This window comes from Pseudomonas pseudonitroreducens (assembly GCF_021603645.1).
GTDB classification, from domain to species: domain Bacteria; phylum Pseudomonadota; class Gammaproteobacteria; order Pseudomonadales; family Pseudomonadaceae; genus Pseudomonas; species Pseudomonas pseudonitroreducens.
The window spans coordinates 336309-389754 of record NZ_BQHJ01000006.1 but is presented as its reverse complement, the minus strand read 5'-3'; the positions used below and the strand labels follow the sequence as shown (position 1 = coordinate 389754).

Below are 53446 nucleotides of genomic sequence, written 5' to 3'. Positions count from 1 at the left end.
GCCTGGGCCGGCACCGAGGCTGACAGGCTGGTCATCAGCTTGAGCCGCTCGATCTGCTCGGCGTAGCGCCCGCCGGCGACCCAGCCGACCCGATAGCCCGGCGCCAGGCTCTTGGAGAAGGAGCTGCAGTGCATCACCAGCCCTTCACTGTCGAAGGCCTTCACCGGCTTGGGCGCCTGGGCGGCGAAGTACAGTTCGGCGTAGACGTCGTCCTCGATCAGTGGCACCTGGTGCTGGGCCAGCAACGCGGCGAGGGCGCGCTTCTTGTCCTCGGCCATGCTCGCGCCCAGCGGGTTCTGGAAGTTGCTCATGAACCAGCAGGCCTTGATCGGCAGGCGCGCCAGGCTGTCGGCGAGCACATCCAGGTCGATGCCTTCGCGCGGGTGCACGGGGATTTCCACCGCCTTCAGTTTCAGGCGTTCCAGCACCTGCAGGCTGGCGTAGAAGGCCGGTGCTTCTATGGCCACGAGGTCGCCGGGTTGGGTCACCACCTGCAGGCACAGGTTGAGCGCTTCCAGCGCGCCATTGGTGACCACCAGTTCCTCCACCGGCAGGGGCATGCCGCCGACCATGTAGCGCAGGGCGATCTGTCGGCGCAGCGCATGGCTGCCGGGGGCGAGGTCGGCGACCACCGAACGCGGGTCCATGTCGCGCACGGCATGGGCCATGGAGCGCGCCAGGCGCGGCAGGGGGAACAGCTCCGGTGCCGGGAAGGCCGAGCCGAAGGGCACGGTGTCCGGGTCCTTGATCGAGCTGAGCACCGAGAACACCAGTTCGCTGACGTCCACCTCGGTGGTCTGCGCGTCGTGGCGGGCGATCTCCGGCTCGGCCAGGGCGCGCTGCACGTGCTCGCGGACGAAGTAACCCGAGCGCGCGCGGGCGACGATCAGGCCGCGGTCTTCCAAGAGGTAATAGGCCTGGAACACCGTCGAAGCGCTGACCCCATAGGTGCGGCTGGCGTGTCGCACCGAGGGGACTTTCTGGCCGGGGGCGAGTACGCCGCTGCGGATCAGGCCGGCGATCTCGTCGGCGAATTTCTCGTAGCGCTTCATCTTGTCCTGCGGGGCGGCCTGGGGGGCGGAAGAGTCCGCCCACTCTAGGCGCTGCGCCGAGGTCACGCCAAGCTCCCGTGCCATGTTCAGCGCCTCGGCGAGACGAAGGTGCTGGCAGCGTCGATGGCCTCGTTGCCGTCGCTGACCCTGAAGTGCAGCGGCAGCGAACCACCGGCACTGCGCTGCGCTTCGCTGGCCACCGATACCGCGAAATCGCGGATCTCGCCCGGCTGCAGCATCAGCTCCGGCACGCCCTGCAGGCGGTAGCCGGCGCCGTCGGCGAGGCTCAGCTGGTAATGCTGCGGCTGCTGGGTCTTGTTGATCAGCTTGAGGTTGTAGATGTTCTCGATCTCGCCGGCAGCGTTCTCGCGGAACAGGCCACGGTCGCGGGCGACATCGAGGTTGATCAGCGGCCGCGCCTCCAGTGCCCAGACAAAGGCGCCGATCATCACCAGCAGCACGGCCGCATAGCCGATCAGGCGCGGGCGCAGCAGGTGGGTCTTGCCGCCCTCCAGCGCGCTTTCGGAGGTGTAGCGCACCAGGCCGCGGTCGTAGCCCATCTTGTCCATCACCGAGTCGCAGGCGTCGATGCACGCGGCGCAGCCGATGCAGGCTATCTGCAGGCCGTCGCGGATGTCGATGCCGGTGGGGCAGACCTGCACGCACTGGAAACAGTCGATGCAGTCGCCCAGCCCCTGGGCCTTGGGATCGGCGTCCTTCTTGCGCGCGCCACGGGATTCACCGCGCGCCGCGTCGTAGGAAATGATCAGGGTGTCCTTGTCGAACATCACGCTCTGGAAGCGCGAGTACGGGCACATGTGGATGCACACCTGCTCGCGCAGCCAGCCGGCGTTGGCGTAGGTGGCAGCGGCGAAGAAGGCGACCCAGAAGGTGCTTTCCAGGTCGAGCCTGAAGGTCAGCAGGTCCATCACCAGCGGGCGTACCGGGGTGAAGTAGCCGATGAAGGTGACCGCCGTGGCCAGGCTGATCAGCAGCCAGAGGCCGTGCTTGGCACTCTTGCGCAGGACTTTCTCGGCGCTGGCGGGGCCCTTGTCCAGTTTCATGCGCTGGTTGCGGTCGCCCTCGGTGACCTGCTCGGCCCACATGAAGATCCAGGTCCACACGCTCTGCGGGCAGGTGTAGCCGCACCACACGCGGCCGGCGAACACCGTGATGAAGAACAGGCCGAAGGCGGCGATGATCAGGATCGCCGAGAGCAGGATGAAGTCCTGCGGCCAGAAGGTCGCGCCGAAGATGTAGAACTTGCGCTCGGGCAGGTCCCAGAGCACCGCCTGGCGGCCGTTCCACTGCAGCCACAGGGTGCCGAAGAACAGCAGGAAGAGCAGCGCACCGCCAAGCCGGCGGAGGTCGCGGAAACGCCCCGCGAAACGTTTGGTGTAAACGGTCGGAGTGACCGCCGACAGCGGTTTCGGCGGCGGGGTGAAGCGTTGCGGTGCGTCGATCTGGATGACCTTCGCGGGGATTCTTTCGCTCATTATCGTGGCCCATCAGGCAGAAGAGGCGCCGCGACTGTACGAATCGTCTTGCACTCGAAACAGATTCAGGTTCGCTGGAAAAAACCATATCAGATGCCGAAAAACGCTCCGTGCCGCGGCGCCACAGGCCTGGCGCGCTGCGCGATGGGCCGGCTGATCGGGCCTCTTGCGGCAACCGGTCGCAGGCCCGCAGGAGCAGGGGGTTGGCTGATCTGATCCGGTTTTTCCCGTGTTATCTGCCGCTGTTTTGCACAACAGGCCCCGGCCATAGTTCGGTCAACCGCAACGTGGCGCGCCCGACGACAGAAGCAGGCTGCCACGCAATGATCCGAAGGTGGCCTGGCGATGTACCGATACGATGATTACGACCGCGCCCTGGTGCGCGAACGGGTGGCGCAGTTCCGCGATCAGGTGCAGCGGCGCCTGGGCGATGAGCTGAGCGAAGAGGAATTTCTCCCGCTGCGCCTGCAGAACGGTCTGTACCTGCAGAAGCACGCCTACATGCTGCGGGTGGCGATTCCCTACGGCACCTTGTCCAGCGAGCAGATGCGCACCCTGGCGTGGATCGCCCGTGAGCACGACCGTGGCTACGGCCACTTCACCACGCGGCAGAACATCCAGTTCAACTGGGTGGAGCTTGCGCGTGTGCCGGACATTCTCGAACGTCTCGCCGATGTGGAAATGCACGCCATCCAGACTTCCGGCAACTGCGTGCGCAATATCACCACCGAGGCCTTCGCCGGGGTTGCCGCCGACGAGTTCCTCGACCCGCGCCCGCTGGCGGAAATTCTTCGCCAGTGGTCGACGGTGAACCCCGAATTCCTGTTCCTGCCGCGCAAGTTCAAGATCGCCCTCTGTGCCGCCGAGGAAGACCGCGCGGCGGTGATGATGCACGACATCGGCCTCTACCTGCGCCGCGCCGAGGACGGCGAACTGCGCCTGAAGGTGCTGGTGGGCGGCGGGCTGGGGCGCACGCCGATGCTCGGCCAGGTGATCCGCGACGACCTGCCCTGGTGGCACCTGCTGTCCTATCTCGAGGCCATCCTGCGGGTGTACAACCGCTACGGCCGGCGCGACAACAAGTACAAGGCGCGGATCAAGATCCTGGTGAAGGCGCTGGGCATCGAGGCGTTCTCCCGCGAGGTGGAAGAGGAGTGGCAACACCTGCGCGATGGCGAGGCGCAACTGACGCTCGACGAGTACCAGCGAGTGGCTGCCGCCTTCGAACCGCCGGTCTACGCTGCCGCCGATGATCTTGCCTACGGCAGTGCGCTGGCTGCCGATGCAGCGTTCGCCCGCTGGGTCTCGCGCAACGTGCGCCCGCACCGCGTGCCGGGGTATGCCAGCGTGGTGCTGTCCACCAAGCCGGGCGCCGAGGCACCGCCGGGGGATGCGACGGCCGAGCAGATGGAGCGAGTGGCCGACTGGGCCGAGCGCTTCGGCTTTGGCGAAATCCGCGTCGCCCATGAGCAGAACCTGGTGCTGCCGGACGTGCGCAAGGCCGATCTCCATGTGCTCTGGCAGGAAGCCTGTAGCGCAGGACTGGGCACGCCGAACCAGGGCCTGCTCACCGACATCATCGCCTGCCCGGGCGGTGACTTCTGTGCGCTGGCCAATGCCAAGTCGATCCCCATTGCCCAGGGCATCCAGCAGCGCTTCGAGGACCTCGACTACCTGCACGACCTGGGCGATCTGAGCCTGAACATCTCCGGCTGCATGAACGCCTGCGGCCACCACCACATCGGCAACATCGGCATTCTTGGCGTCGACAAGAACGGTAGCGAGTGGTACCAGATCACCCTGGGCGGCGCCCAGGGCGTGAAGAGCGCGCTGGGCAAGGTGATCGGCCCGTCATTCAGCGCGGCGGAGGTGCCCGGTGTGATCGAGGCGCTGGTGCAGACCTATGTCGAGCAGCGCGGCGCCGGTGAGCGCTTCGTCGAAACGGTCGAACGTATCGGCCTGGAGCCGTTCAAGGCACGGGTCTACCGCCAGGCGGAGGTGCCGGCATGAAGAACCTGATTCGCCTGCGTGATGGTGTCGCCGAGCTGGCGCCGGATGATTCCTGGACCTTGCTGCGCGAAGTGCCGGAGGAATTGCCCGACGGCAACCTGATCCTGCCGCTCAAGGCCTGGCTGGACCGGGGCACCTGTAGGAGCGAGCTTGCTCGCGAACAGGATTGGCCGGTGGGGTCTGAGCTGGGAGGTTCGCGAGCAAGCTCGCTCCTACAATGGCATGGCGTATTGCTCGGGCCGGATGACGATCCGCAACAGCTTGCCCAATGGCTGGATGAGATCCCACTGATCGCCATCGACTTCCCCAGCTTCCGCGATGGTCGCGGCTACAGCCTGGCCTATCTGCTGCGCAGCCGCCTGGGCTGGCGCGGGGAGCTGCGTGCGGTGGGTGACGTGCTGCGTGACCAACTGGCGCATCTGCGCCAGTGCGGTTTCGACGCCTTCGCCGTGCGCGAGGACAAGTCCGTGGAGGACGCCCTGAAGGGCCTGGCGGGGCTGAGTGTGCTCTACGGCCGCTCGGTGATTGAGCCGCGCCCGCTGTTCCGGCGTCGCTCCTAGGACTCGACAATCGCGCGCGGCCAAGGCTGCAGCGGGTCGGCCAAGCTTGACGGTGTGCCGGGGGGCAGGAAAAATGCGGGCATCATCCACGGAGCCGCTGTGCGCCGCTGGTAACCCACGTATTCGAGTGACCCCCAGAATATGCGCATGCGCCTGATGCTGTTGGGTGGCGGTAATGCCCTTGGACAGGCGCTGATCCGCCTGGGCGCCGAGGAAGATATCGGCTTCCTCGCACCCCGACCGCCCGACCAGGGCTGGGACGCCGCCAGTCTTACCGTCCTGCTGGACGAGACCCGTCCCGACGCGGTGATCAACCTCGCCTATTACTTCGACTGGTTCCAGGCCGAGGCCGTCGATGCCGCCAGGCTGGCCAGCCAGGAGCGCGCGGTGGAGCGTCTGTCCGAACTCTGCCAGCACCACGAGATCCTGCTGATCCAGCCGTCGAGCTATCGCGTGTTCGACGGTGCCCGTGCCACTGCCTACAGCGAGAAGGACGAGCCGCTGCCGCTGGGCCCGCGTGGCCAGGCGCTATGGCGCATGGAGCAGTGGGTGCGGGCGACCTGCCCGCGCCATGTGCTGCTGCGCTTTGGCTGGCTGCTCGACGACAGCGCCGATGGTGTGCTCGGGCGCTTCCTCGAGCGCGCCGAGAAGGAGCAGGTGCTGTTCCTCGCCGACGACCGGCGTGGCAATCCGACCCCGGTCGATGATGCCGCACGGGTGATCCTCTCCGTGCTCAAGCAGCTCGACTGCCAGGCGCCGCTGTGGGGCACCTATCACTACGGTGGCCTGGAGGCCACCACGACTCTGTCCCTGGGCCAGGTGGTGCTCGGCGAGGCTCGCGCCTTCCATACCCTGGCCGTCCAGGAACCGAGCCCGCAGGCCCATGCCGCGCGCCCGGACGCCGGCGATGAACCGCAGCATGCGGTGCTTGCCTGCAAGAAAATCCTCCATACCTTCGGTATCAAGCCGCGCGCCTGGCGCGCCGGCCTGCCCGCCCTGCTGGATCGCTATTACCGCCATGTCTGATCGCCTATCTCCCTCTGCGCAGCCCATCCTGATCACCGGCGGCGCGGGGTTCATCGGTTCCCATCTGGCGGACGCGCTGCTGGCACTGGGTTTCTCCGTGCGCGTGCTGGACGACCTGTCCACTGGCAAGCGCGAGAATCTCGACAGCCGCGTCGAGCTGATCGTCGGCAACGTCGCCGATGAGGCGGCGCTGCGTGGCGCAGTGAGCGGTTGCCAGGGCGTCGTGCACCTGGCGGCCATTGCCTCGGTGCAGGCCTCGGTGGAAGACCCGGTGGGCACCCACCGGGCGAACTTCATCGGTACCCTGAATCTCTGCGAGGCCATGCGCCAGGAAGGTATCCACCGCGTACTGTTCGCCTCCAGCGCAGCGGTCTACGGGCAGAATGGCGAAGGCACTGCCATCGACGAAGACGTGGTCAAGGCTCCGCTGACGCCCTACGCCTCGGATAAGTTGGCCAGCGAGTACTACCTGGACTTCTACCGCCGCGAGCATGGGCTGGAACCGGCGATCTTCCGCTTCTTCAACGTCTATGGCCCGCGCCAGGACCCGTCCTCGCCGTATTCCGGGGTGATCAGCATCTTCGCCCGGCGTGCCGAGCAGGGCCTGCCGATCAGCGTATTCGGCGACGGCGAGCAGACCCGTGATTTCATCTATGTCGGCGACCTGGTGAAGCTGCTGGTGAAGGCACTGCTGGCGGAGGAAGTGGCCGAGTCGGCGATCAACGTCGGCCTCGACCAGTCGACCAGCCTGAACCAGTTGCTGGCCGAGATTGGCAAGCTCACCGGCGGGCTGCCGCAGATCACCTACCAGCCGGCGCGCCATGGCGATATTCGCCATTCCCGCGCCGACAACCGCCGCCTGCTGCAGCGCTACCACCTCGACGCGCCAACGCCGCTGGCCGAGGGTCTGGCCCAGTTGATCACCACCAGGGTTTGTTGATCGCCAGCACGAAGATGCTGGCCAGCGAGGACAGCGCCAGCACGCTGAGTACGGCCTTGCTCGGCTTCGAGACGGAGCGCAGGGCAAAGGCCGCCAGCACGATGTAGAGCACCAGCAGGCCGAGCTTCACCTGCAGCCACACAGGCAGCGGCCAGGGCATCGCCAGGTGCACCAGGCCCAGGGCGCTCAGCAACAGCAGTGTATCGATCAGATGAGGCAGCCCGCGCTGCCAGCCAGCGGGACGCTTGCCCCACCAGCTCAGGCCCAGGCGCAGGAGGAAGAGCAGGGTGCTGATGATCGCCAGGCTGACGTGCAGTGCTTTGAGTTCGAGGTACATAGCGGTTCCCAGAAAGTGAAAAAGGCGCCCTTGGGCGCCTTTTTCATGTTTGCTCCGTTAGAAACGGTAGCCGAAACCAACCATGTAAACCCAGGGGTCGACATCAACATCGACCTTGGTTTTCTGGATGCCCAGTGCGGACGGACCGTCGACGCTGGCTTTGGTATCGATATCCATGTACCAGACCGCGGCGTTGACGAAGGCGTGCTCGTTGAGCATGTAGTCCATGCCCAGTTCGGCGGCGAGGCCCCAGGAGTCCTGCAGCTTCAGGTTGCTGAAGCCCTGGTCCTTGCGGGCACCGGTGAGGTCTTCGTCGAAGAAGGTGGTGTAGTTCACGCCCAGGCCGCCGTACGGCTGGAAGGCGGAGTTGGTACCCCCCATTGGGTAGTACTGCAGCAGCACGGTCGGCGGCAGCTGCTTGATATCGGCCAGCTTGCCATCGAGACCGCCGCCCAGGCCCTTCACGTCGACCTGGTGCTTGAACGGAGTGGCCGCGACCAGTTCGATACCGATCTTGTCGGTGAGCAGGTAGGCGAAAGTCAGGCCCAGCTGGGTGTCGCTGTCGACGGTGGCCTTGGTGCCACGGGCTTTCGCGCCGTCGAACTTGAGATCGCTGCTGCTATCGTCCGGCGCAACGGTGGCGATACCGCCGCGGACGAGGAAGTCGCCAGCCTGGTGGCCGCGGATGTCGGCGGCCTGGGCTGCGATCGGCGTTGCGACGGCGAGGGAGAGAAGCGAGGCGGTGAGCCAGGACTTACGCATGATGAGCTCCAATATCTCTTTGGTATAAGTGTTGGTGCCCAGAATAGTAGACAGCGCTAAAAGCGCACTTTTGACCTGGCTCAATAAAGCCCACAAGCTTTGTAGGAATGAGGGGTGCGGCAAAGTGCCGCGTCCGCTTACTGCCCGGTGTACTCGTAGGGTTCGATACTGCTGGCCTGCATCTGGTAGCCGGCCTCGGCAAGGTCGCTTTCCGCCGCCTTCACGCTCAGTTTGCCGATGATCCAGAAGGGTTGGTAAAGCTCATCGACTTTTACGCCCTTGCCGCCTCGAACATAGACGATCTGGTTGGACGGTGGCGCTGGTACGTGGATGCAGGCGCCGTAATAGGGCACCAGCAGGAAGTCGCGGACGGTCTGGCCGTCTTCCTCGACTTCCAGCGGCACGATGTAGCCCGGCATCTTCACTTCCTGGCCGTCCAGCTGCTGCACCACCGGGGCGTTGGATATCTGCTGCTTCACCGCCGGGCCACTCTCCGAATTGAGTACATCGGAGAGCTTGGACATATCGTGCAGCGGCACCGGCGGCGGGGGCGGCGGTGCGCCCTCGGGGATCAGCTCGGGCCAGGTCAGCTCGCGCGGCGCCGCCCAGACGGTAGCGCTGGTGGCGAGCAGCAGAAGGAACAACAGGCGGCGCATGGGACTTCTTTGTACGGTGTTGGCTTGCACGGGGATGGCTCGCATGGGGCTGGCTCAGAGGCGGATCGACAGCCCATCGGCCAGCGATTGCCGATAGGCACGCCACGCCGGCACGCAGCCGATCAGCAGCGCGGCCAGGAGTATGCCGCCGAGCAAGGACCATTCATAGGCGCTGGGCAGCGCCAATGGCAGGAAGATGCCGTAGTTCGCCTGCACGTAGGCCTGGCTGCCGGCGATGCCGGCGTAGAGCAAGCCGACACCCAGCGCCACGCCCGCCAGCGCCAGGGCGAAGGCTTCGGCCACCAGCAGGCTGAAGATGTGCCAGGGCCGCGCACCCACCGAGCGCAGGATGGCCATTTCACGGCGGCGCTCGTTGAGGCTGGTGAGGATCGCCGTGAGCATGCCGATCAGGCCGGTCAGCACCACGAACAGCGAGACCACGAACAGCGCCTTCTCCGCCGTGCCCATCAGGCCCCAGAGCTCCTGCAGCGCGACACCGGGGAGGATCGCCATCAGTGGCTCGCCGTCGTACTCGTTGATCTGCCGCTGCAGGGTGAAGGTCGCCACCTTGCTCTTGAGCCCCAGCAGGAAGGCGGTGATGGCCTTGGGCTGCAGGTCCATGCTGCGCGCCTGGTCTTCGCTGATGCGTGCAGCGCCGCGAGCCGGGACGCCGTTCTGCCAGTCCACATGCAGCGCTTCCATGCCCTGCAGCGAAATGTGCAGGGTACGGTCCACCGGCGTGCCGGTGCGCTTGAGGATACCGACCACGGTGAACGGCTTGTCGTCGTGCTGCACCAGGCTGATGGTGCTGACGCCGTGGGCCAGGACGATCTTGTCACCGAGCTTGTAATGCAGGGCTTCGGCCACTTCCGCGCCGAGTACCACGTCGAACAGGTCCTGGCCGAACGGCCGGCCCTCGGACATTTCCAGCAACTGCCCGCGGCCGAAGCGGTAGTGCTCGAAATAGCCGGTGTCGGTGCCCATGACGCGGTAGCCGCGGTGCGAGTCGCCCAGGGAAATCGGGATCGCCCACTTCACCAGCGGGCTGTGGGTGACAGTCTCGTAGCTTTCCCAGCGAATGTTGTTGGTGGCATTGCCGATGCGGAATACCGAGTAGAGCAGCAGGTTCACCGAGCCCGAACGCGCGCCGACGATCAGGTCGGTGCCGGAAATGGTGCTGGCGAAGCTGGCCTTGGCCTCGGTGCGCACGCGCTCCACTGCCAGCAGCAGGCAGGCGGAGAGGGCGATGGCGAAGATCGTCAGCAGCGCGGTGAAGCGGCGGTTGGACAGGCTGGCGAGTGCCAGGCGCAACAGGTACATGCTCAGATTCCCGGAGCGCGGGCAGCGCGGTTGAGGTCGGCGAGGGACAGGCTGCGGTCGAACAGCGGCGCCAGGCTCTGGTCATGGCTGACGAACAGCAGGCTGGCGCCGGCCTCGCGGCACTCGGCGAACAAGAGTTGGAGGAAGGCCTCGCGGGTATCGGCGTCCAGCGCCGAGGTCGGCTCGTCGGCGATCACCAGTTCCGGCTGGCCGATCAGTGCGCGAGCGGCGGCGACGCGTTGTTGCTGGCCGATGGACAGGCTGTCGGCGCGGCGCTCGATCAGTGCGGCGTCGCCCAGCCCCAGGTGCTTGAGCAGCGCCTCGGCAGCCCTGGCCACGCTGCCATGGCGCAGGGTCGCCCGTTCGGCGCGGCTGTGGGAGAAATGACAGGGCAGCTCGACGTTCTCGCGCACCGAGAGGAACGGCAGCAGGTTGAACTGCTGGAAGATGTAGCCGGTGTGGTCGACGCGAAAATGATCGCGGCGTGCCGACTTCATCTGTGCGATGTCCTCGCCGAGCAGCTTGACGCTGCCGCGCTGCGGGCGCTGCACACCGCCGAGCAGGCCGAGCAGGGTGGTCTTGCCGCTGCCGGACGGGCCCTTGAGGAACAGGGTCTCGCCATGGGCCAGGGCGAAGGCGGGGATGTCCAGCAGCTCCGCCTGGCCGGGCCAGGCGAAACCGAGGTTGTCGAGTTCGAGCAGTGCGGTCATTTCAGCGCGTCGTGATCAGAAGTTCAGGGTCGGGTTGGCGGCGGTCAATTCTGCACCTTGCTGGCCGCTCGGGCCGATCAGTTGTACCTGAATCTTCTGGGTCGCCGGGAAACGCTTGAACAGCGGTGCGAAGTCGAGAGTGGCGAGGTCCTGCGGTTGGGCGCAGGTCAGCTGGTAGTGGGCGTCGATGTCGGCGTGGTGATGGCCTTCGTGTTCGTCATGGTCGCCGTCGTCATGGTCGTGCTCTTCTGCCTTGGGCGCATCGCCGAACAGCGGGCTGGAAAGCTCCACCGACTGCACGCTGCACTTGGCCGAAGCGGGCAGGCTGAGCAGTTGCAGCGGCTGCTTGAGCTGGGCCTGCACAGTGGCGACGGTGGCCTTGTCGGCAGCGCTGGTGGCAGCATGCTCGAAGCCGACGAGGTTCATTGCCGGGCTGTCCATCTGCAGTTCCAGGGTCTTGCCGTCGAGGGCGACGTTGAGCTGGGCGACGCCATGCTCGTGCTTGCCGAGGCTGCCGTGTTCATGTTCGTCGTGGGCTTGGGCGGCGAGGGGCAGCAGGGCGACAGCGAGGAGCAAGGGGCGCATGGGGAACTCCGGTCCGTTGAATGATTTTGTTACGTTATAACAGATGAAAAATTAAGGCTAGCTTAGCGTGTGTTTGGCGTGGCGCCGATGCCGTGGGAGCATGCGCGAAACGGCGCGAGGAGAAGGGCGATGCTGAGAATCAAGGGCACCATCGGCGACTGGCCGGTGGACCTGACTGTGGAAATGGACGCCGCCGACTGGGCTCGGCTGGCGCAGAACCTGCCGGTGGCGGCCGTGCTGCCGTCCACTCCGGCCGCCGCTCCTGCGGCAGCCGGCAGCGGCCCGGCGGACAAGCTGTGGCTGGCCGCGCAGGACCTGCTGCGCCGCAGCGGCAGCACGGAAGGGCCGGAGCTGATGGATGAACTGGAAGCGCTGGCGGGCAGCACGGGAGCGGCGAAGGGTTTGCTGGTGCGCCTGCGCCATAGCCCGAAGGTGAGGATCGAGGTGCGCGAAGGTGTGCAGGTCTTCACTTGGGCAGATGAGTAGCCCGGAGACTTGTAGGAGCGAGCTTGCTCGCGAATCGAACCCCGCTGCGGGGCTGTTCGCGAGCAAGCTCGCTCCTACAAAAAGCTCGCTCCTACAGAAAGAAAAAGGCGCCTCGCGGCGCCCTTTTCGTCAGTACAGCAGGTTCGCCAGCTTGCGGCGGTAGGCGATCACCAGCGGGTGGTCGTTGCCCAGCAGGTCGAACACTTGGACCAGCGTCTTGCGCGGCAGGTCCTCGCCGTAGCTGCGATTGCGCACGAACAGCTTGAGCAGGGCGTCCAGCGCCGCCTCGTACTGCTGGCGCGCCAGTTGCTGCACGGCCAACTGGTAAGTGGCTTCGTCGTCGTTGGCGTCGGCGGCCAGGCGGGTCTTCAACGTGGCGGCGTCGGGCAGGTCGGCCGCCTGGCGCAGGAAGGTCAGCTGGGCCTTGGCGGCGGCCAGTGCCTGCTTGTGCTCGTCGCTCTTCACTGCGTCGAGCACGGTTTCGGCCTCACCCAGCTCGCCACGCTCGGCGAGGCAGCGGGCGTAGAGGATCAGCGCAGCGGCGTTGCTGTTGTCTTCGCCCAGCAAGACCTTGAGCTGCGCTTCGGCTTCGGCGAAGCGGTCTTCGTTGAAGGCGGTCTGCGCCAGTTCCAGCGGATTGCCGGCAGCCGGTGCGGGCGGCTGGACGTGTTGCTCGAGCATCTGGCGGATCGCCGATTCGGGCTGCGCGCCGGCGAAGCCGTCCACCGGCTGGCCGTCCTTGAACAGCACCACGGTGGGCAGGCTGCGGATGCCGAAGCGCATCACGATGTCCTGCTCGACGTCGCAGTTGACCTTGGCCAGCAGCAGCTCGCCCTGGTAGGACTCGGTGATCTGCGCCAGCAACGGCATCAGCGCCTTGCACGGGGCGCACCAGTCGGCCCAGAAGTCCACCAGGACCGGCTTGTGGAAGGAGTTCTCGATGACGACCTGATCGAAGTTGGCGATGCTGGCGTCGAAGATGTAGGGCGTATCGCTCATGGGGAATCTCGGGCGAGTGGGGCGATGAAGGTGGTTGCCACTATAAGTGGGGGCGCTGCCTGACGGAAACAACCCGGGCTGGTCGGGCAGCGTAATTCCCTTCAGGAGCAATATGGGCCGATGATGCGGCCGGGGTGCGATCGCGGACGAAGTCCGCTCCTACGCGCGCGCTTGCGCCGTGCCAACCGGTTAGGTAGGAGCGGACTTCGTCCGCGATCGTCTCACCCAACGCGCCGATGTCACCCGCGACGCGCGTGATACAGGCTCACATGGCGGAATTCGGCTGGCTCGGCCAGGTCGGGCCAGGTACAGCCATCGAGGATACCCAGGCGCTCATAGAGCGGATGGCTGAAGTCGCGGACTCGCGAGTCGGCCACCAGGGCCTCGCGGCCACGGCTGAGGAATTCGTCCAGCAGTGGCAGGTTGGCGCGGTCGTAGAGCACGTCGGCGACGATGATCAGGTCGTAGCGATCGTCTTCCTGGAAGAAATCCGCCGAATAGAGCAGCTCTACACCGTTCAGCTCGGCGTTGGCACGGCAGGCGTCCAGCGCCAGCGGGTCGAGGTCGCAGGCCACCACTTCGGCGGCACCGGCCTTGGCCGCGGCAATGGCGGCGATGCCCGAGCCCGCGCCGAAATCCAGCACGCGCTTGCCGCGCACCCATTCGGGCTTTTCCGCCAGCCAGTGGGCGAGCACCAGGCCGCTGGCCCAGCAGAAGCACCAGTAGGGCGGCTCGTCGAGGATGCGACGGGTTTCGTCGGGGCTGAATTCGCGGTCCATGTTCTGCGCATCGATCAGCCAGAGTCGGATGTCGGTGCCAGGCAGCATTTCCGCGGACAGGCGCGCGTCGCCCAGCAACTCAGCGAGCGCTGTCTGCAGGGAAAGCGGCGGCGTCACGGCGCGCTTACCAGGCGCAGTTCGCCCAGGGCGCGGGTTTCCGCCTGGGTGATGCGCACCGGCGGCAGGCGCCAGGCCAATTGCCCGGATTGCGAGACACGGCCGTGCAGTTCGACGCGGGCGCCGGCCGGGAACGACTGCGGGTTGAACACCACACGGAACGGCAGGGCCTGGCCGGTGGCGATGATCTTTTCGCTGGAGAGCAATTGTTGCGGGCGGTCGCGCTGGTCGATCACCAGCAGCGCCAGCTCCACTTCGCTACCCGCCGGCAGGAAGCCCTGGGAGCTGCTGAGCTGGCCGGTGAGGGCGCGCAGGTTGGCTGGCAAGGGCTCGTCCAGCGGGGACGTGGTTTTTTTCGATACGGCGACTGGCTGGGCAGTCGACGCAGGTTTCTCGCTGGCACAGGCAGCCAGCAGGACGGTAAGGGACAGACACAGCAGGCGGGCGAACATGGCGGGCTCCATCGCGGCAGATTCCAGGCGGGCGCCTATATAGCCTAATGCCTGCGGCTTGTCTGCGGGGAGCGGGGTTTATTCGGCCAGTCGATGCGCTACCATGAGCCTCTTACCTTTTCCTCCGACAAGACTGCCCAAGACTCGCCATGCACTGTCCTTTCTGCGGCGCCCACGACACCAAAGTCATCGATTCGCGCCTGGTCGCCGAGGGCGACCAGGTCCGCCGGCGCCGCGAGTGCCTGGCCTGCGGCGAGCGATTCACCACCTTCGAGACCGCCGAACTGGTCATGCCGCGCCTGATCAAGCAGGACGGCAGCCGCCAGCCCTTCGACGAGGACAAGCTGCGCGCCGGCATGCAGCGCGCGCTGGAGAAGCGCCCGGTGAGCATCGAGCGGCTGGAGGAGGCGATGGCGCACATCAAGCACAAGCTGCGCGCCACTGGCGAGCGCGAGATCAAGTCGCGGGTGCTCGGCGAACTGGTGATGGCCGAGCTGCAGAAGCTCGATGAAGTCGCCTACATTCGCTTCGCCTCGGTGTACCGGCGCTTCCAGGACCTCAACGAATTTCGCGAGGAAATCGAGCGCCTGGCCCGCGAGCCCTCGAAGGAATGAGTGCCATGGATGAGGTGTGGATGGCCCGCGCCATCGAACTGGCCCGCAAGGGCTGGTACACGACGCACCCCAACCCCCGTGTTGGCTGCGTCATCGTCCGTGATGGCGAGGTGGTTGGCGAGGGCTGGCATGTGCGTGCCGGCGAGCCCCACGCGGAGGTCCATGCCCTGCGCCAGGCCGGCGACAAGGCCCGTGGCGCCACCGCCTATGTCACCCTGGAGCCCTGCAGTCACTTCGGCCGCACCCCGCCGTGCGCCGATGCGCTGATCGGCGCCGGCCTCGCCCGCGTCGTCGCGGCCATGCAGGACCCTAATCCGCAAGTCGCCGGCAGCGGCATGCGGCGCATTGCCGAAGCCGGTATCGAGGTGCGCTCCGGTGTGTTGGAAAACGAGGCCCGCGCGCTGAATCAGGGTTTCCTCAAACGCATGGAAACCGGCCTGCCCTTCGTTCGTGTGAAGCTGGCGATGAGCCTGGATGGCCGCACCGCGATGGCCAGTGGCGAAAGCCAGTGGATCACCGGCCCGGCCGCGCGCCGTGCCGTGCAGCGCCTGCGTGCGCAATCGAGCGTGGTGCTTTCCGGCGCGGATACCGTGCTGACCGACGACGCCCGGCTTACAGTCCGTCCGGACGAACTGGGCTTGGATGCCGAACAGACCGAGCTGGCCTCGCAGCGCCAGCCGTTGCGCGTGCTGATCGACGGGCGCCTGCGGGTGCCGCTGACCGCTACTTTCTTCCAGGCCGGCCCGGCGCTGGTGGTGAGTACCCAGGACGACCCGAACTACGCCGTGGTCGGCCACGAATTGCTCAACCTCGCCGGCCTCGACGGCCAGGTCGATTTGCTGGCGCTGCTGAGCGAACTCGGTCGTCGTGGTGTCAACGACGTGCTGGTGGAGGCCGGCCCGCGCCTGGCCGGCGCCTTTGCCCGTCTCGGCCTGGTGGACGAGTACAACATCTTCATGGCGCCCAAGCTGCTCGGCTCCTCCGCGAGACCGCTGCTGGAGCTGCCGCTGGAGCGCATGAGCGAATCCCGCGAGCTGAAGATCGTCGATATTCGCGCCGTGGGTGACGACTGGCTGGTCACTGCCAGACCACTGTGATGGCGCGCCGGCGCCACCCTCGTTGGCTCGCCGGCGGGTGCGCGGCAATCAATAGGAAGCTTCCGACTTGCGCCGGCCTGTGGTAAAACGCCACACGCGGTCGACGCTGTAACGACCGCGATTGACGTTCTCAGGGCGGGGTGAAAGTCCCCACCGGCGGTAATGACGCGCAATGCGTCTAGCCCGCGAGCGCCTGTCCAGACCGGTTCGCCGGATGGCCAGGGTCAGCAGACCCGGTGTGATTCCGGGGCCGACGGTCATAGTCCGGATGAAGAGAGAACGGGATGAGCCATCGGGGCGTGCCTGCGCGCGCCCGAGAAGTCCCTTCGATCGAGACGCCCTGTTTTTTAATCAAAACAGGAGTTCGCCACATGCATCATCTTTCCCAGTTGGCTACGCGGCCTGGCCGGCCAGCGGCCTTTGCCGTTCGGGAGGCCTCATGTTCACCGGCATAATCGAATCCATCGGCACCATTGCATCCATCACCCCGAAGGGCGGTGACGTGCGCCTGTACGTGAAGACCGGCAAGCTCGACCTTGCCGACGTCAAGCTCGGTGACAGCATCGCGGTCAACGGCATCTGCCTGACTGCGGTCGAGTTGCCCGGCGACGGCTTCTGGGCCGACGTCAGCCGCGAGACCCTCGCGCGCACCGCCTTCGCGCAACTCAAGATCGGCAGCCGGGTGAACCTGGAGAAAGCCCTGACCCCGACCACCCGCCTGGGCGGTCACCTGGTCAGCGGCCACGTCGACGGCGTCGGCGAGATCGTCAAGCGCGAGGAAAACGCCCGCGCCATCCAGTTCACCGTGCGCGCACCGCGCGAGCTGGCCAAGTACATCGCGCTCAAGGGCTCGATCACCGTGGACGGCACCAGCCTGACGGTGAACGCGGTCAACGGCGCCGAGTTCGAGCTGACCATCGTCCCGCACACCGTGCAGGAGACGATCATGGCCGACTACCGTGGCGGCCGCCTGGTCAACCTCGAAGTCGACCTGCTGGCGCGCTACCTGGAGCGTCTGCTGCTCGGCGACAAGGCGGCTGAACCCAGCGCTGGCGCCGGCGGTATCACCGAAGCATTCCTGGCCGACAACGGCTTCCTGAAACACTGAAAAGGCTCGTCCCCGTATGGCACTCAACAGCATTGAAGAACTGCTCGACGACATGCGTCAGGGCAAGATGGTCATCCTCATGGATGACGAGGACCGCGAGAACGAAGGCGACCTGATCATCGCCTCCGAGTGTGTCCGCACCGAAGACATCAACTTCATGGCGCGCTTTGCCCGCGGCCTGATCTGCATGCCGATGACCCGCGAGCGCTGCGAGCGTCTGGGCATCCCGCTGATGGTGCAGCGCAACGGCTCCGGCTTCGGCACCAAGTTCACCGTCTCCATCGAGGCTGCCGAAGGCGTCACCACCGGTATCTCCGCCGCTGACCGCGCGCGCACCGTGCAGGCCGCCGCGGCGAAGAACGCCGTCGCTGCCGACATCGTCAGCCCCGGCCACATCTTCCCGCTGATGTCCCAGCCCGGCGGCGTGCTGGCTCGCGCCGGCCACACCGAGGCTGCCTGCGACCTGGCGCGCATGGCCGGCTTCGAACCGTCCGGGGTGATCTGCGAGATCATGAACGACGACGGCACCATGGCCCGTCGCCCGGAACTGGAAGAGTTCGCCAAGCAGCACGACATCAAGATCGGCACCATCGCCGACCTGATCCACTACCGCCTGATCCACGAACGCACCGTCGAGCGCCTCGCCGAGCAGCCGCTGGATACCGAGCTGGGCCAGTTCAAGCTGATCACCTACCGCGACTCCGTGGAAGGCGACGTACACCTGGCGCTGACCCTGGGCAACATCTGCGCCGAAGAGCCGACCCTGGTGCGTGTGCACAATCCCGACCCGCTGCGCGACCTGCTGATGGTCAACCAGGCGGGCCGCTGGAGCCTGCGCGCGGCCATGGCCAAGGTGGCCGAGGCGGGCACCGGCGTGGTCCTGCTGCTGGGCCACCAGGTCGGCGGCGATGACCTGCTGGCGCACGTCCGCGAGATCACCAATACCCCGGCGCCGGCGCAAAAACCGACCACCACCTACAGCACCGTGGGTGCCGGTTCGCAGATCCTGCGCGACCTGGGTGTACGCAAGATGCGCCTGATGTCGGCACCGATGCGCTTCAACGCGATATCCGGTTTCGACCTGGAAGTTGTAGAATACCTGCCCGCTGAATGAACCTCGCCGCCGTGCCCTGGCACGGCGGTGCCGTTCTTCTACCCTATTTGCGGAGCGTCACGCTGACGCTCCGGCTCTTTAACAGTGAGACTTGCCCATGACCCTGAAGACCATCGAAGGTACCTTCATCGCCCCCAAAGGCCGCTTCGCCCTGGTGGTTGGCCGCTTCAACAGCTTCGTGGTGGAAAGCCTGGTGGAAGGCGCCATCGACGCGCTGGTGCGCCACGGCATCGCCCAGAGCGACATCACCGTGATCCGTGCCCCGGGCGCCTTCGAAATCCCGCTGGTGGCGCAGAAAGTCGCCCAGCGCGGCGAGTTCGACGCCATTATCGCCCTCGGTGCGGTGATCCGCGGCGGCACCCCGCACTTCGAATACGTGGCGGGTGAGTGCACCAAGGGCCTGGCGCAGGTTTCCCTGCAGTTCGGCGTACCGGTTGCCTTCGGCGTGCTGACCGTCGACTCCATCGAACAAGCCATCGAGCGCTCCGGCACCAAGGCCGGCAACAAAGGCGCCGAGGCTGCCCTGTCCGCCCTGGAAATGGTGAGCCTGCTGTCGCAGCTGGAGGCCAAGTGAGCACCCAGGACGGCAACACCCCGGCCAAGCCCGCCAAGCCGAACAAGATCGCCATGCGTCGCAAGGCCCGCAGCCTTGCGGTGCAGGCCCTGTATTCGTGGCAGATGGCTGGCCAGCCGCTCAACGAGATCGAGGCGACCTTCCGTACCGACAACGACTTCAGCGATGTCGACGGCGCCTACTTCCACGAGATTCTGCACGGCGTACCGCGCCTGAAGACCGATCTGGACCAGGAATTCATTCCCTGCCTGGATCGCGCCCTGGAAGAGGTCGACCCGGTGGAGCTGGCCATCCTGCGCCTGGCCACCTACGAGCTGCGCAACCGCCTGGACGTGCCGTACAAGGTCGTCATCAACGAAGGCATCGAGCTGGCCAAGACCTTCGGCGCCACCGACGGACACAAGTTCGTCAACGGCGTGCTGGACAAGCTCGCTTCGCGCCTGCGCGCCGCCGAACTGCGTGGCGCCAAGCGCTGAGGCATGGGTGAGTTCGAGCTGATCCGTCGCTACTTCGCCTCGGCCGCCTGTGCGGCCGGCGGCGAGGCAGTGGCATTGGGGATCGGCGACGACTGCGCGCTCCTCGCCCCCAAAGCCGGCGAACAGCTGGCGATCTCCACCGATACCCTGGTTGTCGGCGTGCATTTCCCCGCCGTCTGCGATCCCTTCCTGCTCGGCCAACGAGCCCTGGCGGTGTCCGCCAGCGATCTGGCGGCCATGGGCGCAGCGCCCATCGGCTTCACCCTTGCCCTGACCCTGCCCGAGGCCGACCCGGCCTGGCTGGAAGGTTTTGCCCGTGGGCTGAACCAGAAAGCGCAGGAGTGTGGTTTGGCGCTGATCGGCGGCGATACCACCCGCGGCCCGCTGGCGATGACCGTCACCGTGTTCGGCGGCGTGCCCGCCGGACAGGCGCTGACTCGCGCCGGAGCGCGGCCGGGCGACCTGCTCTGTGTCGGTGGTCCGTTGGGCGAGGCGGGCGGCGCATTGCCGCTGGTGCTGGGCGAGATGACCGCCGAGCCGTCGATTGCCGAGCCACTGCTGGCGCGCTACTGGTCACCGCAACCGCAACTGGACTTCGGCCAGGCGCTGCGCGGCAAGGCCAGCGCCGCACTGGATATTTCCGACGGGCTGCTCGCCGACTGCGGGCACATCGCCCGCGCCTCTGGCGTGGCGCTCATCGTCGAGGCCGACAGGCTGCCGCAGAGCCCGGCGCTGGACGCCCTCCTGGGCGCCGAGCGCGCACTGCAGCTGAAGCTGGGCGCCGGTGACGACTACGTGCTCGCCTTCACCCTGCCTGCCGAGCACCTGCCGGCACTTATGGCGAACTGGCCGGCCCTGCGTGTGGTCGGTAGGGTGGAAGCCGGTTCGGGCGTACGCGTGCTCGATGGCAGTGGTGCCGATATCACGCCGCGTCAGGGCGGCTACCTGCATTTCATGGAGTGACCGTGACAGAACACCCCAACCAGGCCCCGGCCCAGCCCGTCCCCCATTCGGTGTGGAGCAATCCCTGGCACTTCCTGGCCTTCGGCTTCGGCTCGGGGACCCTGCCGAAAGCGCCGGGCACCTGGGGTTCGCTGGTTGCGCTACCCTTCATACCACTCTGGCAGATGCTGCCGGACTGGGGTTACTGGCTGATGCTGGGCGTCACCATGCTGTTCGGCTTCTGGCTGTGCGGCAAGGTCGCCGACGACCTGCGTGTGCATGACCACGAAGGGATTGTCTGGGACGAGATGGTCGGCATGTGGATCACCCTCTGGCTGGTGCCTGAAGGCTGGTGGTGGCTGCTGGTGGGTTTCGTGGTGTTCCGCATCGTCGACATTTCCAAGCCCTGGCCGATCAGCTGGATCGACCGCAACGTCCACGGCGGCGTGGGCATCATGCTCGATGACGTACTGGCCGGGGTCTTTGCCTGGCTGGTGATGCAAGGCCTGACATGGGGTTGGGCCCACTGGCTGATCTGAGGAAGATCGATGCGCCGACTGCTGTGCCTGCTCCTCTGCCTGTGCTGGCTGCCGGTGACTTCGCTGTCGGCGGCGCCGGCCGCCGACCAGTCCGCCGAAGCGCAGGCCGCCCTGCCCGGGGAAATCCATGTGGTCAGCGAAGTCTGGGTCAACTACACCCAGGCCGACGGCCGGGGCCTGGCCTGGGACCTGCTAAGAGCCGTCTATGACCCCGAAGGCGTGCGCCTGAGCCTGCGCAGCGAGCCCTATGTGCGTTCGGTCGGGCTGGTGCAGCGCGGCGAGGCGGATGCCTGGGTCGGCGCCTACCGCAATGAAATCGATCACATCATCTATCCGCGCTGGCCCTATGACGTCGACCCGATCGGCGCCCTGGGCCTGAAGACCTCGCCCAGGCCGAGCCTGGTCACACTGGACCGCTACCGCCTGGCATGGATGCGCGGCTATGCCTTCGACCGCTACCTGGACCACCTCCAGCAGCGTAACGAACTGCAGCGCCGCAGCTCGGCACTGCCGATGCTCGACGGCCACCGTATCGACTACTTCATCGACGCACGGCCCGAACTGGAAGAGATGATCGAGGCCAAGGGCGTCGACGCCAGCGTCTACCAGATCACCGATGTCGGTTCGATTCCGCTGTATCTTGGCTTCGCCAACAACGACCGCGGGCGGGCACTGGCGAAACTCTACGATGCACGCATGCAGACGCTTTACCGCAGCGGCGAACTGGAGCGTATCTTCGCTCGCTGGCACTGGCCCTACGCCCCGCTGAAACCCCTGCTGCCGCCCAAGGAGTGATCGTCATGCGTCTGCACGCCCTGATCTGCCTGTCTGTCTGCTCCTTCGCCGCCCTGGCGGCGCCCCAGGTTCAGGTGGTGGGCTTGTTCCCCGGTGCAGCCGTGCTCAACATCGACGGCCAGCGCAAGCTGGTGAAGGTCGGACAGACCGGGCCGGAAGGCGTTCAGGTGGTCAGTGCCGACAGCCACAAGGCAGTGCTGCGCGTCGGTGGCGTCGAGCAGACCTACGAGCTGTCCCGCGAATACAGCGGAGCCGGTTACGCAGCGCCGTCGGCCCGTGCCGAGCTGGGCATTGCCCGCGGCACCGGCGGTCACTACTGGGTCGCTGGCACCATCAACAACCAGAACGCGCAGTTCCTGGTGGACACCGGCGCTACCACGGTGGCCATGAACGAGGGCCAGGCGCGGCGCCTGGGCATCGACTACCGCGCCAGTGGCACGCCGATGATGGCCTCCACCGCCAGCGGCACCGCCAAGGGCTGGCGGGTGACGCTCAACAGCGTAAAGCTGGGCGGCGTCGAGGTGCTCGGGGTCGAGGCCATTGTGCTCGAAGGCGACTTCCCCACCGAAATTCTCCTGGGCATGAGCTACCTCAACCGCGTCGGCTGGCGCGAAGACCAGGGCATGATGTACATCCAGGCCAAGCACTGATCCCGCGGCTTCTATCAAAAGCATCGATGCTTATCTTGCAGAATTCGCAATGACGGTGCGGCCGGCGCTGCTGCTACAATGCCGGTCCTCCTTCCTTAGATAAATCTTTCAGGAGTTTCCGGTGTCTGTCGTTTTCGTCGCCGCCTCCAAGCTGCCCACCCCCTTCGGCGAATTCACCATGCATGGCTTCCTCGACGAGGAAACCGGCAAGGAACACGTCGCCCTGACCATGGGCAAGCTCGATGACGGCCAGCCGGTGCTGGGACGTCTGCATTCCGAGTGCCTGACCGGCGATGCGCTGTTCAGCCTGCGCTGCGACTGCGGTTTCCAGCTCGAAGGCGCGCTGTCGGCCATCGCCAAGGAAGGCCGCGGCGTGCTGCTGTACCTGCGTCAGGAAGGCCGTGGTATCGGCCTGCTCAACAAGATCCGCGCCTACGCCCTGCAGGATGAAGGTGCGGATACCGTGGAGGCCAACCTGGCCCTGGGTTTTGGCGCCGACCAGCGTGACTACGCCATGTGCCTGCCAATGCTCAGGCACCTGGGTGTCTGCTCGCTGAAGCTGATGACCAACAACCCGCGCAAGGTGAAGGCGCTGGAAGGCTATGGCCTGACCGTGGCCGAGCGCGTGCCGCTGCAAAAGGGCCTGAACCCGCACAACAAGCGCTACCTGCAGACCAAGGCGGGCAAGCTGGGCCACATGCTGGGCAACATGCATCAGGGCGAAGCCGAGGTCGAGGCGTCCGCTTCGTGAACCGCGCCGCTGCCCGGCGCCGGCTGAATCTGCTCTGGTGGCTGCTGCTGGCGCTGGCGTTGGCGCCGCAGCAACTGATGCTGGCGCTGGTGGGTGATGCGCCCTGGCCGGAGTCGCTGGCGACGCCGGTGTTTGTCATCGGCCTGCTGTCGATGTTCCTCACCCTGCCGCTGTTCCGTCGCTACAAGCACGCGCTGATCGCCACCGGCAAGGCCCGCGATGGCGCCGACGAGCCCGCGGCATGGCAGGCGCTTGGCGCCGCGCAGCGCCATGGCGCGCTGGTGGGCAGCCTGCCGGCCTGGATCAGCGCCCTGGCGGTGCTGGTCGACCTGCATGGCGTGCCGGTCCTGCTGCTGGGCTTTGCCAGCCTGGTCATCCTCTGGCTGTATCGCCTGCCGCGCCAGCTGGCCTGATGCGCGGCTTCCTCTGCCTGCTCCTGCTGCTCGCCGGTCTGCCCGTCGCAGCGGCGGAGCGGGTGGTCAGCCTGGCCCCTTCGCTTACCGACATGGTCCTCGAACTGGGCGCCGCCGACCGGCTGGCCGGCGTGCTCGATGGCGGGCCGCGTCCGGAGCAGCTGAAAGGCCTGCCGTCCGTCGGCCGCTACGGCCAGGTCAATCTCGAACAGATCCTCGCCTTGCAGCCCGACCTGCTGCTGGTCTGGCCCGGTGCTGTGCCCGAGGCGCAATTGCAGCGCCTGAAGGCCGTGGGTATTGCGCTCTATGTGGCTGATCCGCACCAGCTTGCGGATATTTCCCGGCAGTTCCACGAGGTGGGCGAGCGCCTGGGGCGTCCCGAGAAGGGGCGTGAACTGGCGGAAGCGTTCGATGCGCGTATCGCGCAATTGCGCATGCACTATCGGCGCGAGCAGCCGCTCCGGGTGTTCTACCAGGTCTGGGATCGCCCGCTCTATACCGTTGGTGGCCGGCAGATCATCAGTGAAGCGCTGGAGGTCTGTGGTGGCCGCAATCTGTTTGCCGACCTCGACCTGCCGGCGCCGCAGGTTGGCCAGGAGGCCGTTCTGGCGCGTGATCCGCAAGTGATCCTGGCGGCCAGCGAAGACCAGTTGCGCGGCTGGGCCGACATGCAGCCACTCAGCGCCACGCGGCTCAAGCAGCTCTGGGTGGTGCCGGACCGCAACCTGGAAAAGCCGAGCTTCGCGATGCTCGATGCCACCGAGAAGCTCTGCCGGTTGCTGGCCGGAGCCAGGGACACGGACTGAGCCGGCCTGGGTTCGCGAGCAAGCTCGCTCCTACAGGTTGCCGGAGGTACCGGGGTGGTTTTTCGTAGGAGCGAGCTTGCTCGCGAACAGCAGCGCACTCGTGCTTCCCCTGTCGCCACCTCCGAAGGGCGCACACGCTCCAGGCGTTATGTGCCCTACAGGGAAGCGCCGGGTCAGAACCCTTCGAGCACGATCTTGCCCTTCGCCGTGTTGCTTTCCAGCAGTGCATGGGCGCGGCGCAGGTTGGCGGCGTCGATCCTGCCGAAGTGCTCGCCCAGGGTGGTCTTCAGCACGCCGCTGTCGATCAGTCCGGCCACGCGCTGCAGCAGCTTGTGCTGCTCGATCATGTCGTCGGTCTGGAACATCGAGCGGGTGTACATGAACTCCCAGTGCAGTGACAGGCTCTTCTGCTTGAGCAGGCGCACGTCGAGGTTCTCCGGGTCGTCGATCAGCGCGAGGCGGCCTTGTGGGCGCAGGCCGGCGACGATCTCGGGCAGGTGCTGCTCGGTCTGGTTCAGGCTGGCCACGTGGGTGACTTCGCCGATGCCGATACGCTTGAGCTCTTCGCTCAGCGGCTTGCGGTGATCGATCACATGGTGCGCACCGAGGTTGCGCACCCATTCCTGGGTTTCCGGACGCGAGGCAGTGCCGATCACGGTCATGCCGGTGAGCTGGCGCGCCAGTTGGGTGAGGATCGAACCGACACCGCCGGCCGCGCCGACGATCAGCAGGGTCTGGCCCTTGCTGGCGCTGCCCTCGGCCACCTGCAGGCGGTCGAACAGCAGTTCCCAGGCCGTGATGGTGGTCAGCGGCAGGGCGGCGGCGTGGGCGAAGTCCAGGCTCTGCGGCATGGCGCCGACGATGCGCTCGTCGACCAGTTGCAGTTCGGCGTTACTGCCCGGGCGGGTCAGGTCGCCGGCATACCAGACCTTGTCGCCCGGCTTGAACAGGCTGACTTCGCTGCCCACCGCGCGGACCACGCCGGCAGCGTCCCAGCCGAGTACCTTGTACTGACCCTCGGCAGGCTGGGCGCGCTGCCGCACCTTGGTGTCCACCGGGTTGACGGAGATGGCACGCACTTCCACCAGCAGGTCGCGCGGGCCGGGCGTGGGTTCGGGCAGCTGGATGTCGAGCAGCGAGTTGCTGTCGCTGCTGGGCAGGCTCTGGGTATAGCCGATGGCTTTCATGGGGAATTCCTATTCGCTTTGAACGATCAGTCGATGCGGTTCATCAGGCGGATATCGAGTTCCGCCAGGTCAGGTTCTGCGGCCTTCACGAAGGCCTGGAAGTGCGGGCTGGCCTCGTGCTCGGCCAGGGCATCCTCGTCGCGCCATTGCTCGATCATGTAGATCAGCTCGGCGTCCTTGATGTCGCGATGCAGGTCGTACTGCAGGCAGCCGGCTTCGGCGCGGGACGGCGCGAGCATGCCGTGCAGGCGCTCCTGCAGGCTGTCGGCGCGGCCGGGCTTGGCGCGAATGATGGCGATCAGGGTCAGGCTCATCCGGGAATCTCCAGGTGGGGCGGGGAAGGTGAGGGCATGCTGCTCTCTTTCGCCGTGTAGAAAAACCGCGTAAGTAGAGAGTCTCTTTCAAAGGATTTTTGAAAATGCTGCGTTTCGACGACCTGCTGATCTTCGTTCGCACCGCCGAGCGTGGCAGTCTTTCCGCCGCCGCCCGTGAGCTGGAGCTGTCGCCGGCGGTGGCCAGCGCGGCGCTCAAGCGCCTGGAAAGCGAACTGGATGTGCGCCTGTTCGCCCGTTCCACGCGCAGCCTGCGCCTGACCGCCGAGGGCGAGCTGTACCTGGCCCACGCCCGCGCTGCGCTGCAGAGCCTGGACGACGGACGCCAACTGCTGGCAGGCGGCAAGAGCGAGATTGCCGGCAACTTCCAGGTCTCGGCGCCGTCGGACTTCGGCCGCAATGTGCTGCTGCCCTGGCTGGACGAATTCCAGGCGCTGCACCCGCGCATGAATCTGCGTCTGCTGATCAGCGACCGCCAGGCCGATCTCTACCGGCAGCCGGTGGACGTGGCATTCCGCCTCGGCCTGCCGGGTGACTCGAACCTCGTTGCGCTGCCGCTGGCGCCGGACAATCGCCGCGTGCTCTGCGCCGCGCCCGAGTACTTCGCCCGCCATGGCAAGCCGATGCACCCGGACGAGCTGCAAAAGCACAACTGCCTGCTGTATATGCTGGGCGGCCGCGCCCATGAACGCTGGCGTTTCAGCGACAGTCGCAAGCAACACGAGGTAACGGTACGTGGCGATCGCCTCTGCGACGACGCCGACGTAGTGCGGCGCTGGGCCGTGGCGGGACAGGGGCTGGTGTACAAGTCCTGGCTGGACGTCGCCGCCGACGTGCGCGCCGGTCGGCTGGAGGTGGCGCTGGCGGACTACCTGGGCGAGGCCACGCCGATGAACCTGTTCTGCACCCACCGCGCCCAGCTCAGCCGGGCGGTAACCCAGCTGCGGGAGTTCGTGCAGTTGCGCTGCGCCGAACTGATGGGCGAGCGCCCCTGGGCCTGAAGCCGCGTCAGAGCGGCGTGTAGCGGTGAATCGCTGCCGACAGGCCCCAGGCGCTGGCCACCGCCAGCAGCACCATGGCGGTCGGCAACAGGCTCCACCAGATGCGCGGCGCCAGGGCCGGCAATTCGACGCGGCGTTGGCTTATCCACAGGCTGGCGGCGCACACCGAGGCGCCGAGCAGGGCGCCGGCGATGATGTCGCTGGGCCAGTGGGCGCCCAGGTACACGCGCGACAGCGCGATGCTGGCGGCGGGGATCACTGCCAGCAGCATCCAGGTCAGGCGCACGCGTGGCGATTTCTCCCGGCTGGCGAGCACACCGAGCACCAGGAAGAACGCGAAGGATGCCGAGCTGTGCCCGCTGGGCATGCTGAAGGCGGACAGCGGGTCGGCGATCACCTCCGGCCGGGCGCGGCCGAAGAAGTGCTTGAGGGTGGTATTGAGCAGCGCCGTGCCGACCATGGTGCCGGCGGCGAAGAAGGCGTGGCGCCACAGTCGTAGCGCGGCCAGCAGCACCGCCAGCAGCGCGCCGGCAATGAACTGGGTACGGAAGTCGCCGACGCGGGTGACGGCCACCATCACGTGGTCCAGCCAGGCGTGGCGGTGTTCCTGCACCAGTGCCATCAGACCCTTGTCCAGGGCGTCGAGGTGCGGCCAGCCGATCAGCATGGCGAACAACAGAATGAAGCAACCCACGGCGCCGATCAGCGCGGCATTGCGCTCCTTGCGCAGCTCGGCATGGATGACCAGCGCAAACACCACGGCGATGCACCCGGCCACCACCCCGGCCTCCGGCCAGAAGCCTTCGGGCAGCGGCAGGCGCATGGCCGCGCCGGTGGCCCAGCCGGGCACCAGGTAGGCGATCGACCAGCCGGCGGCGGCCACGATCGACACCGCCAGGAAGCGTCCGAAAGGCATGTCGAGCATGCCGGCGATCATCGGCAGGAAAGGCCGCAGCGCGCCGATGAAGCGGCCCACCAGCAGGCTGGCGACGCCATAGCGGTGGAAGAAGCCTTCGGCGGCGGCCATCCATTCCGGGTGGTGGCGCAGCACCGGCAGGCGGCGGATGTCCTGGTGGAAGTGACGGCCGATCCAGTAGGACGACAGGTCGCCCAGCAGGCCGCCGAAGAACGCCAGCGCCAGGGTTTCGCCCAGCCCCAGGGCGCCGCTGCCGGCCAGCACGGCGATGGCGAAGAGCATCACCACACCGGGCAGGATAATGCCGATGACGGCAGCGCACTCGAGGAACGCGACCAGGAACAGGACCAGGGCGAGCCATTGCGGATGGGTGGCCATCCAGGCGTTGAAGGCGGCGAGATCGATCATCGGAAGGTGGCGTCCTGGGTTCCGAGCAGGTGGTAGTCATGGCCTTCGACCTGGCCGCGGCGCAATGGGTTGCGCGTGCAGAAGGGCGCGAAGGCGGCATCGACGAAGCGGTATTGCAGGTGTTCGTCGCGGCCGTGGGGAATGCCCAGGCGTGCGGCCTGGATGACCAGCGAGGGCTGCTCGGCGAGGTCATCGACGAACAGGCGCTGTGGGTCGAAACGCCGGGCGTCCCAGTCCGGCACCTTCAGGCCCAGGGAGCGGCACAGCAGGGTCTGGCCCGAACACAGCTTGCCCAGCGCGCGTTCGCTGCCGTCGGCGGCCGGGTTCAGCTGGCGCATGCAGGCCAGGGCGTCGTCACCGGAGATGCGGTCCATCCAGGGGTGCCCGGACTTGATCAGCACGGCATTGCCCGCGCCGCCCGCGCTGAAGTTCAGCGAGTCGCCGCCGCGCGCGTAATACATGTAGATATGGCCGCCATCGAGGAACAGCGCCTTGCGCTTCTCGGTGTAGCCGAGCGAGGCGTGGCTGCCCTTTTCGGCCAGGTAATAGGCCTCGGTCTCGATGATCCGTGCGGAGAGCCACAGGTCGCCGACGCGGTGGCGGATCACCTTGCCCAGCAGCTCGCGGGCGACGGTCAGCGCGTCGCGGTCGAAGAAGGCGTCCGGCAGGGGATTGGCCCCGGGCCAGGGCAAACTTAGGTTGGGTTCGGCGGGCATTGGATTGTCGCGGTTCTCGGGCCGGTCTTAGGCTGGGGAATCATAACAACAAGATTCTTAAGCATGGCTGAACGAATCCGGGCCGACAGCGCCCACATCACCCCCAGCGCGCACTACACCGGCTACGTCTGGTATCGCCACCAGTTGGCCGATCCGGCCTTCGCCACGGCCTTCGGGCGCTGGGTGCACGGCTGCGTGGCGCCGATCAACTGGGGCGCGCGGATCGGTTTCGGCCTGAATATCGAAGACTTCCTGTTACAACGTCATTTGCTGATCGATGCCCGGCTGACCCAGGCCATCGAGTTGCGTGGCGTTACCCAGGTGGTCGAGATCGCCTGCGGGCTCTCGCCACGCGGGCGGCGCTTCCGCGAGCGCTATCCGCAACTGACCTACCTGGAAGCCGACCTGCCGCCCATGGCCGCGCGCAAGTCCGCACTGCTGCAGGAACAGGGCTGGCTGGATGGCAAGCACCGCGTGCGGGCTGTGGATATCCTCGCCGAACAGGGCGAGCAGAGCCTGGCGGCGCTGCTCGGTGAGCTGGACCCGGATCGCCCCGTCACGGTGATCACCGAAGGGCTGGTGAATTACTTCCAGCGGCCGGTGATCGAGGACTTCTGGCGCCGGCTGGCCGCGGCCCTGCGGCTGTTCCCGGAAGCGACCTACCTGACCGAACTCTACCCCGACCTGCGCGAACACCCGCGCTACCGGCAGATCCGCTGGGGTGTCGGGCTGATCGGCAAGCTGACGCGCGGCGGCTATCCGCTGCATTACCGCAGCGCGGCGGAGATCGAGCAGGCCTTCATCGGTTGCGGGTTTGGTCGGGTGGGCGTGCTCGATCCACAGGTGGATGGCGTGGGGCTGGGCTTGCCGAAAGGGCGGATGCCGAGCCTGGTGCGGGTGGTCGAGGCGCGGGTTTAGGTTCGACGTTGGGCGGTTCGCGAGCAAGCTCGCTCCTACAAAAGAGCCTCGGCGGTGCATCGGGGCAGTTGTAGGAGCGAGCTTGCTCGCGAACAGTGCCAATGCCTGAGGTCTGTGTCGGGGTATCCCCCTCACCCCAGCCCTCTCCCGGAGGGAGAGGGGGACCGATTGTGCCGGCTGTGGTTTCGCCTCATGCCGAACAGTCCCCTCTCCCTCTGGGAGAGGGTGAGGGCATGGGCCGGGCTTGGCTCATGAGGGTTTCTTTTCAGGTTCAGGCCGCACACGCCCCCTGCTGCAGCGGCACCACCATTGCCGCCAGCGCGGCGCTGGCCTGTGGATCGCCGTGGGCAAAGATGAACGCCAGGCCGTCGCCGCTGTAGCGCAGCGGCAGGATATCCAGCTCAGGCAGACCGGCGGCAGCCAGCTTCCAGCCGCGCGCAGGGCGATCCGCCGGCAGCTCGACGCGGATCAGCCCACCGAAATAACCCAGCTCCGCCAGCTCGCAGCGCCACTCGCCGCCCTCGCTGTTGCTCAGCACGGCGCGGGTATCGGCTGGTGCCAGGCGCGGTTCGAAGCGGCGTTCCAGGTGCAGCAATTGCTGGCGCTGGAAGCGCGTGCTGCCGGCAGCGCTGCGCGGTAGCGCTTCGCCGCGCAGGAAGGGGTTGTACAGCCGCGCACAGGCGTCGCGGCGCTCGAACTGGGCCAGGTGATCGGCGTTGTGGATCAGCGCGAACTCGGCGTTGGCACAGGCGTGGGCGAATTCGGCGTGCTCCCAGGGTTGGGTGAAATGGTCGTACTCGCCGGCCAGCACCAGGGTCGGGCATTGCGGGTGGCAGTCGAAGCCGCCGAAGGCGAGCAGGCGCTGGCTGTTCTGCCGGTAACGCTCGATTTCCCCTGGGGTCAGGCGTTGCAGCTGGCGCAGCAGGGCTTTGCGGAATACCGGCGACACACCGGTATCGGCCAGCCGCAGCGGGTTGATCAGGCCGGTCAGGACGCCGTGGGCAAACGGCGTCTGCTCGCCCAGTTCCAGGCGTGCCAGGGCTTCCACCAGCAGCGCGCGGGCGCCGGGGCGGCCGAAGGCGGTGATGCCGGCCAGCAGCAGGCGGCCGCAGCGCGCCGGGTGGCGGGCGGCGAACAGGGCGGCCAATGCCGAGCCGTAGGACAGGCCGATGGGCATCAGCGGCGGCAAGTTCAGGGTTTCGGCGAAAGCGGCGATGAGATCGGCCAGGTCTTCCAGGCTCAACTCGGGCGCCAGTTGCAGGTTGCCGCCCTGGCTGGGCAGGTCGAGCAGGATCACCGGGTGCCCGGCGAGCAGCTCCGAGACCTCGCTGGCGAAGGAGCGGAAGCTCTGAAACGCGCCGCCCAGCAGCAGGACCGGTGGACGGGTGTCATCTTCCCTGGAGGAAAAGGCCTGGTAGTGCAGTTGCCAACCGTCCAGTTCCAGCACCGCCGGGGCGGCGGTCAGGGCCTGGGCGCTGTAATCGGTGCGATAGCGCATGGCAGTTCTCCGGCGGTGGACCGCCTCTTGTTGTTCTTCCCTGGCGCGCCTCCCTGGCAATGCGATCGCAACGGGGGCAATGAGCCATGCTTGCAAAGTAACCAGCCGATACGAATTTGGTTACCCAACCTTCGGGCGGCGGAGGGGCCTGGAGAGCCGGGGGATGTCACCGTTTCACCGATGGGGCGTGGCGTGGGAGGTGGTTGGCGTTACGCGAAGCGCACCGCTGACCGGCCGGCTGCTGCGGCTGGCCGCTGAGGGGGCGCTCCCGCTATACTTGCGCATTTCCCTCACGCAGACGCGTTAGATCATGACCGAGTCCGTTCTCGACTATATGAGCCGCCTGGGCCGCGCCGCCCGTGAAGCGTCGCGCGTTGTCGCGCGCGCCACGACCGCGCAGAAGAACCAGGCCCTGCTGGCCGCAGCCGATGCCCTGGACGCCGCGCGCGCCCAGTTGACCGAAGCCAACGAGAAGGATCTGGCCAATGGCCGTGCCAATGGCCTGGAGCCAGCCATGCTCGACCGCCTGGCCCTGACCCCGGCGCGCATCGACGACATGATCGAGGGCCTGCGCCAGGTCGCCACGCTGCCGGACCCGATCGGCGAGATCCGCGACATGCGTTACGTGCCGTCCGGCATCCAGCTGGGCAAGATGCGCGTGCCGCTGGGCGTGGTGGGGATCATCTACGAATCGCGGCCGAACGTGACCATCGATGCCGCCAGCCTGTGCCTGAAATCCGGCAACGCCACCATCCTGCGTGGCGGCTCCGAGGCGATCCATTCCAACCAGGCGATTGCCGCGTGCATCCAGACGGGCCTGGCCAAGGCCGGCCTGCCGGCCAGCGTCGTGCAGGTGGTGGAAACCACCGACCGCGCCGCCGTCGGCGCGCTGATCAGCATGCCCGAGTACGTGGACGTCATCGTTCCGCGTGGCGGCAAGGGCCTGATCGAGCGCATCAGCCGTGACGCCAAGGTCCCGGTGATCAAGCACCTGGACGGCATCTGCCACGTCTACATCGATGTTGCCGCCGATATCGACAAGGCGATCCGCGTCGCCGACAACGCCAAGACCCAGCGCTATGCGCCGTGCAACACCATGGAAACGCTGCTGGTGCACGCCGGCATCGCCGACCGCGTGCTGCCGCCGCTGGCTGCCATCTACCGCGACAAGGGCGTGGAGCTGCGCGGCGACGCTGCCACCCGCGCGCTGCTGGGCGCCGATGTGCTGGAAGCCACCGAGGAAGACTGGCGTACCGAATACAATGCGCCGATCCTGTCGATCCGCATTGTCGACGGCCTGGATCAGGCCATCGAGCACATCAACACCTATGGCTCGCAGCACACCGACGCGATCATCACCGAGAACTTCACCGATGCCCGGCGCTTCCTCACCGAAGTGGACTCGGCCTCGGTCATGGTCAACGCTTCGACCCGCTTCGCCGATGGCTTCGAGTACGGCCTGGGGGCGGAGATCGGCATTTCCACCGACAAGCTGCACGCCCGCGGCCCGGTCGGCCTGGAAGGCCTGACCAGCGAGAAGTACGTGGTGTTCGGCGACGGGCACGTGCGGACCTGATGGACAAGGCGCGTTCCCGTCGTGTCGGTCTGTTCGGCGGCACCTTCGATCCGGTGCACATCGGCCATCTGCGCAGTGCGCTGGAGATGGCCGAGCAGTTCGAGTTCGACGAATTGCGCCTGATCCCCAATTTCCGCCCGCCGCACCGCGACACCCCCCAGGTGAAGCCGGAGCAGCGGCTGGCAATGGTCGAGCTGGCGGTAGCCGGCGTAGACCCGCTGGTGGTCGATGACCGCGAGCTCAAGCGTGACAAACCCTCCTACACCATCGACACCCTGGAGTCGTTGCGTGGGGAGCTGGATGAGCAGGACCAGTTGTTCCTGCTGGTCGGCTGGGACGCATTCTGCGGCCTGCCGACCTGGCATCGCTGGGAAGAGTTGCTGGAGCACTGTCATATCGTCGTGCTGCAGCGCCCGGATGCCGACAGCGAGCCGCCGGAAGACCTGCGCGACCTGCTGGCGGCGCGCAGTGTTGCCGACCCGAAGGCGATGACCGGCCCCGCTGGGCAGATCACCTTCGTCTGGCAGACGCCGCTTGCAGTATCCGCCACGCAGATCCGCCAACTCCTGTCGCAGGGGCGCTCGGTGCGCTACCTGGTGCCGGATGCGGTATTGAACTATATCGAGGCGCACGGCCTGTACCAGGCGCCCCACTGAACGAGTCAGAGAGTCATACATGCAAACCGAACAACTGGTCGAACTGACCATCGCCGCCCTGGAAGATCTCAAGGCGCAGGACATCACCGTCATCGACGTGCGCGAGAAGACCAGCATCACCGACGTCATGGTCATCGCCACCGGTGCCTCCAGCCGTCAGGTCAAGTCGCTGGCCGACAACGTGCTGGAGAAGGTCAAGGAACAGGGCGTGCGCCCGATCGGCAGTGAAGGCCAGGAAGGCGGCGAGTGGGTTCTGATCGACCTCGCCAACGTCGTGGTCCATGTCATGCAGCCGGCCACCCGCCAGTTCTACGACCTGGAGCGCCTGTGGCAGGGCGCCGAGCAGAGCCGCGCCCAGCACAGCGCCGAGTAAGCTCGTGCGTCTGCGTCTGATCGCGGTCGGCTCGCGCATGCCGCGCTGGGTGGAAGAGGGCTGGGCGGAGTACGTCAAGCGCCTGCCCTCGGAGCTGTCCCTGGAACTGGTGGAGATTCCGCTGAACACGCGCGGCAAGAATGTCGACGTGGCGCGGCTGATCCGCCAGGAAGGCGAGGCCATGCTGAGCAAGGTCCAGCCTGGGGAACGCATTGTCACCCTGGAAGTCGAAGGCAAGCCCTGGAGCACCCCCCAGCTGGCGCAGGAGCTCGACCGCTGGCGCCTGGACGCGCGCACCGTCAACCTCATGGTCGGCGGGCCGGAAGGCCTGGCGCCGGAGGTCTGCGCGCGCAGCGAGCAGCGCTGGTCGCTGTCGCCGCTGACCCTGCCGCACCCGCTGGTGCGGATCCTGGTCGGCGAGCAGATCTACCGCGCCTGGACAGTCCTGTCCGGGCACCCTTACCACAAGTAGTCGTAGCCGTTTTCGATGCCGCAGCCGATACAGCTCAAGGACCACGAGAAGGACGCCCGTCTGGTCCGCGCCCGCGTCATCGTCGGCGGGGTGGCGATCTTCCTGCTCGCCCTGGTGCTGGTGGCGCGCATGTATCACCTGCAGGTGACGCAGTACGACTACCACTCGACGCTGTCGGAGAACAACCGCGTCCACGTGCAGCCGATTCCGCCCAATCGCGGGCTGATCTTCGACCGCAACGGGGTGATCATCGCCGACAACCGCCCCAGCTTCAGCCTGACCATCACCCGTGAGCGCACCGAGAACCTGCAGGAGACGCTCAAGACCCTGGTGGACATCCTCGGCCTCACCGAGGAAGACAAGGCCATCTTCGAGAAGCGCATGAAGCAGGGGCGCCGGCCGTTCGAGCCGGTGCCGATCATGTTCGAGCTGTCCGAGGAGCAGATCGCCCGCATCGCGGTGAACCAGTACCGTCTGAACGGCGTCGACGTGGCCGCGCAGTTCGTCCGTCATTACCCGCTGGGTGAGCACTTCGCCCACTCGGTCGGCTATGTCGGGCGGATCAACGAGGCCGAACTGAAGAGACTCGATCCGGTGGCCTATTCGGGCACCCACCACATCGGCAAGACCGGCGTGGAGAAGTTCTACGAGGATGCGCTGCACGGCACCGTGGGTTACGAGGAAGTCGAGACCAACGCCCGTGGCCGCGTCCTGCGCGTGCTCAAGCGTACCGAGCCGATCTCCGGCCGCGATATCGTGCTGAGCATCGACAGCAAGCTGCAGGCCGCCGCCGAAACCGCTCTGGCCGGTCGTCGCGGCGCTATCGTGGCGATCCAGCCGTCTACTGGCGAAGTGCTGGCCATGGTCAGCCAGCCGGCCTACGACCCCAACCTGTTCGTCACCGGCATCAGCTTCAAGGATTACGCGGCCCTGCGCGACTCCGAAGACCGCCCGCTGTACAACCGCGTGCTGCGCGGCCTGTACCCGCCGGGCTCGACGGTGAAGCCGGCAGTGGCCATCGCCGGCCTCGATGCCGGGGTCGTTACCCCGGCCAGCCGTGTGTTCGACCCCGGCTACTACCAGCTGCCGAACTACGACCACAAGTACCGCAACTGGAACCGCATGGGCGACGGCTGGGTGACCCTGGAGACCGCGATCATGCGCTCCAACGACACCTACTTCTATGACCTCGCCCATAAGCTGGGGATCGACCGCCTGCACGACTACATGAGCGAATTCGGCTTCGGCCAGCGCGTCGCCCTGGACATGTACGGCGAGGCCGAGGGCCTGATGCCATCGCGCCAGTGGAAACGCGCCCTGCGCCGGCAGGCCTGGTTCCCCGGCGAAACCCTGATTCTCGGCATCGGCCAGGGCTACATGCAGGCCACGCCGCTGCAGCTGGCGCAGATGACCGCGCTGCTGGCCAACAAGGGCAAGTGGATTCGTCCGCACCTGGCCAGGACCATCGACGGCAAGCCGCCGGTCGACGAGGACCCGATGCCGGACATCAAGCTCAAGGACCCGAACAACTGGAACCTCGTGGACTACGGCATGCAGCAGGTGGTCCACGGTGCCCGCGGTACCGCGCACAAGGTCGGTGCCACGTCGGTCTACCGCATCGCCGGCAAGTCCGGTACCGCCCAGGTCGTGGCGATCAAGCAGGGCGAGAAGTACAACCGCTCCAAGCTGCTCGAGCGCCACCGTGACCATGCCCTGTTCGTCGGCTTTGCGCCGGCGGACAACCCGCAGATCGCCGTGGCGGTGATGGTGGAGAACGGCGAGTCCGGCTCCGGTGTCGCCGCCCCCGTGCTCAAGGCCGTTACCGACGCCTGGCTGCTCGACGAGACCGGCAAGCTCAAGCCCGAATACGCACCGCAGGCCACGGCGGAGGCGCCCAAACCATGACCATGAACGGAAATTTCGACCGCACGCTGTCCAGCGAAGACGTCATGAAGCGGCGCTCCAGCCTGCTTCAGCGCCTGCATATCGACGGCCTGCTGCTCCTGCTGCTGGTGACCCTCGGCTCGGTGGGCCTGTTCGTCCTGTATTCCGCCAGCGGCAAGAGCTGGGACCTGCTGGTCAAGCAGGCCTCGTCCTTCGGCCTGGGGCTGGGCGCGATGTTCGTGCTGGCGCAGATCGAGCCGCGCTTCCTTGCCCGCTGGGTGCCGCTGGGCTACCTGATCGGCGTGGCCCTGCTGGTGGTAGTGGACGTGATGGGCCACAACGCCATGGGCGCGACCCGCTGGATCAACATTCCCGGGGTGATCCGCTTCCAGCCGGCGGAATTCATGAAGCTGCTGATGCCCATGACCATCGCCTGGTATCTCTCCAAGCGCGCCTTGCCGCCCGGATTCAAGCACAGTGTGATCGGCCTGGCGCTGATCGTGGTGCCCTTCGTGCTGATCCTCAAGCAGCCGGACCTGGGCACCGCCATGCTGGTGCTGGCCTCCGGCTCCTTCGTGCTGTTCGTCGGCGGCCTGCGCTGGCGCTGGATCATCACCGCGATCTCGGCCGCGGTGCCGGTCGCGGTGGGCATGTGGTACTTCGTCATGCACGACTACCAGAAGCAGCGTGTGCTGACCTTCCTCGACCCGGAAAGCGATCCGCTGGGCACCGGCTGGAACATCATCCAGTCCAAGGCGGCCATCGGCTCGGGCGGGGTCTTCGGCAAGGGCTGGCTGCTGGGGACGCAGTCCCATCTGGATTTTTTGCCCGAAAGCCATACGGACTTTATCATTGCCGTGCTCGGCGAAGAGTTCGGCCTGGTCGGGGTATGCCTGCTGCTGGTGCTGTATCTGCTGGTGATCTACCGGGGGCTGGTGATCACCGCGCAGGCCCAGACACTGTTCGGCAAGTTGCTCGCCGGCAGTATCACCATGACCTTCTTCGTGTATGTGTTCGTCAACATTGGTATGGTCAGCGGATTGTTGCCAGTGGTGGGGGTGCCGCTGCCCTTCATTAGTTACGGCGGAACTTCGCTGGTGACCCTGATGTCAGGGTTCGGCGTTTTGATGTCGATCCACACCCACCGGAAGTGGATCGCCCAGGTTTGATGACAAGAGTGAAGAAAGGAATGCAATTACTGCGCGCCTGGGCTGCCAGGGGGGTGCATTGGGTCGGAATCGCGGGGGCGATCGGCATGTCCGGCGCAACCCACGCGGGCGACTACGATGGTTCGCCCCAGGTTGCCGAGTTCGTCAGCGAGATGACCCGTGACTACGGCTTCGCCGGCGAACAGCTCATGGGCGTCTTCCACGACGTCGAGCGCAAGCAGTCCATCCTCGACGCCATCTCGCGCCCCGCCGAACGGGTGAAGACCTGGAAGGAATACCGGCCGATCTTCGTCACCGACGCGCGTATCAACCGCGGCGTGGACTTCTGGAACCAGAACGCCGAGGCCTTGGCCCGCGCCGAGCAGGAATACGGCGTGCCGGCCCAGTACATCGTCTCGATCATTGGCGTGGAGACCTTCTTCGGCCGCAATACCGGCAACTTCAAGGTGATGGACGCGCTGTCCACCCTGGGCTTCGACTATCCGCCGCGCGCCGAATTCTTCCGCAAGGAGCTCAAGCAGTTCCTGTTGCTGGCCCGCGAGCAGCAGGTCGACCCGCTCAGCCTGACCGGCTCCTATGCCGGCGCCATGGGCCTGCCGCAGTTCATGCCGAGCAGCTTCCGCGCCTACGCCGTGGACTTCGACGGCGACGGCCACATCAATATCTGGAGCGACCCCACCGATGCCATCGGCAGCGTCGCCAACTACTTCAAGCAGCACGGCTGGCATACCGGCGAACCGGTGGTGTCGCAGGCGGAAATCGGCACCTCCACCGCCGAAGACGCACTCACCCAGGGCCTGGAGCCGCAGATGAACCTCGGTCAGCTACGCTCTCAGGGCTGGCGCACCCATGACGTGATCCGCGACGACCTGATGGTCACCGCCATGCGCCTGGAAGGCGCGCAGGGCACCGAGTACTGGGTTGGCCTGCCGAACTTCTACGTCATTACCCGCTACAACCGCAGCGCCATGTACGCCATGGCGGTCCACCAGCTGGCCGGCGAGATCGCCAAGGCGCGAGGTGTCCATTGAGCAAGCGAATCGCAAGTCCCGGCCTCTGGTCGCTGGCCGCCTGCGTTGGCCTGAGCACCGTATTCCTCGCCAGCTGCACCGGCAACCGTGCGCCGCAGCAGCAGCCGGTGGCCAGCAGCGGCATTTCCGGGCCCTATGACTACAGCCGTCCGCACCGCGACGGCGCGCCCTGGTGGGACGTGGATGTCTCGCGCATCCCCGATGCCGTGCCGATGCCGCACAACGGGCCGTTCAAGAACAATCCCTACACCGTGCTGGGCAAGACCTACTACCCGCTGAGCAACTCCAATACCTACAGCGTGGTCGGCACCGCCTCCTGGTACGGCACCAAGTTCCACGGCCAGGCCACCGCCAACGGTGAGCAGTACGACCTGTACGGCATGACCGCCGCGCACAAGACCCTGCCGCTGCCCAGCTATGTCCGCGTGACCAACCTGGACAACGGCAAGAGCGTCATTGTCCGCGTCAACGACCGCGGGCCGTTCTATTCCGACCGGGTGATCGACCTGTCCTTCGCCGCCGCCAAGAAGCTCGGCTATGCCGAGACCGGCACCGCCCACGTCAAGGTAGAGGGCATCGACCCCGACCGCTGGTGGGCTGCCCAGGGCAAGCAACCGCCGATGATCATGGCCCTGCCGAAGATGGCCGCGCAGCCCGCCGCCGCGCAGCCGCAGGCAGTTGCCATGGCCCAGCCGATCGAAACCTACACCCCGCCGCCGGCGCAGCACGCTGTGCCCGTGGCACCGGTCCAGATCGACTCAAAAAAAAACGCTTCATTACCAGTCGATGGCCTGTATCTCCAGGTGGGTGCCTTCGCCAACCCGGACGCTGCGGAGCTTCTCAAGGAGAAGGTCGGCGGCCTGACGGGGGCGAAATCCTTTATCAGCTCGGTCGTGGTCAACCAGCAGACCTTGTACCGGGTGCGCCTGGGGCCGATCGGAACGCAGGATGAAGCAAGCCGGATGCAGGACAGCATCCGCGTGGCCAACCTTGGCCAACCCAAGCTCGTGCGCCTGGACTGAGATTCCAGCGCACGCGCAATAGCGGCACGCAGAGGCCGCCTCACGAGTTCCCCCGCGGGGGATTGTTTGACCATTAGTAAACCCCAGAGAGACGGATGAACATCTTCAACTTCGCCAAACGCCTGTCCTTGCTCGTGCTGTTCAGCGCCCCCGTGGCCAGCTGGGCAGCTGAAGTCGTTCCCGCCGCCCCGCAGCTCGCGGCCAAGGCCTGGGTGCTGATGGACGGCGCCAGCGGCAACATCCTGGTCGAGAACGCCGGCGACGAGCGTCTGCCGCCCGCCAGCCTGACCAAGCTGATGACCGCCTATATCGCCACCAAGGAAATCGAAGGCGGCCGCATCGCCGAATCCGACCTGGTCACCGTCAGCGAGCACGCCTGGCGTACCGGCGGTTCGCGCATGTTCATCAAGGTCGGCTCCCAGGTCTCGGTGAGCGACCTGCTGCACGGCATCATCATCCAGTCCGGCAACGACGCCTCGGTCGCCCTGGCCGAGCACATCGCCGGCAGCGAAGACGCCTTCGCCGACATGATGAACACCACCGCGCAGAAGCTGGGCATGAGCAACTCCCACTTCATGGACGCCACCGGCCTGCCCAACCCGGATCACTACTCGTCCGCCAAGGACATGGCTGTCCTGGCCCGCGCGATCATCTACGGCGAGCCGACCCACTACGCGATCTACGCGCAGAAAGAGTTCTTCTGGAACAACATCAAGCAGCCCAACCGCAACCTGCTGCTGTGGCGCGATAAGACCGTCGACGGCCTGAAGACCGGCCACACCGACGAAGCCGGCTACTGCCTGGTGGCTTCCGCAGTGCGTGACGGCCAGCGCATGATCGCCGTGGTGTTCGGCACCAACAGCGAGCAGGCCCGCGCCGCCGAGACCCAGAAGCTGCTGACCTACGGCTTCCGCTTCTTCGAAACCCAGACCTTCTACAAGAAGGGCGCCGAGCTGACCAAGGCCATGGTCTGGAAAGGCTCCGACCACGAAGTGAAGGCCGGCCTGTCCGACGACCTGACCATGACCGTGCCGCGCGGCCAGCTCAAGCAGCTGCAGGCCAACATGGTCGTCGAGCCCAACCTGGTGGCGCCGATCCAGCAGGGCCAGGTGATCGGCAAGGTCGAGGTCAAGCTGGGTGACAAGGTGGTCCGCACCTCCGACCTGGTCGCCCTGAACGCCGTGGAAGAGGGTGGTTTCTTCCGCCGCATCTGGGACAGCCTGCGCATGTTCTTCTACGGTCTGTTCAACTGACCGCTCGTCCCGGCCTTGCACTTTTGTATACAAGGCTGGGATTGACCTGCCCGCGCAGTCGTAAACTCGGGTAAAATGCCCGCCTGCGACTGCCGGGTCCCCCCGTGGCCCGGCGGCCGCCGTCCGATCCACCCGGAGCGCCCCGATCCCGGACGCTCATGCGGAGGCGGGCCACCCGCCCGCGAGAGCCATGACTGATACCCCTGATTCTGTCGATCGTCTCAATACCGAGAATGAGCAACCCGCACCGAAGATCGAGTTCCCCTGCGAACGCTATCCGATCAAGGTCATCGGCGACGCCGGCGAAGGTTTCTCCGATCTGGTCATCGAAGTCATCCAGCGCCACGCGCCGGACCTCGACATCACCACCCTGGTCACCCGTGACAGCCGCAACGGCCGTTTCCTGTCCGTGCAGGTGCTGATCACCGCTACCGGCGTTGACCAACTGCAGAACATCCATAAAGACCTGCGCGCCACCGGCCGCGTCCACATGGTGCTCTGATGGGCGAAACGCTGGGCTTTCGTGAGCTGGGAATCCTTCCTTACGAGCCGACCTGGCACGCCATGCAGCGCTTCACCGCCGAGCGCGAGCCCGGCACGCCCGACGAGGTCTGGTTGCTCGAGCACGAGCGTGTGTTCACCCAGGGCCAGGCCGGCAAGGCCGAGCACGTGCTGTTTCCCGGGGACATCCCGGTGGTCCAGGTCGACCGTGGCGGCCAGGTGACCTATCACGGTCCCGGCCAACTGGTCGCCTACCTGATGCTTGACGTGCGCCGCTCCGGCATCGGTGTGCGCGACCTCGTCTCGCGCATCGAACAGAGCCTTATCGGCCTGCTGGACAGCTACGGTGTTACCGCTGTGTCCAAACCCGATGCTCCGGGCGTCTATGTGGACGGCGCGAAGATCGCATCCCTCGGCCTGCGCATCCGCAATGGCCGCTCCTTCCATGGTCTGGCCTTGAACGTGGACATGGACCTGGAACCCTTTCGACGCATCAATCCCTGCGGTTACGCAGGCATGGCCATGACCCAGCTCAGTCAGCTGGCTGGCCCCATCGCATTGGCCGATGTGCGCGAGCGCCTGCGTGGCGAACTCGTCGAACGCCTTGGCTACGCGGCACAGAAGACCCTAACGGGCGGGATCTAACCTAGATGAGCACTGTTGTGGAGAACTCCGGTCAGGCCGCCCCGGCCGCCAAGCCCGGCAAGGTGGAAGTTGGCGTCAAGCTGCGCGGCGCAGAAAAGGTCGCGCGCATTCCGGTGAAGATCATCCCCACCGGCGAACTGCCGAAGAAGCCCGACTGGATTCGCGTGCGCATCCCCGTTTCCCCCGAGGTCGACCGCATCAAGCAACTGCTGCGCAAGCACAAGCTGCACAGTGTCTGCGAGGAAGCCTCCTGCCCGAACCTGGGCGAGTGCTTCTCCGGTGGCACCGCGACGTTCATGATCATGGGCGACATCTGCACCCGTCGCTGCCCGTTCTGCGACGTCGGCCATGGCCGTCCTAAGCCGCTGGATGTCGACGAGCCGACCAACCTCGCCATCGCCATCGCCGACCTGCGCCTGAAGTACGTGGTGATCACCTCGGTGGACCGCGACGACCTGCGTGACGGCGGCGCCCAGCACTTCGCCGACTGCCTGCGCGAGATCCGCAAGCTGTCCCCTGGCGTCCAGCTGGAAACCCTGGTGCCGGACTATCGCGGCCGCATGGACATCGCCCTGGAAATCACCGCCAACGAGCCGCCGGACGTGTTCAACCACAACCTGGAAACCGTCCCGCGCCTGTACAAGTCGTCCCGTCCGGGCTCCGACTTCGAGTGGTCGCTCGACTTGCTGCAGAAGTTCAAGCAGATGGTGCCGCACGTACCGACCAAGTCCGGCCTGATGCTCGGCCTGGGTGAGACCGACGAGGAAGTCATCGAAGTCATGCACCGCATGCGTGAGCACGACATCGACATGCTGACCCTCGGCCAGTACCTGCAACCCTCGCGCAACCACCTGCCGGTGCAGCGCTTCGTCCACCCGGACACCTTTGCCTGGTTCGCCGAGGAAGGCGAGAAGATGGGCTTCAAGAACGTCGCTTCCGGCCCGCTGGTACGTTCCTCGTACCACGCCGACCAGCAGGCGCACGGCACCAAGATCGGCTGAGTAGCCGGTCGCGGAATGAAAAAGGCGCCCTTGGGCGCCTTTTTTCCTTCAGCTCTTCTGCCGCAGCTGTCCCAGTAGCGCCGGGGTCGGATAGCCGTCCGCCGGCGAGCCGACCGACTGCTGGAAGGCCCGGATCGCCTTGCGCGTGTTGGCGCCGATGATCCCGTCCGCGGTGCCCGGTTGATAACCCTGCTGTGCCAGCAGTTGCTGCAACTCGATGCGTTCGGAGCGGCTCAGTGGTGTGTCTTCCAGCGGCCAGCTGCCCGCCAGCCGGCCGCCGCCCTTGAAGCTGTCTGCGAGCAGGCCGACGGCGAGGGCATAGGACGTCGAGTTGTTGTACTTGAGAATGGCGCGGAAGTTCTCCGTTACCAGGAATGCCGGGCCGCGATAGCCGGCGGGCAGCAGCAGCGACACGCTGGCTTGCGGATCGCTCGGCAGGTTGCCGCTGGCCACCTTGATGCCCTGGCGCAACCACTCGCTCATCGGCTTGCGGATGTCCATGTCCGCCTGGGCGTAGTCGAAGCCTTGCGGCAGGCGTACTTCGAACCCCCAGCTCTGGCCGCGCTGCCAGCCTGAGCTCTTCAGGTAATTGGCCGTGGAGGCCAGGGCGTCGGAGGAAGAGCCCCAGATGTCGCGCCGGCCGTCGCCGTCGAAGTCCACGGCAAAGCGGTTGTAGGTGGTGGGGATGAACTGCGTCTGGCCCATGGCGCCGGCCCAGGAGCCGACCATGTTGCTGGCCGGGACGTCGCCGTGCTGGATGATCTGCAGCGCAGCGATCAACTGGTCGCGGCCGAAGTCCGGGCGGCGGCCTTCGTAGGCCAGGGTTGCGAGGGAACGGATGACGTTCTTGCTCCCCATCTGCTGGCCGAAGTTGCTCTCCATGCCCCAGATCGCGACCACGGCTTCACGCTCGACGCCGTAACTGCTCTCGATGCGTTGCAGTGCTTCGGCGTTCTCCAGGGTGCGATCCTGGCCGTTGCGCACGCGCGCAGGCGACACGGCGCTTTCCAGATACTGCCAGACCGGGCGGGTGAACTCGGGCTGGCTGCGATCGGCGGTGACCACCGAGTCATCAGGCTCGATGCCTGCGAACGCAGTGTCGAAGGTTGCCGCGCTGATACCTGCGGCGAGCGCTTGCGCGCGGAAGCCGTCGCGCCACTGGGCGAAGCTCTGCGTGGGTTGCGCATGCTCGCTGGTGGCACCCTTGGCAGGAGGCTCGGTGCAGGAGGTCAGCAGACCGAAGCTGGCCAGGGACAGGACGGCGACGAGCAGGCAGCGTTGGCCGACAACAGATGAAACAGGCTTGCGCATTGCTCTCCTCGGGAACTGGCAGGGAGGGGCCACCTTAGCATGGCCTCTGTGACGCGTCTGCGTTGAGCAGAAATGCAGGGTACGCAGGGTTCGATGGCGCGGCCGGAGGAAAATTCCCAGCGTGGCGAGGCTCCCGTCGGACGGTTCCGCTGATCGCGGCCGCCGGGCAGGGTCCTGACGCGATTTTTCGCGGGCCGGCGCCCGGTGATCCCTGGGTCAGTCCGCTTCTGCTCAAAGGGCGGTGCAGGGGCTATTGCTTGGGCTGGCTGCCGGTTTCCTGGTCGACCTTGGGCGCGCTCTGGTTGAGTTCCTTGAGCATGTCGTCGTACGCGGCGCAGTCGTCCGGGCGCTGTTCGCTGGAGCGGGACTTCTTCAGCTCGGCGAGCTTTTCGTTGAGCTTCTGCGCGCGCTGGGGATCACTGCGGGTGACTTCGGTGACCTTGGCAGCGACCTGCTTGCCCTTGGCTTCGGCTTCCTGGTCGGAGCAGAACGCATGGGCGGAGAGGCTGAAGGGGAGGGCTAGGATGGCGACGATGACGGCAGCTTTCATGATTGGACCTCCAGGTGCGTGGCTGTCCGGTTGAAAGCGAAAGGGCGGGGGAGGTTCAGGTTTTTTAACGTTTTCAGGCCGCCAGAAGCGAAGAAGCCTCCCAATTTCGGGAGGCTTCGCGGCGGTAGCTGCCTTTGCCTTTGAGCGGCTGCTCCTGGCGGCTGCGGAACAGCGGTTGTGCGACCAGGGACTTGGCCTTGTTCGGCCGTTTGGATTTCTTCGCCATCTGTCTTTCCTCGTTGAGGCCGGCGCCGTTGCCGGCGCGCGCATCTTCCGCCTATCTGGCACGCTTGTCCACGCCGTTGGTCTAGCGGCGGGCGGGCCAAGGCAAGCGCAGGCCATTCGGGGCTACGCTGGGGGCAGACCTTTCTGGCAACGCGAACAGGAACGAGGGCAAGGGCGATGAAGTTTCTCTGCATGATCTACTTCGACGAGCGCAAGGCGGCTGAGCTGCCGGAAGCCGAGCTGCGTGGCATCGTCGACGAGTGCATGACCTATAGCGAACAACTGCGGAGCAGCGGCAACTACATCGCGGCCAATGCGCTGTTACCGACACCGACCGCGCGCACGTTACGCGGTCAGGGTGAAAAGCTGGCCGTCACCGACGGACCCTTCGCTGAAACGCGGGAACAGTTGGGTGGCTTCTATCTGATCGAGGCGCAGAGCATCGAGGAGGCCGAGCGCATCGCCGCGAAGATTCCGCCGGGCCGGCTCGGCTGCGTAGAGGTTCGCCAGGTGCGCGAGTGGGAGTGAAACGCTGTGCGGGTCGCGGGCAAGCTCGCTCCTGCAGGGCGCCTTGGAGGGGCTGCGTGATGTAGGGGCGGACTCTGCCCGAGCGCTCCTGAGGCCGGCTCGTGAAGCGCTACAATCAGGCCGAAGGCAGGCTGATGCGCTGGCCGGCGACCAGCAGGGCGAGGCGGGCGAGGCTATTCCAGACGTTGCCGGGCGCCTGGCCCTTGATCTGGGCATCGATCAGTTGGGCGTCCTGCAGCATCTGGTTCCAGCGTTGTGCGGTGTGCCGTTGCAGGGCCTTGCTCATCAGCGGGCGGCGCTTGTCCCAGATCGGCGGGCGACACTGGCTGAAGGCCTTGTCCAGCGGCACGCCCTGGCTGAATTGCTGGGCGAGACTGGCGAGTACGCGGATTTCCCGGGCCAGGGCCCAGAGAATCACCGGCGGTTCGACACCTTCGCCGCGCAGGCCTTCGAGCATGCGCAGGCAGTGTGCGGCTTCGCCGTTGAGGGCGGCATCGATCAGGCCGAAGACATCGAAGCGCGCACTGTCGGCCACGGCCGCCTGCACGGTGTCGGCGTCAATCTGTTGGCCGTCGGCGAGCAGCTTGAGCTTTTCGATCTCCTGGGCGGCGGCCAGCAGGTTGCCTTCGACGCGCGCGGCAATCAGGTCGACCGCCTCCTGGCTGGCAGCGAGGCCGGCCTGGGACAGGCGCTGGCGAATCCACTGTGGCAGTTGGTGCACGTCGATCGGCCAGATCTGGATGAACTGTGCAGCATCGCCGTCGATCAGGGCCTTGGCCCATTTGGTCTTCTGCGTGCTGCCGTCGAGCTTGGGCAGGCTGACCAGCAGGACGGTGTCTTCCGGCGGGCGCTGCAGGTACTCCTGGAGGACCGCCGCGCCCTTGTCACCGGGTTTCCCGGAGGGCAGGCGCAGTTCGATCAGGCGCTTTTCGGCAAACAGTGAGAGGCTGGCGCCCGCTTCGATCAGTTGGCCCCAATCGAAGTTGGCCTCGGCGTTGAACACCTGGCGTTCAGAGAAATCACGCTGACGGCAGGCGGCACGGATGGCATCGCAGGCTTCCTGGCAGAGCAACGGTTCGTCGCCGCTGACCACGTAGACGGGCGCGAGGTTGCCTTGCAGGTGCTTGGCGAGTTGTCCGGGATTGAGCTTCATAATGAGAAAGGGGCCGGTTGGCCGGCCCCTTGTCGCTTACTGTGCTTTCGGGAATTCGATCGGCGACTGCTGCGGTTGAGACTTGGCAGCCTCGTCCGCGGCCTTCATGGCGTCTGCTTCGGCCTTGGCCTTGGCTTCTGCCTTGGCCTGCAGGTCATCGAGCTGGGCCGGGGTGACCATCTGCAGGCGGGTGACCATCTGCTGGACCAGATCACGGCGCATTTCGGCGCGAATCTGCTGGGCTTCCTGGTCGGAGCCGATCAGGTTGTTCTCATCCTGCACGTAGACCTTGCGGACCTGGACCTGGTTGGCGAGCAGCAGCAGGTTGTTGGTGCCGCGAATTTCGTAGCTCAGGGTGTTGGTCAGTTCGTTTTCCGCGCTGCGGGCGGAACTGGTGTAACTGACGCTGCGCTGGGTCACGTCCTCGCGGGCCAGGATCAGGTGGTAGGGCGCGCGGGAGACGACTTTCACGCCGCTGCCTTCAAGCACCTGCTTGAGCTGCGTGACGGTCTCGCCATAGGCGTTTCGCGCACTCACGTCGATTTCCTTGAGCGCAAAGTTCGTATCGCCCAGGCCGCGCAGTTGGAAACCGCAGGCGCTCAGCACGCTGGCCAGGCCGATCAGCGCGAGGCTGGTCAGGATACGTTTCATCAAGCTTCCTCACTCCTGTTGATCCGATATGCCCGTGGCGAAGGTGCCACGGGCGAATGGGTCTTTTCCAGCGTTGCTTTTAGTTGGCGACGATATTGACCAGCTTGCCCGGCACCACGATGACCTTGCGAATGGTCAGGCCGTCGGTGAAGCGCAGGACATTTTCGTTGGCACGGGCGGCTGCCTCGACTTCCTCGCGGCTGGCGCTGGCGGGCATTTCGATGTGGCCGCGCAGCTTGCCGTTGACCTGTACCACGAGTTGCAGGCTGTCCTGCACCAGGGCGGCTTCGTCGACTTGCGGCCAGCTGGCGTCGATCACGGCGCCGTCCTTGCCCAGCTCTTCCCAGACCACGTGGCAGATATGCGGGGTGATCGGGGCCAACAGCAGGGTGACGGTTTCCAGGCCTTCCTGCAGCAGGGCGCGGTCGGCGGCGGATTCGGCCGGGGCCTTCTCCAGCACGTTCATCAGGGTCATCACGGCGGCGATGGCGGTGTTGAACTTGTGGTGCTGGCCGACATCCTGGCTGGCCTGACGAATCGCCAGGTGGATGGCGCGGTGAATGGCCTTCTGTGCATCGTCCAGCGCAGACTTGTCCACGGCGCCGGCAGGGCCTGCATTGACGTGGGCCTGGGCCAGACGCCAGACGCGGCGCAGGAAGCGGTTGGCGCCTTCGATGCCGGAGTCGGACCATTCGCAGCTCATGTCCGGCGGCGAGGCGAACATCATGAACAGGCGGCAGGTGTCGGCGCCGTAGGCGTCGATCATGGCCTGCGGGTCCACGCCGTTGTTCTTGGACTTGGACATCTTCTCGGTGCCGCCGATCTCCACCGGCAGGCCATCGGTCTTCAGGCGTGCGCCGATGACCTTGGCCTTGGCGTCACGCTCGACTTCCACGTCCGCCGGGTTGAACCATTCCTTGCCACCATTGGCGGCAACGCGGTAGTAGGTCTCGGCGACCACCATGCCCTGGGTCAGGAGATTCTTGAACGGCTCGTCGGAGTCGACCAGGCCTTCGTCACGCATCAGCTTGTGGAAGAAGCGCGCATAGAGCAGGTGGAGAATGGCGTGCTCGATGCCGCCGATGTACTGGTCGACCGGCAGCCAGTAGTTGGCGGCCTTCTTGTCCAGCATGCCGTCTTCGAATTGCGGGCAGGCGTAGCGGGCGAAATACCAGGACGACTCGACGAAGGTGTCCATGGTGTCGGTTTCGCGCTTGGCCGGCTGGCCGCATTTAGGGCAACTGCACTCGTAGAACGACGGCAGCTTGGCCAGCGGCGAACCGGCGCCGTCCGGTACGACGTCTTCAGGCAGGACTACCGGCAGTTGGTCGGCCGGCACCGGCACGTCGCCACAGCTGTCGCAGTGGATGATCGGGATCGGGCAGCCCCAGTAGCGCTGGCGGCTGATGCCCCAGTCGCGCAGGCGGAACTGGGTGCGCTGCTGGCCAAGGCTCTTGGCGGCGAGATCGGCGCCGATGGCGTCGAACGCAGCCTGGTAGCCCAGGCCATCGTATTTGCCGGAGTTGACGGTGATGACGCTGTCGTCCTTCAGGCCGTACCACTCTTTCCAGGTGCCGGCTTCGAAGTCGTTGTCGCCTTCGACTTTGGCGATGACCTGGACGATCGGCAGGCCGTACTTGTTGGAGAACTCGAAGTCGCGCTCGTCGTGACCCGGAACCGCCATCACGGCGCCTTCGCCGTAGGTCATCAGGACGTAGTTGGCGATCCACACCGGCAGTTTGTCGCCGGTCAGCGGGTGTTCGACGAACAGGGAAGTGGCGACGCCTTTCTTCTCCTGGGTGGCGATGTCGGCTTCGGCGACGCCGCCGCGCTTGCATTCGTCGATGAACGCCTGCAGCGACGGATCACGCTCGGCGGCCAGGGTGGCCAGCGGATGCTCCGCGGCCACGGCGACGTAGGTGGCGCCCATCAGGGTGTCCGGACGGGTGGTGAAGACCTTCAGCTGGCCGGCTTCACCGATGGAAGCCTGGTCGTAGGGGAAGGCGATCTCCATGCCGCGGGACTTGCCGATCCAGTTGCGCTGCATGGTCTTGACCTGTTCCGGCCAGCCCGGCAGATCGTCGAGGCTGGACAGCAGCTCTTCGGCGTAGGCGGTGATCTTGAAGTAGTACATCGGGATTTCGCGCTTCTCGATCAGCGCGCCCGAACGCCAGCCACGGCCGTCGATGACCTGCTCGTTGGCCAGTACGGTCTGGTCCGCCGGGTCCCAGTTCACGGTGCCGTTCTTGCGGTAGATCACGCCCTTTTCGAACAGGCGGGTGAACAGCCACTGTTCCCAGCGGTAGTAATCCGGCTTGCAGGTGGTGACTTCGCGGGACCAGTCGATGGCCAGGCCCAGGCTGTTGAGCTGGGCCTTCATGTAGGCGATGTTGTCGTAGGTCCAGGCTGCCGGTGCGACGTTGTTCTTCATCGCGGCGTTTTCCGCCGGCATGCCGAAGGCGTCCCAGCCCATCGGCTGCAGGACGTTCTTGCCCTGCATGCGGTGGTAGCGGCTGATCACGTCGCCGATGGTGTAGTTGCGCACATGCCCCATGTGTAGCTTGCCGCTCGGATACGGGAACATCGACAGGCAGTAGAACTTCTCCTTGGCAGCGACTTCGTCGACGCGGAAGGAGTTGTGTTCATTCCAGTAGGTCTGGGCCTGGGATTCGATCTCGAGAGGCTGGTATTGCTCGTGCATGGCGCGATTTGAACCTGTACGGAAGAGAATTGTGTGGCCGGGGAGGTCGAGTGGCTCTCCGCTCCACCGACCCCTGAGAAGACACGGGTCGGGCGGCTACAGAAAGCCTCGTAGCATACATGACCCCACCCACAGTCGGTAGCCCGCGCCGTTTGTCGCACGCTCGGTGCCCGCTGGGGTGGCCCGCTAAGCTTTGCCTGAGGGCGGGAGGTTTCCGCCTGTCTTGAGGTGACTGATGGCTGAGCTGCATCGCGCAAGTGCTTCGGGTTCCGGTCTGTATGAACGGTTGTTGCAACGACTCGCGCTGGCTCTGGATGAAGCCGATACCGCCGAGCGACTACGTGACGAATGCCCCATGGAGCTGGAGTTGCGCGGCCTGAGCGAAGCGGAAATGGCGCTGATCCGGGCTTATCTCGAGCAGGATGTGAACTGGTTGCGCGGCTGGCATGCCGCGGCTGAAGAGTTGGCATTGCTGGAGCGCTCGTCTTCCCGCGCCCCGCGCCCGGTACGTCATCCCGTGCCGCCGAGCCGCCCGCGCCTGGTGCCTCGTCCGCAATCGCTGCAATGCGCGCTGTGTGGCTCGCCGGTGGCCTGGAGTCGCCACCAGGGTGTGCTGCCCTGCACCTCCTGCGGTTCACAGCTGTTCCGCAACGCGAAAGCACGCTGAGCGTTTCCCGATCCGTTAGGCTTGGCGCCTCGACAAGGAGTCGCCAATGCCTATCCGCTTCATCCTCAAACAGATTTTCATGCCGCCGGGACTACTCCTGCTGCTGTTGCTCCTGGGCTTCTTGCTGCGCCGGCGCTATCCGCGTTTTTCTCTTTTCTGCTTCTTTTCCGGGTTCCTCGGCCTGCTGCTGATGAGCCTGCCGGTGACGGTGGAGTGGGGCGCGCGACAGCTGGAACAGCAGGAGCCGCTGAAGCAGACGGACTGGGCGGGGTTGGCGCAGCGCGCTGACGCCATCGTGGTGCTGGGTGCCGGCCGAGTGCGCGGGGATCGTGCCTGGGGCGAGGACCAGCCCGGCCTGATGGCCCGCGAACGTATTCGCTACGCCGCGCGCCTGGCCAAGGCCAGCGGCCTGCCGGTACTGGTCTCTGGCGGGCTGCATTACGACACGCCGCCTTCCGAAGCGCGGATCATGGCGCAGAGCCTGCTGGACGACTATGGCGTGCCGGTGCGCTGGGAGGAGGGGCGTAGCCGCACGACCTGGGAGAATGCGCTGTTCAGCGCGCAGATGCTGCGCGAGGCCGGTATCCAGCGAGTGGTATTGGTCACCAGCGCCATTCACATGCCGCGTTCGATCTGGAGCTTCGAGAAGGCCGGATTGGAAGTGCTGCCGGCGCCTGCGGGCTACATCGGTACGGATGATGTGGTGCCCATGGGCGGCTGGCTGCCGGAAGGCCGGGCGATCTGGCAGAGCGGGCAATTGCTCAACGAGGCGATCGGGCTGGTGGGGTATCGGTTGTTTTACCGATAGCTGGCTTTAGGTAGGAGCGGACTTCGTCCGCGATGGTTTCAGGCGCGAGGCGGACCGATCGCGGACGGAGTCCGCTCCTACGCAGGTTTTTGCCTTATCCCAAGAAGAAGGGCCTCGCAATGAGGCCCTTTTTCGTGGGAGTCAGCCGAACAGTCGGCGTTCTTCCGGGTGCGTGCGACGGCGTACCAGGGCCCACACCAGCAACACGGCGCTGAGGATCGCCAGCGGCCAGACGCGCCACTTCAGGTAGGGCGTCAGGCCCTGCATCGGTACCACTTCGCCGTGCAGCACGCCTTGCTGGAACTGCGGGATCTGTACTGCCAGCTTGCCGAACGGGTCGATCAGCGCGGTGACGCCGTTGTTGGTGCCGCGGACCATCCAGCGCCCGGCTTCCAGGGCACGCATCTGCGCCATCTGCAGGTGCTGCAACGGGCCGATGGAGGTGCCGAACCAGGCGTCGTTGCTGATCGTCAGCAGCAGTTGGCTCTGTGCGGCGAGCTCGGCGGCGAATTCCGGATAGACCACTTCGTAGCAGATGTACGGTGCCACGGAATAGCCCTTGGCCTTGAGCAGCGGCTGGTCGGCCGGACCGCGGGCGAAGTCGGACATGGGCAGATCGAAGAAGGCGATCAGACCGCGCAGCACGTCCTGCAGCGGAACGTATTCGCCGAAGGGCACCAGTTTCTGCTTGAGGTAGTTGCCGCCGCCTTCGCCGACCACGGTGATGCCGTTGTAGTAGCGGATGCCCTCGGCAGTCTTCTCGCGCACCGGCACGCCAGTGATGAGTGCGGCCTTCTTGGCGCTGGCGACGCCGTTGATCATCTCCAGGTAGCCGGTGGCCTGGTCCTTGAGCACCGGCACGGCGGTTTCCGGCCAGACGATCAGGTCAACGCCGCTCTGCTCGGCGGTCAGGTCGCGGTACAGCTCCAGCTGGTGAGTGATGGCTTTCGGGTCCCACTTCATTTCCTGGGCGATGTTGCCCTGCAGCGCGGCGACCTTCAGCGCTGCTCCGGCGGGGCTGGTCCAGGCGTGGCCTTTGTAGCCCAGCCCCACGGCCCAGGGCGCGATCAGCAGGATCAGGCCGGCGACCAGGCGCGCCGGGCGTCGGCTCAGTGCCGGGATATTGATGATCAGCGCAGCGCTCAGGGCAATGGCGAACGACACCAGCCATACGCCGCCCAGGGGGGCGAGGCCGGCCAGCGGACCTTCCAGCTGGCTGTAGCCAGCGTAGAGCCAGGGGAAACCGGTGAGGAACCAGCTGCGGAACAGTTCCAGCACTACCCACAGCGCGGCGAAGGCCAGCGCATCGCTGATCGGGGCGTTGTTGCGGCGCAAGAAGCGCGCCCAGACCCAGGCCGGCAGGGCGAAGAAGAAGGCTACACCGGCACTGAAACCGGCCACCAGGAAGCCGGCCAGTGGCCCGGAGGCGCCGCCGAAGTTATGGATGCTGAAGTAGATCCAGCTGGTGCCGGCGATGAAGGCGCCGAAGCCGTACCACCAGCCGCGCCACAGTGCCGAGCCAGCGGTGGTACCACGCAGGCCGAGGTAGAACAGGGCCAGCGACAGCACCGCCAGCGGCCAGTAGCCGAACGGTGCCAGGAACAGCGGAGTGAGCGCGCCGGCGGCCAGGGCGAGCAGATGGCCTGGCAGGCCGGGGCGGGTGATCCAGCGCATCGGAAATCCTTGTTGCGTTTTAGCGATGCGCAAGAGTAATGGAGAGACGAACGGTAGGCTATGGGGATGAAAGCCAAAAGCCATGAGCCGACTGCGGCAGGGTGTTGCAGGAAAGGTCCGAGCTGATTGTAGGAGCGAGCTTGCCCGCGAACGACCCCGCAGCGGAGTTGGTTCGCGAGGCCGAATCCGTTCCCTGCGGATAACGGCATTTCCCACATCCCTGTGGGGCGCAAGCTCGCTCCTGCCTGGCCTGCCCCTTAGTCTTGCAGCGGGGTGAGGCGCAGCAGGTGCAGTCGGCGACTGTCCGCGTTGAGCACGCGGAAGCGGAAGCCGCCCAGCTCGGTGGTTTCGTTGCGCTTGGGCAGGTGACCGAAGGCGCTCATCACCACGCCGCCGACGGTGTCGAACTCTTCGTCGGAGAACTCCGCGCCGAAGAAGTCGTTGAAGGCTTCT

Annotated in this window: 59 protein-coding genes and 1 riboswitch (2 of these 60 only partly in view); of the genes, 35 read left to right on the top strand and 24 right to left on the bottom strand. The window is 66.1% G+C overall.

From position 1 onward, the window contains the following. Both mapR and ccoG read right to left on the bottom strand, forming a co-directional pair. Positions 1 to 1052: the 5' portion of a GntR family transcriptional regulator MpaR gene (mapR, locus tag L6D89_RS17245; protein WP_236200642.1), read on the bottom strand. 364 nt of this gene lie to the left of the window's left edge; 1052 of the gene's 1416 nt are visible here — the first part of the coding sequence; its start codon is at positions 1050 to 1052; its stop codon lies off the left edge, out of view. An 86-nt stretch (positions 1053 to 1138) separates the two neighbouring features. Beyond that, on the bottom strand, positions 1139 to 2548 hold the full coding sequence (ccoG, locus tag L6D89_RS17240) for a cytochrome c oxidase accessory protein CcoG (RefSeq protein ID WP_236200610.1): 1410 nt from the start codon (positions 2546 to 2548) through the stop codon (positions 1139 to 1141). Positions 2549 to 2893: 345 nt separating this feature from the next. Here ccoG and L6D89_RS17235 point away from each other — a divergent pair, with 345 nt between their 5' ends. The 4 genes from L6D89_RS17235 (at position 2894) to L6D89_RS17220 (ending at position 7084) form a co-directional block, all read left to right on the top strand. Further along, positions 2894 to 4558, top strand: coding sequence for a nitrite/sulfite reductase (locus L6D89_RS17235; protein ID WP_236200609.1), 1665 nt, complete (start codon positions 2894 to 2896; stop codon positions 4556 to 4558). Continuing rightward, entirely contained in the window at positions 4555 to 5118 is a 564-nt protein-coding gene (locus tag L6D89_RS17230) for a DUF934 domain-containing protein (protein WP_236200608.1), read from the top strand. The genes L6D89_RS17235 and L6D89_RS17230 overlap by 4 nt, the downstream gene beginning before the upstream one ends. Before the next feature lie 141 nt (positions 5119 to 5259). Beyond that, a complete protein-coding gene (locus L6D89_RS17225) occupies positions 5260 to 6144 on the top strand; it encodes a sugar nucleotide-binding protein (protein ID WP_236200607.1) in 885 nt (294 codons plus the stop codon). Then, positions 6137 to 7084, top strand: a complete 948-nt coding sequence (locus L6D89_RS17220; protein ID WP_236172398.1) for an NAD-dependent epimerase/dehydratase family protein — start codon at positions 6137 to 6139, stop codon at positions 7082 to 7084. The genes L6D89_RS17225 and L6D89_RS17220 overlap by 8 nt, the downstream gene beginning before the upstream one ends. Here the strand turns inward: L6D89_RS17220 and L6D89_RS17215 are convergent. The 6 genes from L6D89_RS17215 to L6D89_RS17190 all read right to left on the bottom strand — a co-directional run bounded on the left by L6D89_RS17215 (position 7065) and on the right by L6D89_RS17190 (position 11454). Further along, positions 7065 to 7421 (bottom strand): SirB2 family protein, encoded by a 357-nt coding sequence (locus tag L6D89_RS17215; RefSeq protein WP_236200606.1) that lies wholly within the window; start codon positions 7419 to 7421, stop codon positions 7065 to 7067. The two genes, L6D89_RS17220 and L6D89_RS17215, sit on opposite strands and share 20 nt — an antisense overlap. A 57-nt stretch (positions 7422 to 7478) precedes the next feature. Then, a complete protein-coding gene (locus L6D89_RS17210; RefSeq protein ID WP_236172400.1) occupies positions 7479 to 8183 on the bottom strand; it encodes an OmpW family outer membrane protein in 705 nt (234 codons plus the stop codon). A gap of 137 nt (positions 8184 to 8320) precedes the next feature. Continuing rightward, a complete protein-coding gene (locus L6D89_RS17205; protein WP_236200605.1) occupies positions 8321 to 8839 on the bottom strand; it encodes a DUF3299 domain-containing protein in 519 nt (172 codons plus the stop codon). Positions 8840 to 8893: 54 nt separating this feature from the next. Then, entirely contained in the window at positions 8894 to 10159 is a 1266-nt protein-coding gene (locus L6D89_RS17200; RefSeq protein ID WP_236200604.1) for an ABC transporter permease, read from the bottom strand. 2 nt (positions 10160 to 10161) lie between these two features. After that, the gene (locus L6D89_RS17195; RefSeq protein ID WP_236172403.1) at positions 10162 to 10869 is read right to left on the bottom strand and encodes an ABC transporter ATP-binding protein; all 708 of its coding nucleotides are present in this window, start codon (positions 10867 to 10869) and stop codon (positions 10162 to 10164) included. A gap of 15 nt (positions 10870 to 10884) precedes the next feature. After that, complete coding sequence (locus L6D89_RS17190) at positions 10885 to 11454, bottom strand: DUF2796 domain-containing protein (RefSeq protein ID WP_236200603.1); 570 nt, start codon at positions 11452 to 11454, stop codon at positions 10885 to 10887. A 129-nt stretch (positions 11455 to 11583) separates the two neighbouring features. Between L6D89_RS17190 and L6D89_RS17185 the strand changes: the two genes are divergently transcribed. Beyond that, a complete protein-coding gene (locus L6D89_RS17185; protein ID WP_236200602.1) occupies positions 11584 to 11940 on the top strand; it encodes a hypothetical protein in 357 nt (118 codons plus the stop codon). A 129-nt stretch (positions 11941 to 12069) separates the two neighbouring features. On the opposite strand, the gene trxA is transcribed toward L6D89_RS17185, so the two are convergent. From trxA to L6D89_RS17170, 3 genes are all read right to left on the bottom strand, one after another. After that, positions 12070 to 12939: a thioredoxin gene (gene trxA, locus L6D89_RS17180; RefSeq protein ID WP_236200601.1), complete on the bottom strand. Its 870-nt coding sequence runs from the start codon at positions 12937 to 12939 to the stop codon at positions 12070 to 12072. Positions 12940 to 13178: 239 nt separating this feature from the next. After that, the gene (locus tag L6D89_RS17175) at positions 13179 to 13835 is read right to left on the bottom strand and encodes a class I SAM-dependent methyltransferase (protein WP_236200600.1); all 657 of its coding nucleotides are present in this window, start codon (positions 13833 to 13835) and stop codon (positions 13179 to 13181) included. After that, complete coding sequence (locus L6D89_RS17170) at positions 13832 to 14287, bottom strand: YbaY family lipoprotein (protein WP_476748344.1); 456 nt, start codon at positions 14285 to 14287, stop codon at positions 13832 to 13834. The genes L6D89_RS17175 and L6D89_RS17170 overlap by 4 nt, the downstream gene beginning before the upstream one ends. A gap of 149 nt (positions 14288 to 14436) precedes the next feature. Between L6D89_RS17170 and nrdR the strand changes: the two genes are divergently transcribed. The 13 genes from nrdR to L6D89_RS17105 all read left to right on the top strand — a co-directional run bounded on the left by nrdR (position 14437) and on the right by L6D89_RS17105 (position 24166). Further along, positions 14437 to 14901 (top strand): transcriptional regulator NrdR, encoded by a 465-nt coding sequence (nrdR, locus tag L6D89_RS17165; protein ID WP_017521848.1) that lies wholly within the window; start codon positions 14437 to 14439, stop codon positions 14899 to 14901. Beyond that, positions 14898 to 15998, top strand: a complete 1101-nt coding sequence (ribD, locus tag L6D89_RS17160; protein ID WP_236200599.1) for a bifunctional diaminohydroxyphosphoribosylaminopyrimidine deaminase/5-amino-6-(5-phosphoribosylamino)uracil reductase RibD — start codon at positions 14898 to 14900, stop codon at positions 15996 to 15998. Before nrdR ends, ribD begins: the two co-directional genes overlap by 4 nt. 122 nt (positions 15999 to 16120) lie before the next feature. Then, a riboswitch (FMN riboswitch) is annotated at positions 16121 to 16283 on the top strand. Between the two features lie 154 nt (positions 16284 to 16437). Beyond that, a complete protein-coding gene (locus L6D89_RS17155; RefSeq protein WP_236172410.1) occupies positions 16438 to 17106 on the top strand; it encodes a riboflavin synthase in 669 nt (222 codons plus the stop codon). A gap of 16 nt (positions 17107 to 17122) precedes the next feature. After that, positions 17123 to 18220 (top strand): bifunctional 3,4-dihydroxy-2-butanone-4-phosphate synthase/GTP cyclohydrolase II, encoded by a 1098-nt coding sequence (ribBA, locus tag L6D89_RS17150; RefSeq protein WP_236172411.1) that lies wholly within the window; start codon positions 17123 to 17125, stop codon positions 18218 to 18220. Between the two features lie 97 nt (positions 18221 to 18317). Continuing rightward, positions 18318 to 18794, top strand: coding sequence for a 6,7-dimethyl-8-ribityllumazine synthase (ribH, locus tag L6D89_RS17145; protein ID WP_236200598.1), 477 nt, complete (start codon positions 18318 to 18320; stop codon positions 18792 to 18794). After that, a complete protein-coding gene (nusB, locus tag L6D89_RS17140) occupies positions 18791 to 19270 on the top strand; it encodes a transcription antitermination factor NusB (RefSeq protein ID WP_236200597.1) in 480 nt (159 codons plus the stop codon). Before ribH ends, nusB begins: the two co-directional genes overlap by 4 nt. A 3-nt stretch (positions 19271 to 19273) precedes the next feature. Continuing rightward, positions 19274 to 20233, top strand: a complete 960-nt coding sequence (gene thiL / locus L6D89_RS17135; RefSeq protein ID WP_236172412.1) for a thiamine-phosphate kinase — start codon at positions 19274 to 19276, stop codon at positions 20231 to 20233. 2 nt (positions 20234 to 20235) lie between these two features. Next, the gene (locus L6D89_RS17130; protein ID WP_081517128.1) at positions 20236 to 20751 is read left to right on the top strand and encodes a phosphatidylglycerophosphatase A family protein; all 516 of its coding nucleotides are present in this window, start codon (positions 20236 to 20238) and stop codon (positions 20749 to 20751) included. A gap of 9 nt (positions 20752 to 20760) precedes the next feature. Continuing rightward, a complete protein-coding gene (locus tag L6D89_RS17125; RefSeq protein ID WP_236172413.1) occupies positions 20761 to 21546 on the top strand; it encodes a substrate-binding periplasmic protein in 786 nt (261 codons plus the stop codon). Between the two features lie 5 nt (positions 21547 to 21551). Then, positions 21552 to 22196, top strand: coding sequence for a retropepsin-like aspartic protease family protein (locus L6D89_RS17120; RefSeq protein WP_236172414.1), 645 nt, complete (start codon positions 21552 to 21554; stop codon positions 22194 to 22196). A gap of 121 nt (positions 22197 to 22317) precedes the next feature. After that, the gene (ribA, locus tag L6D89_RS17115) at positions 22318 to 22947 is read left to right on the top strand and encodes a GTP cyclohydrolase II (protein ID WP_236172415.1); all 630 of its coding nucleotides are present in this window, start codon (positions 22318 to 22320) and stop codon (positions 22945 to 22947) included. Then, the gene (locus tag L6D89_RS17110; RefSeq protein ID WP_236200596.1) at positions 22944 to 23360 is read left to right on the top strand and encodes an MFS transporter; all 417 of its coding nucleotides are present in this window, start codon (positions 22944 to 22946) and stop codon (positions 23358 to 23360) included. The genes ribA and L6D89_RS17110 overlap by 4 nt, the downstream gene beginning before the upstream one ends. After that, the gene (locus tag L6D89_RS17105; RefSeq protein ID WP_236200595.1) at positions 23360 to 24166 is read left to right on the top strand and encodes a cobalamin-binding protein; all 807 of its coding nucleotides are present in this window, start codon (positions 23360 to 23362) and stop codon (positions 24164 to 24166) included. The genes L6D89_RS17110 and L6D89_RS17105 overlap by 1 nt, the downstream gene beginning before the upstream one ends. 173 nt (positions 24167 to 24339) lie before the next feature. On the opposite strand, the gene L6D89_RS17100 is transcribed toward L6D89_RS17105, so the two are convergent. Both L6D89_RS17100 and L6D89_RS17095 read right to left on the bottom strand, forming a co-directional pair. After that, the gene (locus L6D89_RS17100; RefSeq protein ID WP_236200594.1) at positions 24340 to 25353 is read right to left on the bottom strand and encodes a zinc-binding alcohol dehydrogenase family protein; all 1014 of its coding nucleotides are present in this window, start codon (positions 25351 to 25353) and stop codon (positions 24340 to 24342) included. A gap of 26 nt (positions 25354 to 25379) precedes the next feature. Further along, entirely contained in the window at positions 25380 to 25667 is a 288-nt protein-coding gene (locus tag L6D89_RS17095; protein WP_024764000.1) for a putative quinol monooxygenase, read from the bottom strand. 104 nt (positions 25668 to 25771) lie between these two features. Between L6D89_RS17095 and L6D89_RS17090 the strand changes: the two genes are divergently transcribed. Beyond that, positions 25772 to 26686 carry a LysR family transcriptional regulator gene (locus L6D89_RS17090; RefSeq protein ID WP_236200593.1) on the top strand — a complete coding sequence of 305 codons (915 nt, stop codon included), beginning with the start codon at positions 25772 to 25774 and terminating at the stop codon, positions 26684 to 26686. Between the two features lie 7 nt (positions 26687 to 26693). Here the strand turns inward: L6D89_RS17090 and L6D89_RS17085 are convergent, their stop codons facing one another. Next, positions 26694 to 28010 (bottom strand): bifunctional DedA family/phosphatase PAP2 family protein, encoded by a 1317-nt coding sequence (locus tag L6D89_RS17085; protein ID WP_236200592.1) that lies wholly within the window; start codon positions 28008 to 28010, stop codon positions 26694 to 26696. After that, the gene (locus L6D89_RS17080; RefSeq protein WP_236200591.1) at positions 28007 to 28726 is read right to left on the bottom strand and encodes a DNA-3-methyladenine glycosylase; all 720 of its coding nucleotides are present in this window, start codon (positions 28724 to 28726) and stop codon (positions 28007 to 28009) included. Before L6D89_RS17080 ends, L6D89_RS17085 begins: the two co-directional genes overlap by 4 nt. Positions 28727 to 28789: 63 nt before the next feature. On the opposite strand from L6D89_RS17080, the gene L6D89_RS17075 reads away from it, so the two are divergent. Then, positions 28790 to 29644 carry a class I SAM-dependent methyltransferase gene (locus L6D89_RS17075; RefSeq protein ID WP_236200590.1) on the top strand — a complete coding sequence of 285 codons (855 nt, stop codon included), beginning with the start codon at positions 28790 to 28792 and terminating at the stop codon, positions 29642 to 29644. Between the two features lie 271 nt (positions 29645 to 29915). Here L6D89_RS17075 and L6D89_RS17070 read toward each other — a convergent pair whose 3' ends face one another. Further along, complete coding sequence (locus L6D89_RS17070) at positions 29916 to 31142, bottom strand: alpha/beta fold hydrolase (RefSeq protein WP_236200589.1); 1227 nt, start codon at positions 31140 to 31142, stop codon at positions 29916 to 29918. A gap of 310 nt (positions 31143 to 31452) precedes the next feature. Here L6D89_RS17070 and L6D89_RS17065 point away from each other — a divergent pair, with 310 nt between their 5' ends. From L6D89_RS17065 to lipA, 12 genes are all read left to right on the top strand, one after another. Next, entirely contained in the window at positions 31453 to 32718 is a 1266-nt protein-coding gene (locus L6D89_RS17065; RefSeq protein ID WP_236200588.1) for a glutamate-5-semialdehyde dehydrogenase, read from the top strand. After that, complete coding sequence (nadD, locus tag L6D89_RS17060) at positions 32718 to 33374, top strand: nicotinate-nucleotide adenylyltransferase (RefSeq protein WP_236172425.1); 657 nt, start codon at positions 32718 to 32720, stop codon at positions 33372 to 33374. The genes L6D89_RS17065 and nadD overlap by 1 nt, the downstream gene beginning before the upstream one ends. A gap of 19 nt (positions 33375 to 33393) precedes the next feature. Then, positions 33394 to 33747, top strand: coding sequence for a ribosome silencing factor (rsfS, locus tag L6D89_RS17055; RefSeq protein ID WP_236172426.1), 354 nt, complete (start codon positions 33394 to 33396; stop codon positions 33745 to 33747). Between the two features lie 4 nt (positions 33748 to 33751). After that, a complete protein-coding gene (gene rlmH / locus L6D89_RS17050; protein WP_236200587.1) occupies positions 33752 to 34219 on the top strand; it encodes a 23S rRNA (pseudouridine(1915)-N(3))-methyltransferase RlmH in 468 nt (155 codons plus the stop codon). A gap of 15 nt (positions 34220 to 34234) precedes the next feature. Continuing rightward, positions 34235 to 36124 (top strand): penicillin-binding protein 2, encoded by a 1890-nt coding sequence (mrdA, locus tag L6D89_RS17045; RefSeq protein WP_236172427.1) that lies wholly within the window; start codon positions 34235 to 34237, stop codon positions 36122 to 36124. 44 nt (positions 36125 to 36168) lie between these two features. Beyond that, a complete protein-coding gene (gene rodA / locus L6D89_RS17040) occupies positions 36169 to 37272 on the top strand; it encodes a rod shape-determining protein RodA (RefSeq protein WP_236200641.1) in 1104 nt (367 codons plus the stop codon). Positions 37273 to 37280: 8 nt separating this feature from the next. Further along, a complete protein-coding gene (mltB, locus tag L6D89_RS17035) occupies positions 37281 to 38303 on the top strand; it encodes a lytic murein transglycosylase B (RefSeq protein ID WP_236200586.1) in 1023 nt (340 codons plus the stop codon). After that, complete coding sequence (locus tag L6D89_RS17030) at positions 38300 to 39325, top strand: septal ring lytic transglycosylase RlpA family protein (protein ID WP_236172429.1); 1026 nt, start codon at positions 38300 to 38302, stop codon at positions 39323 to 39325. The genes mltB and L6D89_RS17030 overlap by 4 nt, the downstream gene beginning before the upstream one ends. Before the next feature lie 95 nt (positions 39326 to 39420). Continuing rightward, entirely contained in the window at positions 39421 to 40578 is a 1158-nt protein-coding gene (locus L6D89_RS17025) for a D-alanyl-D-alanine carboxypeptidase family protein (RefSeq protein ID WP_236172430.1), read from the top strand. 190 nt (positions 40579 to 40768) lie between these two features. Beyond that, positions 40769 to 41080: a DUF493 domain-containing protein gene (locus tag L6D89_RS17020; RefSeq protein ID WP_236172431.1), complete on the top strand. Its 312-nt coding sequence runs from the start codon at positions 40769 to 40771 to the stop codon at positions 41078 to 41080. Continuing rightward, positions 41080 to 41724: a lipoyl(octanoyl) transferase LipB gene (gene lipB, locus L6D89_RS17015; RefSeq protein ID WP_236172432.1), complete on the top strand. Its 645-nt coding sequence runs from the start codon at positions 41080 to 41082 to the stop codon at positions 41722 to 41724. Before L6D89_RS17020 ends, lipB begins: the two co-directional genes overlap by 1 nt. Before the next feature lie 5 nt (positions 41725 to 41729). Beyond that, entirely contained in the window at positions 41730 to 42725 is a 996-nt protein-coding gene (gene lipA, locus L6D89_RS17010; RefSeq protein ID WP_236200585.1) for a lipoyl synthase, read from the top strand. Between the two features lie 48 nt (positions 42726 to 42773). Here the strand turns inward: lipA and L6D89_RS17005 are convergent, their stop codons facing one another. The 3 genes from L6D89_RS17005 to arfA form a co-directional block, all read right to left on the bottom strand. After that, entirely contained in the window at positions 42774 to 44036 is a 1263-nt protein-coding gene (locus L6D89_RS17005; protein ID WP_236200584.1) for a lytic murein transglycosylase, read from the bottom strand. A gap of 250 nt (positions 44037 to 44286) precedes the next feature. Further along, entirely contained in the window at positions 44287 to 44586 is a 300-nt protein-coding gene (locus L6D89_RS17000; RefSeq protein WP_236200583.1) for a hypothetical protein, read from the bottom strand. A 73-nt stretch (positions 44587 to 44659) separates the two neighbouring features. Further along, positions 44660 to 44812 (bottom strand): alternative ribosome rescue factor ArfA, encoded by a 153-nt coding sequence (arfA, locus tag L6D89_RS16995; RefSeq protein WP_045215115.1) that lies wholly within the window; start codon positions 44810 to 44812, stop codon positions 44660 to 44662. Positions 44813 to 44988: 176 nt separating this feature from the next. On the opposite strand from arfA, the gene L6D89_RS16990 reads away from it, so the two are divergent. Then, a complete protein-coding gene (locus tag L6D89_RS16990) occupies positions 44989 to 45339 on the top strand; it encodes a YciI family protein (protein WP_236200582.1) in 351 nt (116 codons plus the stop codon). A gap of 115 nt (positions 45340 to 45454) precedes the next feature. Here the strand turns inward: L6D89_RS16990 and holA are convergent, their stop codons facing one another. The 3 genes from holA to leuS form a co-directional block, all read right to left on the bottom strand. Beyond that, positions 45455 to 46492 carry a DNA polymerase III subunit delta gene (gene holA / locus L6D89_RS16985; protein ID WP_236172437.1) on the bottom strand — a complete coding sequence of 346 codons (1038 nt, stop codon included), beginning with the start codon at positions 46490 to 46492 and terminating at the stop codon, positions 45455 to 45457. Positions 46493 to 46528: 36 nt separating this feature from the next. After that, positions 46529 to 47143, bottom strand: a complete 615-nt coding sequence (locus L6D89_RS16980) for an LPS-assembly lipoprotein LptE (RefSeq protein WP_236200581.1) — start codon at positions 47141 to 47143, stop codon at positions 46529 to 46531. Positions 47144 to 47222: 79 nt separating this feature from the next. Beyond that, positions 47223 to 49844, bottom strand: a complete 2622-nt coding sequence (gene leuS / locus L6D89_RS16975) for a leucine--tRNA ligase (RefSeq protein WP_236200580.1) — start codon at positions 49842 to 49844, stop codon at positions 47223 to 47225. 235 nt (positions 49845 to 50079) lie between these two features. Between leuS and L6D89_RS16970 the strand changes: the two genes are divergently transcribed. Continuing rightward, the gene (locus L6D89_RS16970; protein WP_236172440.1) at positions 50080 to 50511 is read left to right on the top strand and encodes a hypothetical protein; all 432 of its coding nucleotides are present in this window, start codon (positions 50080 to 50082) and stop codon (positions 50509 to 50511) included. Positions 50512 to 50557: 46 nt separating this feature from the next. Then, complete coding sequence (locus L6D89_RS16965; protein WP_236200579.1) at positions 50558 to 51319, top strand: YdcF family protein; 762 nt, start codon at positions 50558 to 50560, stop codon at positions 51317 to 51319. 141 nt (positions 51320 to 51460) lie between these two features. On the opposite strand, the gene lnt is transcribed toward L6D89_RS16965, so the two are convergent. After that, positions 51461 to 52993 (bottom strand): apolipoprotein N-acyltransferase, encoded by a 1533-nt coding sequence (gene lnt / locus L6D89_RS16960; RefSeq protein WP_236172442.1) that lies wholly within the window; start codon positions 52991 to 52993, stop codon positions 51461 to 51463. 257 nt (positions 52994 to 53250) lie between these two features. Then, on the bottom strand, positions 53251 to 53446 hold the final stretch of the coding sequence (locus L6D89_RS16955) for an HlyC/CorC family transporter (RefSeq protein ID WP_169942182.1). The gene runs 644 nt beyond the window's last position; 196 of the gene's 840 nt are visible here — the last part of the coding sequence; its start codon lies beyond the right edge, outside the window; it ends in the stop codon at positions 53251 to 53253.

What these genes read in the sequence shown, in the direction of transcription:
- ccoG (WP_236200610.1), bottom strand. Translation starts at nt 2,548, where the DNA reads ATGAGCGAAAGAATCCCCGCGAAGGTCATCCAGATCGACGCACCGCAA.
- L6D89_RS17235 (WP_236200609.1), top strand. Translation starts at nt 2,894, where the DNA reads ATGTACCGATACGATGATTACGACCGCGCCCTGGTGCGCGAACGGGTG.
- L6D89_RS17230 (WP_236200608.1), top strand. Translation starts at nt 4,555, where the DNA reads ATGAAGAACCTGATTCGCCTGCGTGATGGTGTCGCCGAGCTGGCGCCG.
- L6D89_RS17225 (WP_236200607.1), top strand. Translation starts at nt 5,260, where the DNA reads ATGCGCATGCGCCTGATGCTGTTGGGTGGCGGTAATGCCCTTGGACAG.
- L6D89_RS17220 (WP_236172398.1), top strand. Translation starts at nt 6,137, where the DNA reads ATGTCTGATCGCCTATCTCCCTCTGCGCAGCCCATCCTGATCACCGGC.
- L6D89_RS17215 (WP_236200606.1), bottom strand. Translation starts at nt 7,421, where the DNA reads ATGTACCTCGAACTCAAAGCACTGCACGTCAGCCTGGCGATCATCAGC.
- L6D89_RS17210 (WP_236172400.1), bottom strand. Translation starts at nt 8,183, where the DNA reads ATGCGTAAGTCCTGGCTCACCGCCTCGCTTCTCTCCCTCGCCGTCGCA.
- L6D89_RS17205 (WP_236200605.1), bottom strand. Translation starts at nt 8,839, where the DNA reads ATGCGCCGCCTGTTGTTCCTTCTGCTGCTCGCCACCAGCGCTACCGTC.
- L6D89_RS17200 (WP_236200604.1), bottom strand. Translation starts at nt 10,159, where the DNA reads ATGTACCTGTTGCGCCTGGCACTCGCCAGCCTGTCCAACCGCCGCTTC.
- L6D89_RS17195 (WP_236172403.1), bottom strand. Translation starts at nt 10,869, where the DNA reads ATGACCGCACTGCTCGAACTCGACAACCTCGGTTTCGCCTGGCCCGGC.
- L6D89_RS17190 (WP_236200603.1), bottom strand. Translation starts at nt 11,454, where the DNA reads ATGCGCCCCTTGCTCCTCGCTGTCGCCCTGCTGCCCCTCGCCGCCCAA.
- L6D89_RS17185 (WP_236200602.1), top strand. Translation starts at nt 11,584, where the DNA reads ATGCTGAGAATCAAGGGCACCATCGGCGACTGGCCGGTGGACCTGACT.
- trxA (WP_236200601.1), bottom strand. Translation starts at nt 12,939, where the DNA reads ATGAGCGATACGCCCTACATCTTCGACGCCAGCATCGCCAACTTCGAT.
- L6D89_RS17170 (WP_476748344.1), bottom strand. Translation starts at nt 14,287, where the DNA reads ATGTTCGCCCGCCTGCTGTGTCTGTCCCTTACCGTCCTGCTGGCTGCC.
- nrdR (WP_017521848.1), top strand. Translation starts at nt 14,437, where the DNA reads ATGCACTGTCCTTTCTGCGGCGCCCACGACACCAAAGTCATCGATTCG.
- ribD (WP_236200599.1), top strand. Translation starts at nt 14,898, where the DNA reads ATGAGTGCCATGGATGAGGTGTGGATGGCCCGCGCCATCGAACTGGCC.
- L6D89_RS17155 (WP_236172410.1), top strand. Translation starts at nt 16,438, where the DNA reads ATGTTCACCGGCATAATCGAATCCATCGGCACCATTGCATCCATCACC.
- ribBA (WP_236172411.1), top strand. Translation starts at nt 17,123, where the DNA reads ATGGCACTCAACAGCATTGAAGAACTGCTCGACGACATGCGTCAGGGC.
- ribH (WP_236200598.1), top strand. Translation starts at nt 18,318, where the DNA reads ATGACCCTGAAGACCATCGAAGGTACCTTCATCGCCCCCAAAGGCCGC.
- thiL (WP_236172412.1), top strand. Translation starts at nt 19,274, where the DNA reads ATGGGTGAGTTCGAGCTGATCCGTCGCTACTTCGCCTCGGCCGCCTGT.
- L6D89_RS17125 (WP_236172413.1), top strand. Translation starts at nt 20,761, where the DNA reads ATGCGCCGACTGCTGTGCCTGCTCCTCTGCCTGTGCTGGCTGCCGGTG.
- L6D89_RS17120 (WP_236172414.1), top strand. Translation starts at nt 21,552, where the DNA reads ATGCGTCTGCACGCCCTGATCTGCCTGTCTGTCTGCTCCTTCGCCGCC.
- L6D89_RS17105 (WP_236200595.1), top strand. Translation starts at nt 23,360, where the DNA reads ATGCGCGGCTTCCTCTGCCTGCTCCTGCTGCTCGCCGGTCTGCCCGTC.
- L6D89_RS17100 (WP_236200594.1), bottom strand. Translation starts at nt 25,353, where the DNA reads ATGAAAGCCATCGGCTATACCCAGAGCCTGCCCAGCAGCGACAGCAAC.
- L6D89_RS17095 (WP_024764000.1), bottom strand. Translation starts at nt 25,667, where the DNA reads ATGAGCCTGACCCTGATCGCCATCATTCGCGCCAAGCCCGGCCGCGCC.
- L6D89_RS17090 (WP_236200593.1), top strand. Translation starts at nt 25,772, where the DNA reads ATGCTGCGTTTCGACGACCTGCTGATCTTCGTTCGCACCGCCGAGCGT.
- L6D89_RS17085 (WP_236200592.1), bottom strand. Translation starts at nt 28,010, where the DNA reads ATGATCGATCTCGCCGCCTTCAACGCCTGGATGGCCACCCATCCGCAA.
- L6D89_RS17080 (WP_236200591.1), bottom strand. Translation starts at nt 28,726, where the DNA reads ATGCCCGCCGAACCCAACCTAAGTTTGCCCTGGCCCGGGGCCAATCCC.
- L6D89_RS17075 (WP_236200590.1), top strand. Translation starts at nt 28,790, where the DNA reads ATGGCTGAACGAATCCGGGCCGACAGCGCCCACATCACCCCCAGCGCG.
- L6D89_RS17070 (WP_236200589.1), bottom strand. Translation starts at nt 31,142, where the DNA reads ATGCGCTATCGCACCGATTACAGCGCCCAGGCCCTGACCGCCGCCCCG.
- L6D89_RS17065 (WP_236200588.1), top strand. Translation starts at nt 31,453, where the DNA reads ATGACCGAGTCCGTTCTCGACTATATGAGCCGCCTGGGCCGCGCCGCC.
- nadD (WP_236172425.1), top strand. Translation starts at nt 32,718, where the DNA reads ATGGACAAGGCGCGTTCCCGTCGTGTCGGTCTGTTCGGCGGCACCTTC.
- rsfS (WP_236172426.1), top strand. Translation starts at nt 33,394, where the DNA reads ATGCAAACCGAACAACTGGTCGAACTGACCATCGCCGCCCTGGAAGAT.
- mrdA (WP_236172427.1), top strand. Translation starts at nt 34,235, where the DNA reads ATGCCGCAGCCGATACAGCTCAAGGACCACGAGAAGGACGCCCGTCTG.
- rodA (WP_236200641.1), top strand. Translation starts at nt 36,169, where the DNA reads ATGAAGCGGCGCTCCAGCCTGCTTCAGCGCCTGCATATCGACGGCCTG.
- L6D89_RS17025 (WP_236172430.1), top strand. Translation starts at nt 39,421, where the DNA reads ATGAACATCTTCAACTTCGCCAAACGCCTGTCCTTGCTCGTGCTGTTC.
- L6D89_RS17020 (WP_236172431.1), top strand. Translation starts at nt 40,769, where the DNA reads ATGACTGATACCCCTGATTCTGTCGATCGTCTCAATACCGAGAATGAG.
- lipB (WP_236172432.1), top strand. Translation starts at nt 41,080, where the DNA reads ATGGGCGAAACGCTGGGCTTTCGTGAGCTGGGAATCCTTCCTTACGAG.
- lipA (WP_236200585.1), top strand. Translation starts at nt 41,730, where the DNA reads ATGAGCACTGTTGTGGAGAACTCCGGTCAGGCCGCCCCGGCCGCCAAG.
- L6D89_RS17005 (WP_236200584.1), bottom strand. Translation starts at nt 44,036, where the DNA reads ATGCGCAAGCCTGTTTCATCTGTTGTCGGCCAACGCTGCCTGCTCGTC.
- L6D89_RS17000 (WP_236200583.1), bottom strand. Translation starts at nt 44,586, where the DNA reads ATGAAAGCTGCCGTCATCGTCGCCATCCTAGCCCTCCCCTTCAGCCTC.
- arfA (WP_045215115.1), bottom strand. Translation starts at nt 44,812, where the DNA reads ATGGCGAAGAAATCCAAACGGCCGAACAAGGCCAAGTCCCTGGTCGCA.
- L6D89_RS16990 (WP_236200582.1), top strand. Translation starts at nt 44,989, where the DNA reads ATGAAGTTTCTCTGCATGATCTACTTCGACGAGCGCAAGGCGGCTGAG.
- holA (WP_236172437.1), bottom strand. Translation starts at nt 46,492, where the DNA reads ATGAAGCTCAATCCCGGACAACTCGCCAAGCACCTGCAAGGCAACCTC.
- L6D89_RS16980 (WP_236200581.1), bottom strand. Translation starts at nt 47,143, where the DNA reads ATGAAACGTATCCTGACCAGCCTCGCGCTGATCGGCCTGGCCAGCGTG.
- leuS (WP_236200580.1), bottom strand. Translation starts at nt 49,844, where the DNA reads ATGCACGAGCAATACCAGCCTCTCGAGATCGAATCCCAGGCCCAGACC.
- L6D89_RS16970 (WP_236172440.1), top strand. Translation starts at nt 50,080, where the DNA reads ATGGCTGAGCTGCATCGCGCAAGTGCTTCGGGTTCCGGTCTGTATGAA.
- L6D89_RS16965 (WP_236200579.1), top strand. Translation starts at nt 50,558, where the DNA reads ATGCCTATCCGCTTCATCCTCAAACAGATTTTCATGCCGCCGGGACTA.
- lnt (WP_236172442.1), bottom strand. Translation starts at nt 52,993, where the DNA reads ATGCGCTGGATCACCCGCCCCGGCCTGCCAGGCCATCTGCTCGCCCTG.